This is a genomic window from Roseateles sp. P5_E1, assembly GCF_054049335.1.
The window spans coordinates 1-52,118 of sequence record NZ_JBFUMN010000037.1 but is presented as its reverse complement, the minus strand read 5'-3'; the positions used below and the strand labels follow the sequence as shown (position 1 = coordinate 52,118).

The window sequence follows — 52,118 nt, the reverse complement described above, 5'->3', positions numbered from 1 at the left end:
GCCCCGTGCCCGCGCCGCTGCCCGGTTCGCCGGCGCCCAGCCCGTCCCCGACGCCCAGCCCGACGCCAAGCCCCGCACCCAGCCCATCGCCCACGCCGGCGCCAGCCCCGACACCCGCGCCCAGTCCGTTGCCCAATCCGCCGCCCTTGATTCCAGGCACGGCCTGCACCGTGACCCTGCCTTGCAGCACGGGCAGCGGCGAGCAGGCCATGAGCCCGCTGGTCACCGCCATCGTGCCCGCTGCCGCCTATGTGCAGGCCACCGGCACCTACACGCTGTCCGGCGCCGGCGCCATCAACACCGGCAGCCCCTACACCTTCAACTTCAAGTACACGGCGCTGACGGGGGACTTCACCTTCACGGCCCGTGTCGTGACGCAGGGCGGCAACGCCGACTCGGCGCGTGCCGGCGTCGTCGCGGCGGACGGCATCACGGGCAGCCCCGTCTATGCCTGGACGGCGCGCTACTCGACGACCGGCGAGATCCGTGCCGCCATCAACGGCAACAACAAGTCCAACCTGGCCGGCTTTGCAGCGTCCACGCCGCCCGTCTGGGTGCGCGTGCAGCGGCGCGGCAATGCGCTGTATTCCGCCGCGTCCACCGACGGCGTGACCTGGGCCGAGAAGACCAACGTCAACGTGACGGCCGCCAGCCTCTACGTCGGCCTGGCCCTCTCATCGGGCAGCAACAGCGCGGTCGTCACGGCCGATTTCGACAACGTCAGCATCGTCGGCGGCGGCCGCTGAAAAAAGGAGACCACAACATGCGATTCCGACTTCAACCCTTGGCCGCGCTGCTGCTCGGCCTCGCCGTGGGCGCGGCCCAGGCCGGTGCGACGAACGAAGTGGCCTATGCCTCGCTCGGCGGTGCCGCCGTCACCTTCTCCGAGCTGACCGATGGCGCTGCCATCGATGGCCTGCTGAGCAGTGGCGGCATGCAGTTCGGCGAGCGTTTCGCGGGCCAGGAGCTGGCCGTGGCCAAGGCGCCGCGGCCGGGCGCAGTGGCGCAGGACTGGTTCGACGACCTCAGCATCGGCGCGCCCAGCGTGGGCCTGACGCTGCTGGCCGGCGCAGCCGGCGCCAACCTCGGCGCCTACAACTATGGTGACGCCGACGGCCTGGCCCTGTTCGGCGTCGGCCCGCAGGCCGGCGCGGCCGACGGCTTCGGCGCGATCTCGGCCCGCTTCGCCTCGCCCGTGTCGGCCCTGGGCTTGCAGCTGCGCGATGCCGACGGCGGCGCGATCACGCTGAGCCTGTACCGCACCGACGGCAGCCTCATCCAGGCCGTTGATCTGAGCGGCCGCAGCGATGGCCGCTATGCCTTCGCACGCACGGGCGGGGCGGCCGACATCGCCGGCTTCTCGCTGACCAACCGCGACAGCTACTACGGCGTGTCGCTCGACAACCTCGTGCTCGCCGCCGCACCCGTTCCCGAGCCGGGCTCGGCCCTGCTGGTCCTGGGCGGCTTGCTGACCCTGGCCGTCGGACGCCGGCGCGCCCGCTGATTCCAACCACGACAACACAACGGAGACCATCCATGAACAAGCCCCTGACCCTGATCGCCCTGGCCGCCGCTTCCATCGGCACCGTCCAGGCTGCGAGCACTTCGCTGACCAACACCCAATTCGCCTTCACCGGCGTGAACGGCAACACGACGGTCGGCGGCTGGTCCTTCGTCAGCTTCGTCGACATCGCCGCGGGCACGACGATCTACTTCACCGACACCAACGTGCTGCAGACGACGCCGGCCGCCGGCGTGTTCTCGACGACGGCAGAGACCTTCTGGTCCTGGACGGCCAGCGCCAAGGTGAATGCAGGTACGTCGGTGGCGCTGCTGGGCACGGGCGTCAACGGCCAGTACGCGGCCAAGTCCGGCGCGGCCGGCGGCACTGCCAACGGCGTGGTCGTCAACCTGAACGGCGGCGCGTCAAACATCTCCAGCGGCGGCGACATCCTCTACGCCTTCCAGGCGGCGTCCTATGCGACGAACTACCAGGCCTCGGCCATCACCTTCCTGGGCGCACTTTCCAACCGCGGCACCTACACCTCGTCCGACAATCCCACTGCCGCGACCGGCCTTTCCGGCATCCAACTGCGCGAGTACAAGGTCGACGCCGCGACGGCGACGCGCTACACGCAGTTCACGGCGCAGGTCACGACCAACGACGCGCCTTTCAGCTCGATGGCGCAATTGAAGTCAGCCCTGGCCGTGAACGCCAACTGGACGACCGTCGCCGGGTCCAACTCGACGCCCATCGTCGCCGACGTGCTGGCCGTCACGGCCGTGCCCGAACCCGAGAGCTACGCGTTGATGCTGGCCGGCCTGGCCGTCATGGGTGGCGTGGCGCGCCGGCGCCTGCGGGGCTGATCAGCGGTAGCGTGCGAGCACCCGCTCCACGCTGCCGTCGCTGACGAGGCGGTCCAGCACTGAGGCCAGCTCGGCGAAGGGCACACCCGAGCGCGGCGAGAAGGCGCAGCGCGCGTCGAACTGATTGATGACCCAGGCGATGCGCACCGGCGCGTTCGGCTGCTCGTGCAGGAAGAACTGCAGCGAGGTTTTCTCCACGAGCGCATACCGCACCTTGCCCGCGGCCAGCCGCCGCAGGTTGGCCGCCATGCTGGGCACGTCGCTGCGCCTGAACCATTTGCCCAGCGCCTGCTCTGCCCGCGGATAGCTGTAGCCCTGCACCGTGCCCAGGGGCTGGCCGGCGACCTGCTCCAGCGTCTTGAGCGCCGGGGCGTCGGCATGGGCTGCGACGAGGCTGGCATCGGGAATGAGGCCGCGCGTCCAGCGGAAGTCGCCCTGCAGCCATTCCGGCAGCACGAAGCAGACGGCGTCGGCCTCGCCGGCCAGCAGCGCGGCGCTGACACGCTTGCCCGCCATCGGCACAAAACTGACCGGGCGGTCCAGGCCGGCTGCAATCAGCTCGCCCAGATCCTTGACCATGCCGCCGACCAGGCGCCCGTTGGCGTCGAACTCTGCGATGGGCAGGGCGTTGTTGGTGGCCGCAACGAATCGCAGCGGGGGTGGTGAAGGCAGCGGCTGCCCCGTCGCCGTGCCCGCGAGCACGGTGGCCAGCAGCAGCGCCGCCAGCCGCCTCACGGTCTGAGCAGCTCCAGCAGCCGCTCCAGGCCGCCTGTGTTGATGGCAATGCGTGCCTGCTCGCGCACCTTGGGCTTGGCGTGATAGGCCACCGACAGGCCCGCCGCGCCCATCATGGGCAGGTCGTTGGCGCCGTCGCCAACGGCTATTGATTGGTCGGGCCGGCAGCCAACTGACTCGCAGCTCTGCAGCAGCATCAGGCGCTTTTGCTCGCCGTCGCAGATGTCGCCCCAGTCCTGCATGACGACGCGGCCGGTGAGGGCGCCATCGACGATTTCCAGCTCGTTGCTGCGCACGAAGTCCATGCCCAGCTCGGCTGCGACGAAGCGGGTGAAGAAGGTGAAGCCGCCGGAGACGAGCACGAGCTTGAGCCCGGCCGCCTTCAACGCCGCGCACAGCTCGCGCGCACCGGGGTTGAACGTCAGCCGCTCGGCCAGCACGCGGTCCAGCACGGTCGCCGGCACGCCCGCGAGCAGGGCCAGGCGGCGGCGCAGGCTGTCCTTGAAGTCGGTGATCTCGCCCCGCATCGCCGCTTCGGTGATGGCGGCGACTTCGGAGCCCTTGCCGGCCAGTGCGGCGATCTCGTCGATGCACTCGATGCTGATCAGCGTCGAATCCATGTCGAAGGCGGCAAGCTTGAAATGGGACAGCGGCGGCAGCGCGGGGCCGTCGCGCAGGACGAGGCCGTCAGAAGCGGGGGAGGTCACGGAGTCAGGATAGGGCAGGCCATCAATGGGCCGCATTATCCCGATGCGCTCATGCGCGGCGCCGGGCAAGCAAAAGCGCGAGACCGCCCAACAGCAGCGCGGCGCTGGCCGGCTCGGGCACGGGCGCCGTCTGCAGGTCGAGCTGGAAGAAGGCCTGGCTCGCCAGTGGCAGGCCGCGCATGTCGATCTGCACGCTGTGAGCGGTGAAGCTCAGCCGTGACGCGTCCAGGCCGGCGATGCCATTGCTCGTCAGCTGTACGCCGGTGATGGCGGTGCCACTGCCGAACAGGGTTTCGAAGCGGAAGTGGTTGACGGCAATGTTGTCGAAGCCGCTGCCCGGGCCGGTGTAGTCATAGCGGACGCTGCTGTCGCCGAAATCCAGGGTCTGGGTCGGCGACGTCAGCACCTGGCAGACCTGGGCGGCGCCCGGGCAGCTCAGCTCGGTGCCGGCGCCGACAAGGACGCTGTCCTGGGTGTGAAAGACGGTTGTGCCGTTGTCGAAGTCATAGCGCAGGTCCACCGTCGTGCCCTCCAGGCCGGCGGCGCTGGCCAGGGTGGGCAGCAGGACTGCAGCAACAAAAGCCAGCTTCTTCATCGCGATGCTCCGGTCGGCAGGGCGGCGCAGTCTAGGCAGGGACGCGGGCGCAGGCAGCCCCTAGCTTGAGACGGTGCAGAGACGCTGGCCGCGCAGAGTCCGCCACGTCCTCAAGCCGTGGAGTTCGCTCATGTCTCGCCTCGCCTCTGTTTCTGTCGCCGGCCTCGCGCTGGCGCTCGCCACGCATGCCGCCGCCTCGGGCCTGAGCCTGCAGGTCGGTGACTTCCATGCCGCCGACTGGAGCCTGGTCCAGATCACCGACGATGGGCCGGCGGACGCCAACATGGTCATCGACGCCAACCTGGGCAACCCGGGCTCGCATTGGGTGATCAGCTATGTCACGCCGAGCAGCCCCGGCCTGTCCAGCTCGACGAACCGGCTGGGCGCCTTCTATACGGCGCTGGCCTACGACCCGGCGCAGTTGGGTGCGCTGCAGAAGCTGGAATTCAGCGCCGACATCCGCGGGCTGTCCAGCAGCTTTGCCTTCGACACGCTTGGCAGCATCCGGCCGGCCCTGATGCAAAACGGCGTGACCTACACCGTCATCGGCAGCGACCTCGTGACTGGCAAGGCAATGATCAAGCCCGACTACCTGTCGCAGCAGTGGTCCTTCGTGGCCGCGGCGGCCGACTGGGTGCCACCGGTGGCCGGGTCCGCGCAGCGCCCCGACTTCAGCGCGGGCGCCCTGCCGATCTACGTGGGCTTCCGCTACACGCTTGGCACCAGTTGCAACAGCATCAACGGCTGCACCGGCGGCAGCGCCTTCCTCAGCCTGGACAACTTCTCCGCCACGCTGACGCCGGTGCCCGAACCCTCGGCATGGCTGATGTTGGCGGCCGGCATCGGCTTGCTGGTATTGCGCCGCCGCCGCGCTTGACCGCGGGAAGCGCCACGGCACACTGCGCGCCATGCTCAAGCTGCTGGGAGCGCCGGCCTGGCAGGCCGATGCCGCTGAAAGTCTGCCTCTGCCCGCCACACTGCCGGGCTGCCTGCTGATCCATCTGGCCTGCCTGGGCCACTGGGTGGAGCGTGGCCAGCTTGCGGCGCTGTTCTGGCCGGATGCCGAGCGCGAACAGGCCCGGCACCATCTGCGCATCAACTTGCACCGGCTGCGCCAGCTGCTGGCCGGGTTCGGCCAGGCCGATGCCTTGGTGGCCGAGCGGCAGCGCGTCTGTCTCCAGCTGCCGCACGACCTGGCCTTGCTGGAGATGGCCTGCGCCGAGGCCGACGGCGCCGAGCTGCTGGCCCGTCCGGCCATGGCCTGGCTGCAGGGTTTCAGGTTTGCCGGCTTCGACGAGTTCTGGCGCTGGGCCGACGACCATGGCGCGCTGCTGCAACGCCGCTGGGACGAAGCCGCTCGGCGCGCTTTGCAACGCGCCGGCACCGCAGCCTGGCAGGCGCCGCTGCGTGTGCTGCTGGAGCGGGGCGGGGCGCCGCCGACCGAAACCGATCAGGCGCTGTGCGGCCGCGCTGAATGGCTGGGCCAGATCCGCCGCGAGGCCGCGCCGGCGCTGGTGCTGCTGGGCGAGGCCGGCGTGGGCAAGACCAGCGTGCTGAAGGCGGCCTTCCCCGGCGCCCCCGTGCTGCAAGGCCGCGAGGGGCTGGCGGAGATGCCTTACCGGCCCGTCGTCGAACTGCTGCTGCCGCGCCTGGACACGTTGCGGGCGCTGCTGCGCCAGCCCGAGCGCGGCCTGGCCGCCTACCGGTTGGACCTGGCGCGGCTGCTGCCCGAGCTGGCCATCGACGAGCCCTTGCCGCCGCTGGACGCCTTGAGTGCCCGTGCCCGGCTGCTGGAGGGCCTGGCGCGCGTGCTGGAGGCGCTGGGGCCGCTGTTGCTGGTCGATGACCTGCAATGGGTGGACGCGGCCAGCCTGGAGCTGCTGGCCCTGCTGAGCCACCGCGGCCGGCTGCGCTGGCGCGGTGCCGCGCGGGGCGAAGAGCTGCCGGCCGAACACCGCGACTGGCTGGCCCGGCAGCAGGACGTTCGTTGCCTGGCGCTGCCGGGGCTGGCGCTGGAGGCTGTGCAGCAGCTGCTGAATCGCGCCGGCCAGCGCGCCGCCGACGCGCCCGCGCTGCTCGCGGCCAGCCACGGCAATGCCTTTGTGCTGGGTGAGCTGCTGCGGGCCCGGGCCGACGGCGCGCCCGTGTCCCCGCGCGTGCATGAGTTGCTGTTGCGGCGCTGGCAGGCCCTGAGCCCTGCGGCGCATGGCCTCGTCGGCGCGGCAGCCGTGCTGGCCCGGCCGCTGCCGCTGGCGGTGCTGGGCAGCGTGGCCGCGGTGCCCGATGCCGAATTGCTGCCCGCGGCCCGGTTGGCGCTGCAGGCCGCGCTGCTGCGCGAAGAGCCCGACGGCGCCCTGCAATGCCGGCATGACCTGGTGCGCGAAGCGGTTCTCGCGGTGCTGCCGGCCTTCGAGGCGCAGGCGCTGCGGCAACGGGCCGCATTGGCGCTGGGCGCGCGCGCGGAAGGCGYCGCCGAGCCCCTGGCCGTGGCCGCGCTATGGCAGGGCGCCGGCGAGGCGCAGACGGCGCTGGCCTGGCTGCACCGCGGCGCGGCTCAGCAGAAGCTGCGCGGCCGCTACGACGAGGCCCAGGCGCTGTGGCAGCGCGTTGCCGCCGAGTCGCGCGAGCCGGCGCTGGCGCTGCAAGCCCGGCTCAGTCTGGCCGAATGTGCGCTACTGCATGACCTGCCTGCCGGTCGCCAAGCGCTGCAGCAGGTGCTGGAGCTGGCCGGCGCCGTGGCCGACCCGGCGCAGCGCGAGCAGATCCAGGGGCAGGCGTTGGCCGGCCTGGTGGACAACGCCGTGTTCTCGGGCGACCTGGCGCATGCCGCCACGCTGGCCGAGCGCCTGCGGCCGCTGTTGCCGCGGCTGCCGCTGGCCGAGCGCTGCAATGCCTGTGAGGTGTTGATCGAGCTGGCCATGCGCGAGCCCGACATCCCGGCCGCCTGGGCGCTGCTGGGCCAGCTGCGCCAACTCGCACCGGCGCGGCCCTCGCTGCTGAGCTACGAAGGCCAGATCCACTGGTTCGGTGGCCAGGTGCGGGCCGCGCGCGATGCCTTCGAGCTGCTGCTGGAGCGCCATCCCGACTACTGTCGGGGCCTGACCATCGAGAGCGACCTGGGCGTGATGCTGCAGGCGCTGGGCGAGCTGGATCGCGCCGAACAGATGGCGCGGCGCAGCTTGCTGAGTTGGCAGGGTGTGGCGCACACCGAGACGCTGTCGCTGCTGATGCTGGGCCTCACGCTGACCAGCGCCGGCCGCTACGGCGAGGCGCGCGGCGTGCTGGACCGCGCGCTGGAGCTGGGCCGCTCGCAAGGTTCGGCCCTGTTCGAGGCCGAGGCGCTGACGCGGCGCGCGCGGTTGTACTGGCAGAGCGGCTGCCTCGATCTTGCTGAAGCCGACTTGGGCTTGGCCGAGCCCTTGCTGGCGAGCAGCCGCGACCCGCTGCGCGTGTCACACCTCGCCTGGCTGCGCGGCCTGCTGCGCGAGGCCCGCGGCCTGCCGCACGACCCCACTCTGGCCGAACGCTTGCGTGCGTTGTTGCCACGCAGCCAGCATCCGCTCGTGCACATCCGCCTGGCACGGCTGGAACTGCTGGCCGGCGATGCGGCTGCAGCCGCGCGCCAGGTGGCCGTCGCACGCGACGCCGGCCTGCTGGAGCCGCTGGTCGAGGGGCTGCTGCTGCAGGCCGAGGGGTTGCCGGCCCGCGATGCACGGCCCTTGTTGCTGGAAGCGGTGGAGCTGGCGCAGCGCCAGGGCTTTGCCGAACTGCTGAACCGCGCCGATGCCACGTTGCGCGCGCTGGCGCCGGTTCAAGGACGCTAGGGCTCAATCGGTCTTGATCGGCTGCCCCAGCAGCCTCAGCACCTCCCGCACGGCCTGGGCGCGGTCCTGCGGGCTGGAGAGCTGTTTCTCGATGCGCAGCTTCTCGTTGCCCACCAGCTTGATGTTGCGGTTCTTCTGCACCAGCTCGATGACGCGCATCGGGTCGATGGGCGGGTTGGGGCGGAAGTTGATGTTGATCAGCGCCGGTGCGGCGTCGATCTTGCTGACGCCATAGGGCTTGGCCAGCACGCGCAGGCGGTGGGTGTCGAAGAGGGTCTGGCCCTGCGTGGGCAGCTTGCCGAAGCGGTCGGTGATCTCTTCGAGCATGGCGTCGATCTGCTCGTTCTTCTCGGCCGTGGCCAGGCGCTTGTACAGCGACAGCCGCACCTGCACGTCGCCGCAGTAGGCATCGGGCAGCAGGGCCGGGGCGTGCAGGTTGATCTCGGTGGTGGCCGCAAAGGGCGACAGCAGGTCGGGCTCGCGGCCGGCCTTCAGCGACCGCACGGCTTCGCTCAGCATGTCGTTGTAGAGCTGGAAGCCCACCTCCATCATGTTGCCGCTCTGGTGCTCGCCCAGCATCTCGCCGGCGCCGCGGATCTCCAGGTCGTGCATCGCCAAATAGAAGCCCGAGCCCAGTTCCTCCATGGCCTGGATGGCATCCAGCCGCTGCAGGGCTTGCTTGGTCAGGCCCTGCATGTCCGGCACCATCAGATAGGCATAGGCCTGGTGGTGACTGCGGCCGACGCGGCCGCGCAGCTGGTGCAGCTGGGCCAGGCCGAACTTGTCGGCACGGGCAATGATGATGGTATTGGCGCTCGGCACGTCGATGCCGGTCTCGATGATGGTCGAGCAGAGCAACAGGTTGTGCTTGCCGGCCACGAACTCGCGCATGACGCGCTCCAGCTCGCGCTCGGGCATCTGGCCGTGGGCGATGACGATGCGCGCCTCGGGCACCAGCTCTTCGAGCTTCTGGCGCCGGTTCTCGATGGTCTCGACCTCGTTGTGCAGGAAATAGACCTGGCCGCCGCGCTTCAACTCGCGCAGCACCGCCTCGCGGATGGTGCCGCTGCTTTCGGCGCGCACAAAGGTCTTGATGGCCAGGCGGCGCTGCGGCGCGGTGGCAATGACGCTGAGGTCGCGCAGGCCTTCCAAGGCCATGCCGAGCGTGCGAGGAATCGGCGTGGCCGTCAGCGTCAGCACGTCGACCTCGGCGCGCATGGCCTTCATCGCCTCCTTGTGGCGCACGCCGAAGCGGTGTTCCTCGTCGATGACGAGCAGGCCGAGGCGGTTGAACTTGACCTCGGCGGACAGCAGCTTGTGCGTGCCCACGACGATGTCCAGCGTCCCGTCGGCAATGCCCTCCATCGCGGCCTTGATCTCCTTGGCCGAGCGGAAGCGGCTCATCTCCGCCACCTTGACCGGCCAGGCGCCAAAGCGGTCGACGATGTTCTGGTAATGCTGCTCGGCCAGCAGCGTGGTKGGCGCSAGGAWGGCRACCTGCTTGCCGCCSRTCACSGCGAYRAAGGCSGCGCGCAGSGCCACCTCGGTCTTGCCRAAGCCSACGTCGCCGCAGACCAGGCGGTCCATGGGCTTGGGGCTGATCATGTCCTGGATGACGGCGTGGATGGCGGCGCGCTGGTCGGGCGTTTCCTCGAAGCCGAAGGACGCGGCGAAGGCTTCGTAGTCGTGGCCCGAGTAGCGGAAGGCGTGGCCCTCGCGAGCAGCGCGGCGGGCGTAGAGGTTGAGCAGCTCGGCGGCGGTGTCGCGCACCTGCTCGGCGGCCTTGCGCTTGGCCTTCTCCCATTGGCCCGAGCCCAGCTTGTGCAGCGGCGCTTCCTCGGCGCTCACGCCGGTGTAGCGGCCGATCAGGTGCAGCTGGGCCACCGGCACATACAGCGTCGCCTTGTCGGCGTACTCCAGGTGCAGGAACTCCGAACTGCCGTCGCCCACGTCGATGTTGACCAGGCCCTGGTAGCGGCCGATGCCGTGGTTGATGTGCACGACCGGGTCGCCCACCTTCAGCTCGGAAAGGTCCTTGATCAGCGCATTGACGTCGCTGACCTGCTCCTGCTTGCGCCGCCGCCGGGTCGTCGGCATCGTCGCGAACAGTTCCGTCTCAGTGAAAAGCTGAACGGGTTGCTGCGCGTCGTTCCAAAAGAATCCCGTCGCCAGCGGCGCGGCGGTTATTGCGTATTTCTCGTCGCCGGCCAGGAACTCGGCCAGGTCCTTGACCGACGGCGGTTCGATCTTGCTGTCGCGCAGCTGCTCCAGCAGGCTCTCGCGGCGGCCTTCGCTCTCGGCCAGCAGCAGCACGCGGTGCGGCGTCGCCTTCAGGTGGGCGGCCAGGCGGGCCAGCGGTTCCTGCACGCCGCGCTCGACGCTGACATCGGGCAGGGGGCGGGCAAAGTCCACCGGCTCGCCGCCGCGCACCGACAGCACCGCGTGCGGCTTGGTCAGGCCGAAGAAGTCCTCGGCCGTCAGGAAGATCTCTTGCGGCGGCAGCAGCGGCCGCTCGGGGTCGTGCTGCAGGAAACGGTGGCGCTCCTTGGTGTCGGTCCAGAAGCGCTGGATGGCTTCATCCACCTCGCCGTGCAGGGCCAGGCCGGCCTCGCCACCGAGGTAGTCGAAGACCGTGGCCGTCTGGTCGAAGAACAGTGGCAGGTAGTACTCGATGCCACCTGAGGCGATCCCCTCGCCGACGTCGCGGTAGATGCGCGCTTTGCTCGGGTCGCCGTCCATCTTCTCGCGCCAGCGTTCGCGGAACTTCTTGCGCGCCACCTCGTCCATCGGGAACTCGCGGCCGGGCAGCAGGCGCACCTCGGGCACGGGGTAGAGGCTGCGCTGGCTGTCGGGGTCGAAGGTGCGGATGGAATCGACCTCATCGCCGAACAGATCGACGCGATAGGGCACGGCAGAGCCCATGGGGAACAAGTCGATGAGGCCGCCGCGCACGGCGTACTCGCCCGGCTGCACGACCTGGCTGACGTGGGTGTAGCCGGCCAGYGTGAGCTGGGACCGCAGCGAGGCCTCGTCCAGGCGCTGCTTCTGCTTGAAGTTGAAGGTGGTGCCGGCCAGGAAGCTGGGCGGCGCGAGGCGCGTCAGCGCAGTCGATGCGGGCATCAGCACCACGTCGATGCTTTTCGTTTTTTTGCTTTGCAGCAGCTCCCACAGCGTGGCCAGGCGCTCGGAGATCAGGTCCTGGTGGGGGCTGAAGCTGTCGTAGGGCAGCGTCTCCCAGTCGGGGAAGACGGCCACCTTGAGCTCGGGCGCGAAGAACTTCAGCTCGTCTTCCAGCCGCTGCGTGTCGCCCGGCTCGGCCGTGAAAATGGCGGCCATGCGCCCGGCGTCGCGCTGCTGCTGCACGAAGCGCGCGAGCAGCAGGGCGTCGGCTGAGCCGACGGGGCGAGGGTGGGTGAACTTCTTGCCCGGCGCAATGGCCGGCAGCGATGGCAGCGTCATGGAGCTCTACAAACGACAACAGCCCCGAAGCGGGGCTTGCCGGGATTCTAGGGAAGCCATGCCCTTTGGCTGTCAGCAGGTCTATGGCTAGCATCGCGCCACCTCGAAACTGGAGACCTCATGCGTCGTCGCCTTGCCCTGAGCCTGCTTGTCGCAAGCCTGCCCACCTGGGCCGCTCCCACCGAGAGCGAACGCTTCCACCAATGGCTGGATGCCCAGTGGGAACTGACCCTGCAGCGCCAGCCCATCCTCGCCACGTCCCTCGGCGACCCGCGCTACAACGACCGCCTCGTCGACACCACGACCGCGGCCTACCGCGTCCAGGCCAAGCGCGAGTTGCAGGAGCAATTGAAGGCCCTGGCCGGTTTCAGCAAGGCCAAACTGGAACCCAAGGACCGCGTCTCCTACAGCATCCTCAAGCTCGACCTGGAGCAGAACCTGGCTGGCGAGCGCTTCCCGGACTGGATGCAGCCCATCAGCCAGATCGGTGGCCTGCCCAGCTTCCTGGCGCAGATGGGCACGGGCCAATCCATCCAGCCCTTCAGGACGACCAAGGACTACGACGACTGGCTCAAGCGCCTGGCTCTGGCGGTGCCCCTGTTCGACGGCAGCATTGCCAATATGCGCGACGGCCTCAAGGCCGGCGTGACCCAGCCGCGCGCGGTCATGGAAAAGGTGCTGCCGCAACTGACGGCCCTGGCCGTGACCGACCCCGAGAAGAGCTTGTTCTGGGGGCCGATCAAGAACTTCCCCGAGGCTGTGCCCGCCGCCGACCGCGAGCGCATTGCGGCCGAGATGCGCAAGTTGCTGTCGACGGGCGTGTTGCCCGCCTATGCCCGCCTGCTGGCCTTTGTGCGCGACGAGTACATGCCCAAGGCGCGCAAGAGCACGGGCTGGTCGGCCCTGCCCGACGGCAAGGCCTGGTATGCCCACCGTGTGCAGCAGTCCACCACGCTGAAGCTGACACCCGACCAGATCCATGCCATTGGCTTGAAGGAGGTCGCGCGCATCCTCGGCGAGATGGAGGGCGTGCGGAAGGAGGTCGGCTTCCAGGGCGACCTGAAAGGTTTCTTCAAGTACCTGCAGGACGACCCCAGGTTCTACTTCAGCAAGCCGGAGGACCTGCTCAATGGCTACCGCGAGCTGCAGAAGAAGATCAACGGCCTGACGCCCAAGCTCTTCGACGTCCAACCCAGGGCCGACTACGAGGTCAAGGAGGTCGAGGCCTTCCGCGCCGAGAGCGCGGCCGGTGCGTCCTACCAGAACGGCACGACCGACGGTTCACGGCCGGGTGTGTTCTACGTCAACACCTTCAACCTGAAGGCCCAGCCCATCTTCGGCATGGAGACCCTGTCCCTGCACGAAGCCTCGCCGGGCCACCATTTCCAGATCTCCATCGCGCAGGAAGATGCGACGCTGCCGGCCTTCCGCCGCTTCGGCAGCAACTACACCGCCTACGTCGAAGGCTGGGCGCTCTACGCGGAGAGCCTGGGCAAGGAACTCGGCCTCTTCACCGACCCCTATCAGTGGTACGGCCGTCTGTCGGACGAGCAACTGCGCGCCATGCGCCTGGTGGTGGACACCGGCCTGCATGCCAAGGGCTGGACGCGGGAGCGGGCCATCAAGTTCATGCTGGACAACTCCTCCATGGCCGAGAGCGATGTCGTCTCCGAGGTCGAGCGCTACATCGTCTGGCCCGGCCAGGCGCTGGGCTACAAGATCGGCCAGCTGGAGATCACCAAGCTGCGTGCCGAGGCGACACAGGCGCTCGGGCCGAAGTTCGACGTCAAGGGCTTCCACCGCGTCGTGCTGACCGCCGGCCAGGTGCCGCTGCCGGTGCTGCGCGAGTTGGTCATGGAGTGGGTCGCCCAACAGCGCTGAACACAGCGGCGGATCTCCGCCGGCGGCGGCCGCATGACGCCTTGCCTGGCGGAAATCCGCCGAGGCATCGATGGGATTGGCCGTGCGCCACCCTGGCGCACGGCCACGCACGGTCTTGGCACGCAAGCTGCTCATCCTGGGGCACACAACCCAGGAGACAAGCCCCATGTCAGCGATCTATCCCCCGGCTTCGGCCGCTGTGGCGGCAGCGCCCGACCGCATCGAGTTCAGCCGCCTGAAGGCCATCCTCGTCGGCTCCCTCGGCAACCTCGTCGAGTGGTACGACTTCTACTGCTACGCGGCCTTCTCGCTCTACTTCTCGTCGTCCTTCTTCCCATCATCCGACCCGGTGGCTCAGTCGATGYCGACGGCGGCCATCTTCGCGTTGGGCTTCTTCATCCGGCCCGTCGGTGGCCTGCTGTTCGGCTACATCGGCGACCGCCACGGCCGGCGCCTGGCGCTGATGGCCTCGGTGCTGCTGATGTGCGGCGGCTCGCTGCTGATCGCCTGCTCGCCCACCTACGCGGCCGTCGGCGTCTGGGCACCAGCCATCCTGCTGTTCGCGCGCCTGCTGCAGGGCCTGAGCCTGGGTGGCGAGTACGGCTCCAGCGCCACCTATCTGTCGGAGATGGCGACGTCCAAGCACCGCGGCTTCTATGCCAGCTTCCAGTACGTGACGCTGATCGGTGGCCAGCTGACGGCGCTCGTCGTGCTGCTGGTGCTGCAGAACTTCGTGCTCGACGCCGCCCAGCTCAAGGCCTGGGGCTGGCGCATTCCCTTCTTCATCGGCGCGCTGCTGGCCATCGTCGCGCTGATCATGCGGTCCGACCTGCCCGAGACCCAGGCCTTCCAGGCTGAGAAGAAGCGCAACAAGGACCGCATGGGTGGCTTCAAGCTGCTGCTGCAGCACCCGCGCGAATGCCTGATCGTCATCGGCCTGACCATGGGCGGCACGTTGGCCTTCTACGTCTACACGACCTATATGCAGAAGTTCCTGAAGCTGTCGGTGGGCCTCACCGACGCGCAGACCACGGCCGTGTCCGCCGCCAGCCTGGTGTTCGCGGCCCTGCTGCAGCCAATCTACGGCGCGCTGTCGGACCGCATCGGCCGCAAGCCGCTGCTGCTGGGCTTTGCGGTGCTGGGCACGATCTTCACGGTGCCGCTGCTGACGGCGCTGCGCCATGCCCAGGGGCCGTGGGAAGCCTTTGGGCTGATTGCCTGCGCCTGGCTCATCGTCAGCGGCTACACCTCCATCAACGCGGTCGTGAAGGCCGAGCTCTTCCCCGCTTCCATCCGCGCCACCGGTGTCGGCGTGCCCTATGCCATCGCCGTGTCGGTCTTCGGCGGCACCGCCGAGTACATCGCGCTGTGGTTCAAGCAGCAGGGCATGGAGAGCGGCTTCTATTGGTACGCTACCGCGGTGATCGCCTGCTCGCTGCTCGTCTATCTGTTGATGCGTGACACGCGCCAACACTCAAGGATCGATGCCGAAGCTGCCCACCACTGACGCAAACAAGCCGGCCCGCTGGCGACGCAGCCTCGGGCTGTTGTTGCTGGTGGTGCTGGGCGGCGCAGCGGTCGCGTACGCGGCCTGGCGGCTGTCGCTGGACCTGGCGCTGGCGCAGACCCGTGACGACGCGCAGCGCCATCTGCGCTTTGTCGCGCACGAGCTGACCGGCGCGCTGGACAAGTACGAGGTCGTGCCGCAGGTGCTGGCGCGCCATCCGGCGCTGGCCGGGTTGCTGGCCGTGCCGTCATCCCAGGCACGCGCGGCGGAAGTCAACGTGTTGCTCGAAGGCGTTGCGCAAGACGCCTCCGCAGCGGCCATCTTCCTGATCGACGCGCAGGGCCTGACGCTGGCCTCCAGCAACTGGCGCGACCCGCAGACTTTCGTCGGCCAGAACTACGCCTACCGGCCTTACTTCCGCGACGCGATGGCGCAGGGCGGCGGCCACTTCTATGCGCGCGGCTCGACGACCGGCACGCCGGGCTACTTCATCGCCCACCGGCTCTCCGGTGCGGTGGCGGGCGTCGTCGTGCTCAAGGTGTCCCTCGACGAGATGGAAGCCAACTGGGCCCGCAGCGCCGGCGAGCTGATGCTGGCCGACGCGCGCGGCGTGGTTTTCCTGGCCAGCCGGCCGGAATGGAAGTACCGCACGCTGCAGCCGCTGTCGGACGCGGCACGCGCCGAGTTGCACGACACGCAGCAATACGGCGACCTGCCGCTGCCTGCGCTGGGGCGCGAGCCCTCACGCGCGGCGACCGAACTGCGCATCGAGCGCATCGCCACGGCGGCTGCCAAGCTGCGCGCCCTCGTCACCGAGCAGCCGGTCCAGGGCCGCGGTTGGACGCTGTTGTCCTTCACCGAGATCCGCGGCGCCGAGCAGATCGCCGCCGGCCGTGCCTGGGCTGCCGCCTTGGGCTGGGTATCGCTGTTGCTGACCTTGGCCTACCTGCAGCTGCGCCGCCGCCGCGCCCGTGAGCGCCTGGCCGCCCAGGGCGCACTGCGTGCCGCCTACGACAGCCTGGAGACGCGCATCGCCGAGCGCACCCGCGAGCTGCAGGCGCGCGTGGACGAGCTGCACCGCACCGAGCAGACGCTGCGCGCCACGCAAGACGACCTCGTGCAGGCCGGCAAGCTCGCCGTGCTGGGCCAGATGGCCGCCAGCATCACGCACGAGATCAATCAGCCGCTGGCGGCGCTGCGGGCGCTGAACGACAACGCCCGCGTGTTTCTCGAACGCGGCATGCAGGCCGATGCTGAGACCAATCTGCAGTCCATTGACAGCTTGACCCAGCGCATCGCCGCCATCGTCGGCCAGCTCAAGGGCTTTGCCCGCCGCGACGAGTTGCGCGTACAGCCGGTGGTGGTGGCGGAAGCCTTTCAGGCCGCGGTGGCCCTGGTCAGCGCTGAAGCGCGCCGCCAGCGCGTCAGGCTCGATTGCCTGCCCGTGCCCGAAGGCCTGGCCGTGCTGGGCCAGCAGGTGCGCATCGAACAGGTGCTCGTCAACCTGCTGCGCAACGGCATCGACGCCAGCGCTGAGAAGGGCGGCGGCACGGTGACGCTGCAGGCCGAGGTCGATGCCGGCCAGGCGCTGCTGCGCGTGAGCGACGACGGCCCCGGGCTGAGCGACGACGTGCAGGCGCGCCTGTTCGAACCCTTCTTCACGACCAAGCGCCGCGGCGATGGCCTGGGCCTGGGCTTGTCCATCTCGGCCTCCATCGCCAACGCGCTGGGCGGCTCGCTGCAAGGCGGCAACCGACCGGAAGGCGGCGCGCAGTTCACCCTCAGGCTGCCCATCACACAATCACCGCATGGCGTCGCCTGAACCCACCGATGTGCTGCTCGTCGAGGACGACGAGCACGTCCGCCTGGCCACCACGCAGAGCCTGCGGCTGGCGGGCTTGCAGGCCCAGGGCGTGGACTCGGCCGAGGCGGCGCGCGCCTGGCTGCAACCCGGCTTTGCCGGCATCGTCGTCTGCGACGTGCAACTGCCCGGCGACAGTGGCCTGGCGCTGCTGCAAGGCCTGCGCGAGCAGGACCCCGAGCTGCCCGTCATCCTCGTGACCGGCCACGGTGACATCGGCATGGCGGTCGAGGCCATGCGCGACGGCGCCTGGGACTTCATCGAAAAGCCCTTCTCGGCCGAGCACCTCGTCGAGGTCGTGCGCCGCGCGCTGGCCCAGCGCCGCCTGGTGCTGGAGAACCGGCGGCTGAAGGCTCAGCTTGCCGGCGGCCCGGCCGATGGCCTGCTGGGTGCCAGCGCGGCGATGGAGCAGCTGCGCACGCTGATCGGCACGCTCGGCCGGGCGCGCGTGGACGTGCTCATCCACGGCGAGACGGGTGCCGGCAAGGAGGTCGTGGCCCGCGCCCTGCACGCGGCCAGTGGCGCAAGCGGCCCGTTTGTCGCCATCAATTGCGGCGCTCTGCCCGAGAGCGTGTTCGAGTCCGAGATCTTCGGCGCCGAGGCGGGGGCCTACACGGGCGCGGCCAAGCGCCGCATCGGCAAGCTGGAGTTCGCCGGCGACGGCACCGTCTTCCTCGACGAGATCGAGTCCATGCCGCTGGCGCTACAGGTCAAGATGCTGCGGGTGCTGCAGGAGCGCAGCGTCGAGCGCCTGGGCGCCAACACGGCCGTGCCGCTGGCCTGCCGCGTCGTCGCCGCGACCAAGGTGGACCTGCTGGAGCTGGCGAGGGAAGGGCGCTTTCGCGAGGACTTGTTCTACCGCCTGGACGTGGCCAGCATCGCGCTGCCGCCGCTGCGCCAGCGCCGCGAGGACATCCCGCTGCTGCTGAGCCACTTCTGCGCCCAGGCTGGCGAACGGCTGCAGCGGCCGGTGCCGGCCTGGAGCGCCGCCCAGCTGGCGGCTTGGGCAGCGCGCGACTGGCCCGGCAATGTGCGCGAGCTGCGCAACTTTGCCGAGCGCTGGGTGCTGGGCCTGGTCAGCGAAGCCACACCGCCCAGGTTGCCGACGCCCAGCGAGCCCGCCGCCCTGCCGCAAGCGCCGCTGGACGAGGCGCTGGCTGCCGTCGAGCGGCAGTGGATCGTGCAGGCCTTGCAGGAGAGCGGCGGCAATATCGCCAAGGCCGGCGAACGCCTGGGCCTGGCGCGCAAGACCCTGCACGACCGCATCCGCCGCCTCGGGCTGGACGCCGACGCCTATCGCTCGAGCTGAGGCGCGCCGGCACCGCCAAGCAGTTCCGCGTCGTGCACATCAGCCCGCATGGCGATGGCGGTGCCCGCTTCGAGATGGCGCGCATCGCTTTGGGCAACTAGGGCCTGTCAGTCCTTGCCGCCATCCAGCAGGGCATCGCGCAGCTGCGTGTCGGCCGGCGACTCGCCGAACCAGATGCGCAGCACCAGCGTGAAGAACTCGTCGTCACCGACCGGCTCGCCCTGGGCCTGGCCCGAGATGTAGAACTGCGTCCCCTTGCCCGGCACGAAGTCCATCGCGAAGGTGTCGCCGGGCAACAGCTTGGGCTTGCCCGAGAAGATCTCGATGAGCCGGTTCGTGGCCAGGGTGTGCCGGGTCAGCTGCTGGCTGGGCGTGTTGTCGCTGATGCCGCGCAGGAAGAGCCGGCCCAGGTCGGTGCCGGGCAGTTCGCGCAGGGCGGTGAACTGCAGCCGCTTGGCGCCCGGCAGCGCAAACAGCTCTGCCGCCGTGCTGACATGCTTGCTCGTGTACAGGCCCATGTCGTAGGCCTTGAACACGAGGCGCACGCGCGTGCCCTTGCCGTTGAGCTGCAGCGTGCTGCCGCCCAACTGGGCCGTGGGTGCGAACTTGCTGACCGTGGGCGCGGCCGTGGCTTGCAGGCACAGGGCCGTGCCGGCGATCAACGCGGCGCCGCGGGCGCGCGCCACCAGCATCTGAAGCTGAGTCATGTCTCTCCTCCAAGTGGAATGTCTTCTCGCACCGGGCTGTCCGGTGTGGCGTCGGCATTCTGCGGGCAGGAGGTGACACCGTTGTCACCGCTGGAGGCCTCAGCCTTCGGATTTCAAGCGTGAATCCTCACCACCCGCGCGGGCCGGCCCACCGCCTCGCGGGCTCGCAACTGGCCGCAGCCGCCTTCCACATCCTGGCCGGCCGAGTCGCGCAGCTTGGTCAGCACGCCCCGGCTGGACAGCTCGGTGGCGATGGCGCGCGCGCGTTCCCAACTCGGCCGCGTGAAGGGCAGGCCTTCGGCGCTGTTGAAGGGGATCATGTTCAACAGGCCATAGCGGCCCTTGAGCAGGCGCACGATGCCGTCCAGCTCCTCGGGCCCGTCGTTGACGCCGTCCAGCAGCGTCCACTGGTACTGGATGGGATAACCGCTGGATCGCGCATAGGCGTCGGCCGCCTCGACGAGTTCCTCGGGCGTGAGCCGTGGTGCGCGCGGCAGCAGCTCGGCGCGCTTGGCGGCGTCGGTCGTGTGCAGGGACAGCGCCAGGGCCGGCTTCACCTCGGCCTCGTTAAGCGCGGCAAAGGCGCGTTCGTCGCCTACCGTCGAGAACACCAGCTGCTTGTGCGCGAAGCCACCCTCGCGGCCCAGCAGCGTGATGGCGTCCAGCACATTGGCCAGGTTGTGCGAGGGTTCGCCCATGCCCATGAAGACGACCTTGCGCAGCTTGAGGTTCTTGCGCCGGGCCAGCACCACCTGGGCCACGATCTCGGCACTGCCGACCTGGCGGATCAGCCCGTCCACGCCCGTCATGCAGAAGCGGCAACCCACGGCGCAGCCCACCTGGCTGGACACGCAGACGCCGTCGCGTGGCAGCAGCACGGTCTCCACCGTCTGGCCGTCGGCCAGGCCCAGCAGCAGCCGAGCCGACTCGCCATCGCTGCCGGCGTGCTCGCTGCGCAGCGTGACGAGGCTGTCCAGCTCCGCCATCAGCCCCAGCAGCACCGCCATGACCGCCTTGGGCAGGAAGCCCTGCAGCGGCCGCTTGCCGCCATCCAGCGGCAGGCCGTGCAGCCAGTGGCGCAGCACGCGGCTTTCGTGGTCGGGGTTGGCGCCGAGCGCACGCAGGCGCTGGCGGAGGTCGGCAATCAGCATGGGAACGGAGGTGACAACAGCCCGCGATTGTCGGCGCTATGCTGGATCGACCCTTTTCACGAGGAGACACCATGGCCAAGCCCAAGAACTGCGCCCCCGAAGAATGGGCCGTCCGCTGCGATCTCGCCGCCCTCTATCGGCTGGCGGCCCTGCATGGCTGGGACGACCTGATCTTCACCCACATCTCGGCCCGCGTGCCCGGCCCCGAGCATCACTTCCTCATCAACCCCTACGGGATGATGTTCGAGGAGATCACGGCCAGCAGCCTCGTCAAGGTGGACCAGACCGGTGAGAAGGTGGCGCCCAGCGACTACAACGTCAACCCGGCCGGCTTCATCATCCACAGTGCCGTGCACGAGGCGCGCGAGGACGCGCAGTTCGTCATGCATCTGCACACGGTGGCGGGCGTGGCGGTCAGCACGCAGCGCGAAGGCCTGCTGCCGATCTCGCAGCACAGCCTGTTTCCGCTGGCGTCCCTCAGCTATCACGACTACGAGGGCGTGGCGCTCAACCCCGATGAGAAGGCCCGCCTCGTGCGCGACCTCGGCAAGGCCTCGCTGATGATGCTGCGCAACCACGGCCTGCTGACCCTCGGCAACAGCGCGGCCGATACCTTTTTGAAGATGTTCATGCTGCAGCGCGCTTGCGAGATCCAGATCGCGGCCCAGGCTGGCGGCGGCGAGCTGATCCGCATCCCGCAGCAGATCCTGGCCGGCATCCGCGCTCAGAGCGACAAGGTCATGCGCGGCTCCGGGGCCGAGCTGGCCTGGCCGGGGCTGCTGCGCCGCCTGGCGCGCCAGAACCCCGGGCACGACGACTGAGCCTTGGTCCCGCAGCCGGGCTGAGAATGGCGGGGATGACTGATCCCCGCTTGTTCGCCCTCGTTCCAGCCGCTGGTATTGGCGAGCGCTCAGGCGCCGCCGGCCCCAAGCAATACGTGCCCATCGCCGGTCGCCCGATGCTGGCGCACACGCTGGCTGCGCTCGCGGCCGTGCCCCGGCTGGCGCAGACGCTGGTTGTCTTGTCACCTGGCGACGATCGCTTCGAAACCGCTGTACCTGGCTACGCTGGCTGGGTTGCTCGCGTGGGTGGCGCAAGCCGCGCCGAGAGCGTGCTCGGTGGCCTGGCCGAACTGAGGCGACGTGGTGCGACCGACAACGACTGGGTGCTGGTGCATGACGCCGCCCGCTGCCTGCTGCGCCCGGACTGGGTCGATGCGCTGATCGATGCCTGCGAGCACGACGCCGTCGGCGGCCTGCTCGCCCAGCCCATCGCCGATACGCTGAAGGCCGGCGACGCCGACGGACGCGTCACGGCCACCGTCGACCGCCGCGACAAATGGGCTGCGCAGACGCCGCAGATGTTCCGCCTTGGACTTGTCGAGCGCGCGCTGACGGCGATGGGTGCGGCTGCGACGGACGAGGCCAGCGCCGTCGAAGCCATGGGCTTGGCGCCGCGCCTGGTGCGCGCGTCGATGGCCAACTTCAAGGTGACCTGGCCCGAGGACTTCGAGTTCGCCGAGCGCTGCCTCAGAGCCTGAGTTCCAGATCCTCGCCGCTGAGGAAGTCCCCATTGGCCGGCACGTCCAGCCCGCGTTCCAGCTTGCCCTTGAGCTTGAGCTTGGTCGCCTGTTCGGGCGCAATGCGCAGCCGCAGTGCGCCGGGCGTGACCTGGTGGAAGAGGTAGTAGCCGTCGGCCGAACTGGTGGTCGTGGCGATGACCTCGTCCTTGCCGTTGACCAGTTCCACTTGGGCGTCGCCGATGCCGCGTTTCTTGCCGCCGGCTTCGACCAGATAGATGGTGCCTTCGACCTCGGAGCTCAGCACGACCGGGAACTCCAGTTGCTCCACACGCCCGGGCCGCGGCAGCACGCGCACGCCGGGTGTCAGCGGCTTCCACTGCGGGTCCTCGAGCGTGGCGGGGTCGAGCGCGATGTCGGCATAACGGCCTGGCGCCAGGCGGTTCAGCAGCGCGACGCCGCCGGTGTCGGTCAGTCGCGGGTGGCGGCCGCCGCCGTTGAGCAGGAAGCCGGCATTGGCCACGAAGTCCTCGCCGGGGTCGCGGATGCCGTTCATGTTGCGGTCGACAAAAGCGCGCGCCGACACGGCGCCGCTGCCGGCAAGCGGCTGGCCATCGAGCTGCCAGCGACCGCTGCGCGGGTCGCGGTCCAGCGCCACAAAGAGCTGCAGGCCCATGGCCAGTTCATGCTGGCTGGAATAACTCGCGCTGACGGCCAAGCCGAAGCTGCCGAGGTTCTTGGCCAGGCCGCCCGACACCAGCGTCAGCCCCGAGTCCATGCTGCGCAGCAGGCCCGCATTGATCTGGTAGCCGTCGGCGAGGTTGCGGTCGGCGCTGATGGCCACGGCCTGCAGGCTGGCGCCGGGTTGCAGCCGGTACATGAATTGCGCGTTCAGGCCGACGTCGGCCACGCGTCGGCTCAACTGCAGTGCGCCGTCGGTGACCGTGAAGTCGCCACTGCGCTGCCAGCGCAGGCTGTTGGACAAGGCCGTGCCCCACAGCATGGCCGAAGTGCGCAGGCCGAGTTGGAGGTTGGCCGGCCCCTGGTCCAGCGCATTGCGCACCGCGTTGAAGTCGATAACCAGGCGCGGCAGGCCGCCCAGGCGCACGCCACCCTGCAGCCGCAGCTCCTGGCGCTGGCGCACGCCGCCGGCCACGTCGGCGAACTGGTCGTTGATGAAGCCGCCCTGGCGCTGGGTGTGCAGCAGGTCCAGCGCGAAGCCGCCCAGGCGCGTCTTCATGCCCAGCTCACCCAGGGCGCCGCCGCCGCGCATGCCGGTGAGCTGCGAGCTGAGGATCATCGAGTCGAGATAGGCCAGCAGGCCGAGCTGGCCATAGTCCAGCGCCTCGGCGACGACGCCGGCCACCAGGCGCGGGCGGCGCACCAGGCCGACCTTGCCGGTCAGCTTCTTGCCGATACCGATGTCGGCCTGGGCGACGCTGCGCACCGAGCCGTCGTCGGCGACCTGCGAGGCCAGCGTGTAGAACACCTCGCCGGGCTTCACGCTGGCCTGGTCGAGCAGGAAGCTCTGCTTCTCCACGCGCAACTGCCCCAGCGGACCGTGGAAGACGAGGCGGAACTCGTTGGCGCCGAAGGACAGCGGCAGGTCATCGAAGGCGTAAAGGCCGTCGGCACGCGAGGACTGGTAGCCCAGCAACTGGTCGTTGTAGTACAGCGTCACGTCCCAGCCCGGCGGCAGGTCGCCGCGCAGGCTGTGTCGGTCGAAGCTGTTGGGCTGGTCCAGCGGCCGGTTGCTGACCGACACACCATTGCCCTTGGCGCTGCCCTGCATGACGTTGCGCACGCTGGGCAAAGCCAGGTTGCCCAGGGCGACGGAGCGCGCCCGCAGCGGCCCGAGCAGGCCGGCATCGGGGTCGTTGCGGGCCAGCGTCAGGCGCAGGTCGGGCGTGGCCTTGTCGTGGGTCTTGAGTACATAGGCGGAGCCTTCCATGCCGAGCAGGTCGCTGGTGATGTAGGCCGTGTAGGCCGCCTTGTACTGGCGCGAGTTCTTGCCGCGGCGCGCGTCGGCGCCGAAGGATTGGTCGATGGAGGGCACGTCGACCAAGCCGGGTGTGGAGCGTGCATAGGGGTAGTTCGGCCGTTCGGCGGGTTGCAGGCCAGCCAGGGCCGCGGCCAGGCGCTCGCGCTCCAGCCTTTCCTGCAGCGGCAGCTTCTCGCGCGGGACGACCTTGAGCTTGAGGGTCGCGAGGTCGACCTGCAGGTCCATCGGCAGCCAGCGCGTCAGCAACTGGCGCGACACATAGATGTCGTCGCCGACGACGCCGGCCAGGCGGGGCTCGAAGTTCTGTTCACGGCCGCCGAGGCTGACCAGGGACTCGGCCAGGTTCAGCGCAAAGCCGCGCTCGCCGGGCAGCCGGCCGTCGGCGCTGCCGCGGTCGGGCTTCACCTGGACGGCCAGCATCAGCAGGCGCGACAGCTCACCCAGCGGCAGCAGGGTCTGCGTGCCGTCCTGGTAGGCGGCCAGGCTGTCGGACACCACCTGGCCATCCAGCACCACCTCCAGCACCAGCAGGTTGGTCTCGTCAATGCGGCGCGGGCCTGTTGGCAGGGATGGCCGGGAGGGTGGTGTTGACGGCATGGCGGCGACGCCGTCGCGCGCGCGCAGGCGCAGCTGCCAGTGCGGCAGGTCCACGGCCAGTTCCAGGCTCAGCCAGCGGGCCAGCAGCTGCGTCGACACATAGATGTCGCCACCGATCGCCTGGGCCAGCCGCGGCTCGAAGGACTGACGCCGTTCGCCGATGCGAATGGTCGAGTCGATCAGGTCCAGGCAGAAGGGCTCGCCCGAGCCCGGTAGTGTGCCGGCGGCGCGGCCCGATGCGGTCTGCACGCGCAGGTCCAGCCCGAGCAGCTTGGAGACGGCCCCAAGCGGCAGCAGCACCTGGTAGTCGGTCTGGTAGGCGTCGAGCGGCTCGGCCAGCGTGCGGCCATCGAGCTGCACCTCGAGCTGGCGCAGCGGCTTCGGCGCGTCGTCGGGCGCGGCATGGGCCAGCAGCAACGGCGCAACCAGCAGGGCTGCGGCGGCGACGCGCTGGAGGATGCGGAGCGGAGCCATGGCGCCGAGCGGCGGGCGCCGGTCCGTCAGGGAAGGGCGAGGCTGGTCTCGGCCAGCAGCTTACCGCCGGCCTCGGGCCGCTCGCGCAGGGCGAGCTTCAGCGTGCCGGCGGGCAGGGCGTTGCCGGAGGGCAGCTGCAGCGGCAACTGCACACGCCGGGCCGCGTTGGGCACGTAGACGGCCACGCCGCCGGCGCGCGCCACCTCGAAGGTGACGCCGGCCGTGGTCGTGAAGGTGGCGAGCAGGTCGCCATAGAGGGAGCGGTTGCCTTCGCGCTTCATCTGGAAGGACAGCGTGCCGGGGCCGGTTGCCGAGCCCGGCTGCAGGGCGAGGTCGGAAAGCTCGGCCCTGGCATGCGTCTCGCCCTGGCGAACGATGACCGGGATGGAGGCGCCGACGAGGGCCTGGATGACGATGCCAACGTCCTTGCCCTCGCGCTTGGCCACGTCCTCGACGCTGCTGTTGCCGCTGGCCTCGGCCACGCGGTCGAACTGCAGATGCGAGCGGTATTCGCCAATGGCCAGGTCATCGGGCTTGCGCAGCAGGATGCGCACGATCTGCGAGCCGCCGGGCGGGATGGTGACCTGGCGTGGCGAGTAGCGCAGCATGGCATCGGCGAATTGCTCGCCGGGGCCGGGCGCGTCGATGGCGATGAACTCGCCATTCGGGCCCATGCGGCGGTTGACGAGGTTGATGCGATAGGTCTCGGGCGTCTTGCCCTGGTTCATCAGCTCGACCTGGGCGGCGCGCTGCTGCTTGTCGAAGACGATGCGCGTCGGGAACAGCATCAGGTCGGCCTGCGCCGCGCGCGCCAGCAGCAGCAGCCCGAGGGCCGCCAGCCGGATGAACTTGGTCTTTGCACGCATACCGGCATCGTCGCCAGGACTTGAGCGGTGCAAAGCTCGCAAAAGCACCGGAGTTGCCGGTCTTTACTGGTAGTTCACGGTGACGTTGAAGGAGCCGGAATAGCTGCCCGTGGCCTGCAGGTTGCTCACGGTCAGCGTGGCGCCGACGTTGATTTGCTGGGTGCCACCGCCGCCCAGCACGCCTGTGCCGGAGGGGCTGCTGACGAAGCTGTTCAGCGCCATGCTGCCGCTGGCGCCATCGGTGAGGAAGACGGTGCCGTCCACCGGCAAGGTGATGCCGAACACCGCGCTCGGCGTGCCGGTGATCGTGAACTGGGCAGCACTGGCCGTGCCGGCCTGGTTGACGAGGATGACGTTGCCGGTCTTCGTGCGCGCGCCACCTGGGTTGACGGCGACCGTGCCACCGCTGCCGGCCGTGAAGGCACCAAAGGACAGCGCTCCGTTGTTGACCAGGGTCTGACCGGGCGCGGCCGCGCTGGCGACCAGCAGCAGCGCGGCCAGGGCGCGATGACGGGTCAGCCCGCGCATGGCCTCAGTTGAAGGCGACGGTGATGACGAGAGGGCCCTCGCCATCGCCGCCTTCTCCTGCGGGCAAAGCGACGGCCACGGACACGGCTGCAGCCGGGCCACGCGCCAGCAGCGCCGCGCTGGCCGCGGGGACGATGTCAACGCCAAAGGCCTGCCTGGACTCCACCGCGCTGCCGATCCACAGGGGCAGGGCGCGCAGGATGGCCGGCGTGGTCGCACTGGCCACGCGAGTGACCAGGTCACCCGTGGCGGGGCCGGCGGGGGCGTCCCGCGCCAGCAGCAGGTCCTGCACGCTCACGGGCACGCCCAGCCAGGCCCTGACTGCGACGGGCACGATGACGGCTGCGCTGGCCTGGGCAGCGGCACTGGCGGCCAGGGCAGATGGCAGCGGCCACAGCGTGCATAACAGTGCACTGGCGGCGCGAAGCCTGCGAACGGGAAAACGGCGGGCGGTCGTCATGGCCGCAAGGAGGCTGTGCCTCAGTTGTAGGCGACGGTCACCTTGACGATGCCCGTGTAGGTACCCGCGGCCTGGGCGGCGCCAACCGTCAGCTTGCCGCCGACAAAGATATAGGCGGCGCCGGCAGCCAGCGTGCCTGTGGTGGCGTCGGTGGTTTCGTCGGTCTTGCCGGTCGCCGTCGCGGTCGCGACCGCCTCGGTGATCCAGTCGATGGCCATCGTGTTCGCGCTCGCGTCGGTCAGCACCGTGTCGCTGCCGGTGTAGTCGATGGAGAAGGTGTTGGTGCCGGCGCCGGTCACGTCAAAGCGCGCGGCCACGGGCGCGACGCCGGTGGGCAGGACGGCCGTGCCGGACTTGGTGCGGGTGCCGTCGGTGGCCAGGGTCACGACGCCGTTGCCGGCGACCAGATTGCCGAACACGAGGTCGGCCGACTTGGTCACCGCGATGGGCTGCAGCACGACGGCGGTGGCGCTGGCGGTCGCGTTGTCGGCGGCCTGTACGCCGCGCATGCCAGCGGCTCCCAGCAGCACCAGGGCGCTCAAGGCCAGCAGGCTTTGCGGACGAACGGATCTTTTCAACGATGTGTTCATGGGGCGCTCCTCGGCTCCTGGATGTGCCGACCCGCGAATGCTGCGGGCCCGCTCAACAGGCTTATCGGCCGATCAGCGCCGAGCTTGACGGTCATTTCTTTACCAGCTCGGCCCCAGCAGCAAATAGGCCGCTGTCTCGCCGCCGCGCGTCGTGCCGAGCGCCAGGTAGAACGGCCCGAATCGCGTGTCCACGCTGAGAAAGCCGCTGGCGGCCTGCTTCCAGCCGCTGCTGGGTATGTTGGACAGCTTGAGGCCGGAGCCGGCGCCGATGGCACCCGTCTCCAGCGAGAAACCGACGCGCACCGCGCCGCCCAGGCCGACCGGCATCTCGCCGATGCGCCGCGCCATGACGACGCGCAGCAGGGCCATGTTTTCACCCACCAGCGACGCATCGGGCGTGCCAGACAGGCGCAAATAGCCCCCCAGAGAGCGCGCCTGACCGCGTTCGGCGTGGGCGAACTCGCCGTAGAGCTGGCCGGCCCACTCGCCCAGCCGCAAGGCCGACAAGCCGATCAGCGAGGCGTTGATGACGCTGGCCTCGCCGCGCGGATGCAGCCATTCGATGCGCGCCGTCGTCCACTGACCGCGGCTGGGGAAGGCGAGGGAGTCCAGCGTGTCGGTGTGCAGTTCCAGGTATTGCTGGCCGTAGCTCTGCGAGCGGCGGCTGCCCTCTGGGACGACGGGCAGCACCACCTCGTCGCTGGCACGCAGGCGGCCGATGCCGAGCCGCAGGTCGCCCAGGCCGGCGATGCGGTGGCCGAGCTCCAGCTGCGCGCTGGTCAGGCTGCTGGACAGGCGCAGCGCGCGCTGGCCCTGGTCGAAGACGTCGTTGCTGCCGGCCGTGTAGGCAAGCTTGGCGCTGGCGAACCAGCGCGAGCCCGGGCCGAGCGGCTGGTAGAACTCGGTGTTGAGACCGCGCGAGGAGCCGATGCGGGCGACCGAGCGCAGCTCCGCGCCCCAGGGGTTGAGCCAGTTGGCGACGTGCATGGCCACCAGCGAGTAGCTGTTGGCATCGGCGAAGTTGCTGTACAGCTCCAGGCCGAAGCGCACACGGCTGGCGGCCCAGTCAGCCTCGGTGAGCTTGAACTCGACGCTGCGCCGTCCGTTGCGGTCGTCGATCTCGGTCTCGATGCGCTCGAAATCGCCGGTGCCGTCCAGCCGCTCGACGGCCCGGGTCAGGTCGGCGCGGCCTACTGTGTCGCCCGGCTGCAGGGCCAGTTCGGCCCGCAGCGCCTCGGCGTTGACCCGCTGAGCGCCGGTAATCTTCAGCTCGGCCAGCGGCAGGGCACTCAACGCTGACTCGGGCGGGCCGAGGCGGCGGGCCTGCAGGGCCGCGTGGGCAGCAGGCGCGGCCAATTCCGCCAGGCGCTCGCCGGCGGCCAGGGCCGCGCGCCGGCCGGTGGCCATGGCCTCGTCGGCGCGGTAGAAGTCCATGAAGCCCATGCCGGGCAGGTCGGGGTCGATGACGATGTCCCGGGCGTTCAGCTCGCGCAGCGAGCGCTGCACGTTCTGCTCGGTCAGGATCTGCAGCATCTGGTTGGCCACCATGACGGCGCTGCTGATCTCGCGGTCTTCGAGCAGCGGCGTGCCGACGTTGACGGCGATGACGATGTCGGCGCCAAGCTGGCGGGCCAGGTCGACCGGGAGATTGCGCACCAGGCCACCGTCCACCAGGGGGCGGCCGTTGACGCGCAGCGGCGCGAACACGCCCGGCACGGCCATGGAGGCGCGCAGAGCTTCAAACAGCGGCGTGTCGGCTTGGTCGAGCATGGCGCCGGAGAGCAGGTCGGTCGCGACGGCACGAAACGGGATGGGCAGCTTGCGCAGCGGGTCGTCGGCGCGCGTAGCGGGGATGAGGGAGGACAGCGTGGCCTCCAACTGGCCATTGGCGGCGGCGCCGCCGGGCAGCATGGCACCGCGTTGCGGCGTGAAGCCGAACTCGATGCGCGAAGGAAGCCGCTCGTCATCCTCGCGGCGGCGAATGGACAGGCGCTCGCGCGCCGGCCGGTCGGCCAGGATGGCGTTCCAGTTCGCGCCCTTCACCAGGATCTCGAGCTCATCCAGGCTGCGGCCCGAGGCATAGGCGCCGCCGACCACCGCACCCATGCTGGTGCCGACGATGAGGTCTACCGGCACCTGCATCTCCTCCAGCACGCGCAGCACGCCGATATGGGCCAGGCCGCGGGCGCCGCCGCCGGACAGCACGAGGCCGATCCTGGGGCGCTGAGCGGGAGGGGGTTCGGCGGCCAGCACGGAGCCGGCGATCAGGCAGCAAAGAAGGAGCAGGCGTTTCATGGCGGCCCGCACCATAGCAGCGTCAGCGCAGGCCGAACTCCGCGAGCTCGCCCTGGCGGCGCAGTTTCTGGATGGCCTGGTGCAGCTTGTCGACCGGCTCCTGCGGCGTGCCAAGGTGGCAGGCCACATAGGCGTCCACGCGGCGCAGCGTCAGGACGTTCTTGACCGGCGCGCCGCCCTCGGCGCGGATCACGGGTTCGGCAGCGAGTTCGTTGGCGAACCAGAAGTCCACGCGCCGCGCCTGCAGCATGCGCAAGGCCGACACCGAGTTGTTGGCCTCCTGGGCGGCGATGCCCTGCTCGCGCAGCGATGCGGCGGGCGCAGACTCGCGCTGCACAACAACGCCGTGGCCGCGCAGGTCCTGCAGACCGTGCAACGTCGGTGCTTCGTCGGCGCGTGCGTAGATGACCAGCGCACCGCTGGCCAGGGGGCCGGCCCAATGGAAGGCGGCCTCGCGCTCGGGTGTGCGGGACAGGCCCACCGCGCAACTGCCGGGCGTGCTGCTGGCGGTCGCCAGTGCGCGCGGGATGGGCATGGCCAGGATGCCCAGCTGCAGGCCGCTGGCCCGGCCTATCTTGGCGAGCAACTCCGCGCCAGGTCCGCTGACCGTGCCGTCAGCAGCTACGTCGAACAGGCCGGGATTGGGAAAGACCAGCAGCTGGAGCTGCTGTGCCTGGGCCGTGCCACAGAGCAGCGCAAGCAACACAAGCAGATGCCGCATGCCGAATCTCATTGCCCTCCTTGAAGTGGCGCGCAGGGTAGCGCGTGGCTGCGCCCCTGTCTCCCCGACAATGCCCTCATGACCATCCCGAACGCTTTGAGCTCCCTGCGCATTGGCGAAGGCTGGGACACGCACCAGCTCGTTACCGGCCGCCCGCTGATCCTGGGCGGCATCACCATCCCGCACACGCACGGCCTGCTCGGGCATTCGGATGCCGACGCGCTGGCGCATGCCATCACCGACGCGCTGCTCGGCGCCGCGGCGCTGGGAGACATCGGCGGGCTCTTCCCCGACACGGCCGTCGAGTTCAAGGGCGCCGACTCGATGGTGCTGCTGGCCGAGGCTTACCGACGTGTTCGCGAGGCGGGCTGGCAGCTCGTCAATTTGGACACGACCCTCATTGCCCAGGCGCCCAAGATGGCGCCCCACATCCCGGCCATGCGCGCTCGGCTGTCCGAGGTGCTGGGTGTGGACATCGGCCAGATCAATGTGAAGGCCAAGACGGCTGAGAAGATGGGGCCGGTGGGCGAGGGGCGGGCGATCGAGGCGCGGGCGGTCTGCCTTCTTGCCGCTTCGGGGGTTCGCTAACATCGCGCCCCAACTTCCCAAGCCCGCGCACATGCACGTCGAACCTCCCGGCCACGCCCCGACCAATTTCAAGGAACTCGGCGTCCACTACGTGATGATCGTGCTGGGCATCCTGACCGCCCTGGGGCTGGAGGCGGGCTTCGAGGCGCTGCACCACCGCAAGCTGGCGCGCCAGACCATCGAACAGGTTGATTCAGAGCTGCAGGCCAATCTGACCGAGGTGCGCTCCACGATCATGCAGAACCGCACCGTGATGGAAGGCGTGAACGCCCTCTACGGCGAGGTGAAGAAGCTGGCCGAGCAGGGGCAGGCCAAGCCCGCGACGCTCAAGACCCTGCTTAGCGAGCGCCTGCACATCAGCGTGTTCACACCGGGCCTGCGCCGCGACGCCTGGGACACGGCGTTGGCCGACCAGGCCCTGGTGCACCTGCCGCACGCCGACCTGCGACGTTTGTCCGAGGCCTACACCGCGCAGCGCGATTCGCAGCAGGTCATCCAGTCCAGCTTCAGCGCGATCGGCTCGTTCACGCGGCTGACGGATGCGCTGGTCGATGCCGAATTCGGCCGCGGCGACCCGGTGGATCTCATCAAGGCGCTGCATGCCTACCGGCTGACGCTGAACGTGGTCATCGGGGTCGAGAAAGGGCTGGAGAAGCAGCTGGCGCAGTCGCTCGGCGAGGCGGCAGTGCCGGCGCCCGCCGCGAGCGCTGCCTCGGCCCACTGAGCGGCTCAGCTCAGGCCCCTTGCAGCTTGAGCACCGTGATGAGGCCGCCGCCCTGCGCATTGCTGATGGACAGCGTGCCGCCCAGGCGCTGCACTGATTTCTCGACGATGGCCAAACCGAGACCGGCACCGCTGGCGGCGGTGCGAGCGGCGTCGCCGCGGTAGAAGGGCACGGTGAGGCGCTGCAGGCGGTCGGGCGGCACGCCGGGGCCATGGTCGCGCACGCGCAGCTCCACCCAGGAGCCCTGGCGCGTGGCGCTCACGTCCACGCGCGCCGGCTCGCCTTCCGCATGGCCGTAGCGGCGCGCGTTCTCGAACAGGTTGAGCAGCACGCGGCCCAGCTCGGTGTCGTCGACGAAGACCTTGAGGGCCTCGCTGACCTGCACTCGAAAGCGGATCTGGTCGGGGTCGCGGAAGCCCTGCACCTCGCGCTCGACGACGTCGGTCAGCCGCGTCTCGCGCAGCTGCGTCTCGTTGGGCCGCGCATAGTCCATGAACTTGCTGATGATGGCGTCGAGCTGGTCGATGTCCTGGGCCATGAAGTGACGCGCCTGTTCGTCGCTGACGCTCATTTCGGTTTCGAGTCGCAGTCGGGCGAGTGGCGTGCGCAGGTCATGCGAGATGCCGGCCAGCATGACGGCACGGTCTTCCTCCAGCTTGGCCAGTTCGCGCGCCATGCGGTTGAAGCCCATGTTGACCTCGCGGATCTCGCTGGTCATGGTGTTCTCGTCCAGGCGCGAGTCGTACTCACCATCACGGATGCGGCCGGCGGCTTCCGCCAGCTCGCGCAATGGCTGGTTGATGAGGCGGGCGATCAGCGCCGAGCCGACGACGGTGGCCAGCAGCGCAATGACCACCCACCACCAGTTGCTGGCCAGCGAGATGGACAGCGGCGTCGCGCTGGTGCGCAACCAGAAGGCGTCCTCGCCGACGACATAGCGCACCCACAGGCCCGATACGTCGTTGACGTTGCGCGCGACGACGGTATCGGGCCCGAGCGTGTTGCGCAGCTCCGAAGCGAGCTGCTTGGCGAAAGGACTGGTGTCGTAGGGCAACCAGCGGTCGCTGGTCTCGGCCACGCGCACCTGCACCGTGTCCCCGCGCGACATCGAGCTGATGACGGCGACGCGGTTGATGGGGTCGGTGTGCTCCAGCGCGATGCGGCTGAGCTTGACGAGGCCTGCCAACTGCTCGGCCGACTCCAGCGCGCGCGGCTGGGCCTCGAGCAGCTTGAAGGTGTATTGCCAGGCCAGCACCGCGCCGGCCAGCAGCAGGGCCAGCCAGGCGAAGGTGCGCCAGAAGAGGTTCAGTGCGAGATGCGGACGGGCCATCACGTAGTCGAGTTGTGTTTGGGCCGAGCGCCGGGCCGCCCCAAGCCGGCCCGTCTGGCGATGTGCGAGCGGCTCAATGCCGCAAGCATCGCCGTCCCCTCGGGGGCTGAGGCCGGACACGACAAGTCCTGTGGACCTGTCGTGCCTGCCGAAGGGCGGCCGCTCAGTCGGCCGCGCGGTCTGCAAGACCGACCAAGCTTGACTGCGTTGAGCGAGTCAAGGATGGGCGAGGGGCTCACGTTCTACGCGTTTTCGTCGGGCACGAACACATAGCCCACGCCCCAGACGGTCTGGATATAGCGCGGCTGGGCCGGGTCGGCCTCCAGCATCTTGCGCAGCCGCGAGATCTGCACATCCAGGCTGCGGTCAAAGGGCTCGAACTCGCGGCCGCGGGCGAGCTGGGCCAGCTTGTCGCGCGACAGCGGCTGGCGCGGGTGGCGCACCAGGGTCTTGAGCATCGAGAACTCGCCGGTTGTCAGCGGCAGTTGCTCGCCATTCTTGGTCAGGCGGCGCAGGGCCAGGTCGAACTCGAAAGGCCCGAAGGTCACCGTCATCGGCTCCTTGCTCGGCGCACCCGGGGCCTCCGGCGGGGGGCGACGACGCAGCACCGCGTTGATGCGGGCCAGCAGTTCGCGCGGGTTGAAGGGCTTGGCCAGGTAGTCGTCGGCGCCCACTTCCAGGCCGACGATGCGGTCCACGTCCTCGACCTTGGCCGTCAGCATGATGATGGGCGTCTGGTCGTTGGCGGCACGCAGGCGGCGGCAGATGGTCAGGCCGTCTTCGCCGGGCAGCATCAGGTCCAGCACGATGAGGTCCACCGTCTCGCGGGTGAGCTGTTTGTTCAGCGCCCGGCTGTCTTCGGCGAGCAGTACTTCGAAGCCTTCTTGTGTCAGATAGCGCCGGAGCAGATCGCGGATGCGGGCGTCGTCATCGACGACAAGGATACGGTTGGGACGGGGTGTCGCGCTGCTGTTCATCGCGTTTCCTGAATTTGTAACAGCGGCATTGTGAGCAGGTTTTGAAACCCTGCTTTGTAGGACATCACGCACAGGTTACAGCTCGTTGCCAACTACCCCGGCTAAGCTGGGCTTTCCCTCCTTGCAAAGAGATTTCCCCATGCGCGCAGTCCTCGTCCTCACAAGCCTTGCATTGACCCTGTCTGCCCATGCAGCCACGGAAGGGCCGCCGCGCGAGCGGCTGAGCCTGTCGGCCAGCGCCAGCGCCGAGGTGACGCGTGATGTGCTGGGCATTGCCTTCTCGACGACGCGCGAAGGTGCCGACGCCGCGGGCGTGCAAGCGGCGTTGAAGCAGGCCCTGGACGCCGCCCTGGCCGAAGCGCGCAAGGTGGCCAAGCCAGGTCAGGTCGATGTGCAGACGGGCAGTTTTTCGCTCTATCCGCGCCACGACCCCAAGACCGGCAAGCTCAGCGGCTGGCAGGGCAGCGCCGAGCTGCTGGTCGAGGGGCGGGATGCGTCGGCCATCGCTCAGCTGACGGGGCGCATCAACACGCTGAGCATCGCCCGCGTCGGCTACAGCCTGTCGCGCGAGGCTCGCGAGAAGGCGGAGGCCGACATCACGGCCCAGGCGATTGCGCGCTACCGGGCCAGGGCGGCGGACTACGCCAGGCAGTTCGGCTACGGTAGCTACGTCGTCGGTGAGGTCAGCATCAACAGTGACGAAGCCGGACCGCGCCCGATGATGGGCGTGATGCGCATGAAGGCCGAAGCCGCCGACATGGCGCTGCCGACCGAAGCCGGCAAGGCGACCGTGACGGTGAATGTCAGCGGTTCAGTGCAACTGACGAAATGATCAAACTGCGGTCCAGCCGCCGTCCATCGCCCAGGCCTGGCCGCGCACATTGATGGCGGCGTCCGAGCACAGGAAGACGGTCAGGGCGCCGAGTTCGTCTGGCGTCGTGAACTGCAGCGACGGCTGCTTCTCGGCCAGCAGGCGGCGCTTGGCCTCGTCGTTGCTCACGCCGTCCTTTGCGGCCAGCGCGTCGACCTGCTTCTGCACCAGCGGCGTCAGCACCCAGCCGGGGCAGATGGCGTTGACGGTTACCGGCGATGTCGCCGTCTCCAGCGCGATGCTCTTGGTGAAGCCGACCAGGCCATGCTTGGCGGCCACATAGGCCGACTTCTGCGCCGACGCCACCAGGCCGTGGGCCGAGGCCACATTGATGATGCGGCCCCAGTTCTTCTTCAGCATGCCGGGCAGCGCCAGGCGGGTCGTGTGGAAGGCGGAGGTGAGGTTGATGGCGATGATGGCGTCCCACTTCTCTACGGGGAAGTCCTGCACCGGCGCGACATGCTGGATGCCGGCGTTGTTGACGAGGATGTCGATGCCGCCGAACTCTGCGTCGGCATAGGCCACCATGGCCGCGATGTCGGCCGGCTTGCTCATGTCGGCGCCGTGATAGCCCACCTTGACGCCCAGCGCAGCCACCTCGGCCCTGGGGCCTTCCACGTCGCCGAAGCCGTTCAGGATCAGGTGGGCGCCCTGGCGCGCGAGCGCGAGGGCCACGCCCAGGCCGATGCCGCTGGTGGAGCCCGTGACGAGGGCGGTCTTGCCTTTCAACATGGAGGTTCCTTCTTGGTTGCTAGGATGACTCAAAGGATTGCATCATGACCCAGCCCCAACTGCGCTTCGTCAATTGCCTGGACAGCACCGGCCTGCACCGGATGGCTTATTGGGAGTGGGCCGGCCCGAGCGCCGACGCACCGGTACTGGTCTGCGTGCATGGCCTGTCACGGCAGGGGCGGGACTTCGACGCCCTGGCTCGCGCCGTGAGCGACCGCTATCGCGTCATCTGCCCCGATGTCGTCGGCCGCGGCCGCTCCGACTGGTTGCGCCAGCCCGCTGGCTATCAGATTCCGGGTTATGTCTCCGACATGGTGGCGCTGCTGGCGCGGCTGGATGTCGAGCAGGTCGACTGGGTCGGTACCTCCATGGGTGGCTTGATCGGCCTGGGCCTGGCTTCGCTACCGCGGCCCGACGGGTTGGCGAGCCCGATCCGCCGCCTGGTGCTCAATGACGTCGGCCCGGCCATCCGCATCGAGGCCCTGCAGCGCATCGGCAGCTATCTCGGCAAGGCGATGCGTTTCAAATCGCTGGAAGAGGGCGCGGCCTATCTGCGCAGCATCTCCGAGGGCTTCGGCCCGCACACCGACGAGGAATGGCTGGCCCTGTCCGAGCCACTGTTCCGCCAGGAGGGTGGCGAGTGGAAATCGCATTACGACCCGGCCATCGCGCTGTCCTTCACGGCCGTGACGCCCGAGCTGGTGGCCGCGGGCGAGGCTGCACTCTGGGCGGCCTATGACCAGCTGAGCTGCCCGACGCTCTTGATCCGCGGCGCGGAGTCCGACCTGCTCAGTGCCGAGACGGCGCGCGCCATGACGCAACGCGGCCCGAGCGCTCGCCTGGTCGAGTTGCCCGGCATCGGCCATGCGCCCACGTTGATTCATGCCAACCAGATTGCCGTCGTGAGGGATTTCCTCAGTTCATGAAGACCGGCTTGATGCCCGAGGGCGCCGCGACGGCGCCCATCGTCGCGCTGCTGGATGCGGGCGCCGAACATTCCAATGCCGAGGTCGTTCGCGCCCGCGCTGTTGCCGAGCCGCTGCTGGCCGGCGAGTTGCTGGACACCGGCGAGAACGCGCTGTCGCACGCCGACGGCGTGGCGGCCATCCTGCGCGCCGTGGGCAGCGCACAGGAGCTGCAGGCCGCGGCCTATCTGGTCTATGCGGCTGACTTCCTCAGCAAGCCGGAGGAGGTCGTCGCCAAGGCCTTCGGCGACAGCTATGCCAGCCTCGTCATGCACACGCGCCGCCTCGTGCAGCTGCAGCGCACCACGCGCGACGCCAGGTTGCCGGCCGACAGGAAGCACGACCTGCGCGCCGAGCAGACCGAGCGCGTGCGCAAGATGCTGCTGGCCTTCTCGCGCGACCTGCGCGTCGTGCTGTTGCGCCTGGCCTCACGGCTGCAGACGCTGCGTTGGTACGCCGCCAGCAAGCAGCCTTGCCCGCAGGACCTGGCGGCCGAGTCCCAGGCGGTGTTCGCGCCGCTGGCCAATCGCCTGGGCATCTGGCAGMTSAAGTGGGAGCTGGAGGACCTSGCMTTCCGCTTCCTGCAGCCTCAGGCCTACAAAGCCCTGGCCGGCGCCCTGCATGAGACCCGCGTCGAACGCGAGCAGCGTGTTGAGGCCGCGCGCGCGGCTCTGCAGGCCGACCTCTATGGTCAGGGCATTGCCGCCGAGGTGCAGGGCCGCCCCAAGCACCTCTACAGCATCCACAAGAAGATGCAGGGCAAGGACCTGTCGCTGGACCGCGTCTTCGACCTGCGTGCGCTGCGCGTCGTCGTCGCCAGCGTGGCCGATTGCTATGCCGCGCTGGCCCGGCTGCACGAGGTCTATACGCCGGTGCCCGGCGAGTTCGATGACTACATCGCCAAACCCAAGCCCAACGGCTACCAGTCCCTGCACACCGTCGTGCTCGGGCCCGACGGCCGGGCGATGGAGGTGCAGATCCGCACGCGCGAGATGCATGAGCACGCCGAACACGGCGTTGCCGCCCACTGGGCCTACAAGGAGGCCGGTGCGCGCGGCTATGCCGGTGTCAGCGCGGCTGGCGAGTTCGAGGAGCAGGTGGCTCGAGCCCGCAAGGCCGTGCTCAACCAGCTGCTGGCCTGGGAGCGCGACACCGTGCAGGGCGCCGAGGGCGGCCCGGTGTTCGACGACCGCATCTATGTCTTCACGCCGCAGGCCACCATCGTCGAGCTGGCGGCCGGCGCGACGCCGGTGGACTTCGCCTATGCGGTGCACACCGACCTCGGCCACCGCTGCCGCGGCGCGCGCATCGACGGCCAGATGCTGCCGTTGAACACGCCGCTGCAAAGCGGCCAGACTGTCGAGATCATCGCGACCAAGGAAGGCGGCCCGTCGCTGGACTGGCTCAACCCAGAGCTCGGCTATCTGCAGAGCCCACGCTCGCGCGCCAAGGTGCGTGCGTGGTTCAACGCGCTGCAGCAGGCGCAGACGATTGCCAAGGGCCGCGACCTGGTCGAGAAGCTGCTGCAGCGCGAGGGCAAGACGGCGCTCAAGCTCGACGAGCTGGCTGCGCGCCTGGGCTTCAAGGGTGCGGATGCGCTGTTCGAGGTCGTTGGCAAGGACGAATACTCGCTGCGCAACATCGAGCTGCTGCTGCGACCGCCCGAGCCGGCGGTGGATGAGAACGAACTGCTCGCACAGCGGCACACGCGCAGCGCCAGCAGCAACCGTGGCGGCGTGCTCGTGGTGGGCATCGACTCGCTGCTGACGACGCTGTCGCGCTGCTGCCGGCCCGCGCCGCCCGACGCCATTTCCGGCTTCGTCACGCGCGGCAAGGGCGTGGCCATCCACCGCAGCGATTGCAGCAACCTCGCCGAGATGAAGCGTCGCTCGCCCGAGCGCGTCATCGCGGTGGAGTGGGGCGGTGGTGAAACGGTGGGCAAGGGTGCGCCCGTCTATCCCGTGGACGTGCTCGTCGAGGCCGGTGACCGCCAGGGCCTGCTGCGCGACGTGCTGGAGATCTTCGCCAAGGAGAAGATGAATGTCGTCGCGGTGAACACGCAGTCGATGAAGCCCGGCGCCGTCAAACCCCGCGCGGGCGGCGGCGACACGGCCTGGATGAGCTTCACGCTGGAACTGTCTGATGCATCCAGGTTGGCCAAGGTGCTGCGCGACCTCTGCGCCATCTCTGGTGTGCGCTCGGCACGCCGCAAGTGAGCCTGGACGAGGGCCTAAAAAACCTGCTATAGTGCGCAGCTCTTCAGGCGCGTAGCTCAGTTGGTTAGAGCACCACCTTGACATGGTGGGGGTCGTTGGTTCGAATCCAATCGCGCCTACCAAATATGAAGACTGACCCAGTGGGGTCAGTCCGACGGTAGGTTAAAAATGCCTCAGATCTTCACGGATCTGAGGCATTTTTGCTTTTGAAGTCAACGATTTACCAGTGTCGTGGTGCTTGAGGCAAGCTGTGACGCAGCAGTGCTGAGCCGCGACCACGTCAAATTCCTTCCGGGCCACGCCCTTCAGCATGGCGTCGAGCTGAGGCCGATCCTTGCGACCCTTGGCGCCGCTGTACCTGTCGATACAGGCACGCCGCGGTCGACGTCTGCAGTTTTCCGGCAGTTCGTGATGGATTCTTGTGCGCGCCAGCCCGTGGCGGGAGGATGGCTGACACGCGTTGGCATGCCGGTCCGAAAATTGGTCATGCAGCGGTTGCCGCTGTAGTGGGGTCGGCGTGGCAGTTCTTTGGAATGGGTACTCCGGAACAGGCGGGCCTCGGCGGCGCGCGGGTCCGGCGCGGCTGCGAGTGCGAGCGCTGTGGATGGCGGCGTTTGCTTGGCAAGGACTGGCTTTCGCGCTCACCCCGAGCGTGAGTGCCTTCGACCAGCAAGTACAGGACGTCCAGACATTCGCACCGCGCACCGAGTTCCTTGCCTTCCTGGAGCGCAGCCGTTCGCAGGCCAACGCCAGCGGCGATCCTCTGCTGGAGGTGGCGGCCCTGCTGGAGCAGGGTAGGCAGTTGCGGCATTCGGATGGGGGGCGCGCCAGCGAACTGCTCGATCGAGCGGCCGGCCTTCTGCGGCAACACCGCGACCCGGTGCTCGAGTTCCGCCATCACCTGCTGCGCATCGGCCAGCTCAAGGCCCGGCAGGAGCTGGACAAGGCCGTGCTGGAAGGCATGCGCCTGCTCGCCGAGGCGCGGGCCCGCGGCGACTGGCATGACGAGCTCCGGGTGCTGCTGGTGCTGCAGGAGGACTGGAAGCAGTTCCACGCTCTCGGCCGCTACACGCAGGAGGCCAGGCAGCTGGCCATCCGGCATCCAGCCGACAAGGTCACTTGGTGGGCCCGTGACGAATGGGCGGACCGGCTCCGCTCGGCCGGCAAGCTGGACGAAGCGGAGCGGGAGCTGCTGGCCGTGCTGCAGGAGCAGGAGGCAGTGGACGACGGCGTGGAGCAGCTCAGGACGCTGGTGCTGCTGAACGATATGTACCGGGCAACCGGCGAGTGGCATAAGCTCCGCCCGCTGGGACCACGGGCGCAGGAGATCGCCCGCAAGTTGGGGCGCACGCCCTACATGCTGGTGAACTTCCTGTGCAACCAGTCGGACGCCTTGCTGAAGGCCGGGCTGCCGGCGGCGGCGCTGGAGATGGCCGACGCCGCGATCGTCGCGGCCCGGGGCGACGCTGACACGACGCGCGTCGCCAGGTTCAACCGGGGCAAGGCACTCAACCGTCTGAGCAGGCACGCTGAGGGCCTGRCCATCTTGGAGGCCGAAGCCCAGGGCAGCGACCGTTGGGAAATGCTGGACGAGGTGGCCGAGGAGTACGCCTTCGCGCGCCGCCACGACGAGGCCTATGGTGCGCTTGTGGAGCACCTGCAGGGCCTGCGCAAGAGGCTGGACGAATCGCACAGGGCCGGGCTGACGCTGGACCAGGCCCTGGTGGAAGCCGAGCGTGAGCGCACCCAGCGCCAGGCCAGCGAGCGCCAGACGCAGCGGACCGTCGTTGCGGCCGTGATCCTGGCCGCGCTCGCCTGCAGCGCTGCGGCACTGTTGGTGGTGAGGGCGACACGCCGGCATGCGAGAACCCTGGCAGCCGTGAACCGCCAGCTCCAGGACATGGCGGTCACCGATCCGCTGACGGGCCTGCGCAACCGCCGGCACTTCATGGCCCAGGTGGATTCGCACGTGGCTGCCGCGGATCGCTCCCATGCGGGCCGCGGGACGGTCGCGGCCGAGCCGGTGGACCTGCTCTTCTACCTGATTGACCTCGACCACTTCAAGCGTGTCAACGACAGCTTCGGCCACCCTGCCGGGGACGCCGTGCTGCGGCAGGCGGCGGAGCGCCTAAAGGGTGTGTTGCGAGGGGAGGACGAGCTCATCCGCTGGGGCGGCGAAGAGTTCCTGCTCATGACGCGGGGAACGCCCCGCGGGCATGCGGCGCAGCTGGCCGAAAGGCTGCGCAAAGCCATTGACGGGAGCCCGGTCGGGCTGCCGGACGGGCAACCTCTGAAGATCTCATGCAGTATCGGCTTCGCCCCATATCCTCTCGTCCCCGGCGCGCAGCACGGCGGCTCCTGGGAGCGATCGGTGGAGCTCGCCGACGAGGCGCTCTACCAAGCCAAGGCTCGTGGACGCAACGGCTAGTTCGGCGTCGGGGCGCCGACCGCGGCTGGCGCAGGCGCCCAGCCCACTGAAGGCAGCCTGCAGGAAGCGATTGCCTGCGGCTCAGTGGTGCCGCTGCACAGTTGACGCTCGCTGGGCGCCAGCGCTGGATAGGTGATTCGCATGGCCATCCTGCTTCCCCAGCCCAGAAACGTGCGAAAAATGGGGTGTGGTTTAGGAAGCGGGTCGGGACGTATAAGGGAAATTTCTCCTGTGAAATCAATGTCCTAGCATGTCCCGTAGCCCCATTTCCTCACCTTGCCACGGTGGGTTGGTTCGAATCCCAATCGCGCCTATCAAATTTTGAAGATTGGAAGCCCCCGAATCGAAAGGTTCGGGGGGCTTTTCTTTGCCCACGCGCTGGCACGCCTGCGCCCAATTGCGGCGTTTGGTGAGTTTCCTTGGCGGACAGCTCGGTTCACCAGCCCCAGGTAAACCCGTTCGGAACGGCGGTCAGGCTCTGCCTAGAATTTGCTGCACTGCACAGGAGACCCACGCATGGCGACTGCCCGCAAGAAAGCGGCATCCGAGCAAGCCCAGTCCGGCGACACCAAGCCCGGGCTGCGCATCCTCAAGAAATACCCCAACCGGCGCCTCTACGACACGCAGACCAGCAGCTACATCACGCTGGCCGACGTCAAGCGCATGGTGCTGGAAGGTGTCGAGTTCGAGGTGCATGACGCCAAGACCCAGGAAGACCTGACGCGTTCCATCCTGCTGCAGATCATCCTGGAGGAGGAGACTGGCGGCGTGCCGATGTTCTCGACCAGCTCGCTGGCCCAGATCATTCGCTTCTACGGCCATGCCATGCAGGGCGTCATGGGCGGCCTGCTGGAGCGGCAGATGCAGGCCTTCACCGACCTGCAGTCGCGCTTTACGGAGCAGACGCCCGGCGGCATGCCCTTCACCCCCGAGGCCTGGACCGGCCTGATGGGCGGCTATGCCGAGCAGTCCAAGACGCTGATGAACCAGTGGCAGGAGCAGCTCAAGCAGGCGGGAGTGATGTTCCCGTTCACGCCCAAGAAATAGGCTGTCGGCCGCAGTGGCGGCTCGCTCGGCCACGTAACGCGCGTGAGGGCAGGTAAGCGTGCCTTGACCAGGCGGGTGCCGCCCGCAACTGTGCTGTTCCTATGTCGAGGAGCGAGCATGACTGACAAAGAGCACCAGCGGCGCATCTACGTTCCGCAGGGTCACCAGCTGAGGGCGACGGGTGCCGAATCGGTCCAGCGTGATGGCGTGGAGACCCGCATCTCCTATTTCGAAGTGGTCGATCCTGAGGGGGTGCGGGTCGGCAGCTATGTCGTTCGCGAGGCGCAGTCCATCAATCCCCCATTTGCAGCCTCCGTCACGGTGGAAACTGTCGAATAGCGGCCTGCCTTTCCAGTGAAGTTCGGTCGTTTCGGACAGCTGCATGGCCGCTGGAAAGCCGCCGGTTCGTCACATCGCCGAAAATAGGGCGATGAATGAACAGATCACCCCCGCCGCCATTCCGAAGATTGGCTTCGTCAGCCTCGGCTGCCCGAAGGCTTTGACCGATTCCGAGCTCATCCTCACCCAGCTGCGCGCCGAGGGCTACGAAACCTCCAAGACCTTTGCCGGCGCCGACCTTGTGATCGTCAACACCTGCGGCTTCATCGACGACGCCGTCAAGGAAAGCCTGGACACCATCGGCGAGGCCCTGGCCAAGAACGGCAAGGTCATCGTCACCGGCTGCCTGGGCGCCAAGGCCGGCGCGGCCAGCACGGATGCCGGCAGCCTGGTGCGCGAGATCCACCCCAGCGTGCTGGCCGTCACCGGCCCGCATGCGACCCAGGAGGTCATGGACGCGGTGCACACCCATGTGCCCAAGCCCCACGACCCCTTCGTCGACCTGGTGCCCAGCTACGGCGTCAAGCTGACGCCCAAGCACTACGCCTACTTGAAGATCAGCGAAGGCTGCAACCACCGCTGTTCCTTCTGCATCATCCCCAGCATGCGCGGCGACCTGGTGTCGCGCCCCATCGGCGACGTGCTGAACGAGGCCCGCGCGCTGTTCGAGAGCGGCGTCAAGGAACTGCTCGTCATCAGCCAGGACACGTCGGCCTATGGCGTGGACGTGAAGTACCGCATGGGCTTCTGGGACGGCAAGCCGGTCAAGACCCGCATGCTGGATCTCGTCGCCCAGCTCGGCGAGATCGCCAAGCCCTATGGCGCCTGGGTGCGCCTGCATTACGTCTACCCGTATCCGCACGTGGATGAGGTGCTGCCGATGATGGCCGAAGGCCTGGTGCTGCCTTATCTTGACGTGCCCTTCCAGCATTCCCACCCCGACGTGCTCAAGCGCATGAAGCGCCCGGCCAACGGCGAGAAGAACATGGAGCGCATCCTGCGCTGGCGCGAGGCCTGCCCCGAGCTGGTCATCCGCTCGACCTTCATCGCCGGCTTCCCCGGCGAGACCGAGGCCGAGTTCCAGCATCTGCTGGACTTCATGCAGGAAGCCAGGATCGACCGCGCGGGCTGCTTTGCCTATTCGCCGGTCGAGGGCGCCAGCGCCAACGAGATCCCCGGTGCGCTGCCCAAAGAGGTGCGTGAGGAGCGCCGTGCGCGCTTCATGGCCGTGGCCGAACAGGTCTCGGCCGCCAAGCTGCAAAGCCGTGTCGGCCAGACGCTGCAGGTGCTCGTCGACTCCGCGCCGGCCCTGGGCCGCAAGGGCGGGGTGGGGCGCTCCTACGCCGACGCGCCCGAGATCGACGGCACCGTGAAGATCCTGCCGCCCGAGAAGGCCAGCAAGACGATGAAGGTGGGCGACTTCGTGCGCGCCCGCGTCGTCGCGGCGGATGGGCACGACCTCGTGGCAAGCCTGGTCTGATGAGCAAGAGAGCAGCAAGCACCGAGCTGATCCACCACCCTTACCGCGCCCCCGAAGGCTGGGATGCGGTGCCCGTGCCCGTGGCCAAGGCCTCGACCGTGCTCTTCAAGAACACGGCCGACCTGCACAAGCCGCGGCCGCGCGATGGCCTGACCTATCGCTACGGCCTGCATGGCACGCCGACGAGCTACACGCTGGCCGCGCGCATTGCCACGCTCGAGCATGCCGAGCATTGCCTGCTCGTGCCCAGCGGGCTGGCGGCCGTGACGCTGCCGTCCCTGGCCGTGCTGCGCCCGGGCGACGAGGTGCTGGTGCCGGACAACGTCTATGGCCAGAACCGCTACCTGACCGAGTCCTGGCTGCCGCAGTGGGGTGTCAGGCATCGCTTCTACGACCCGCTGACGGTGCCGGTGCTGCACGACAACACGAGGCTGGTCTGGCTGGAGGCCGCGGGCTCCATCACGCTGGAGTTCCCCGACCTGCTGGGCACGCTGGCCGCCTGCCGTGCGCGGGGCATCACCACGGCGCTGGACAACACCTGGGGCGCCGGCCTGGCCTTCAACGGCTTCGAGCCGGCACCCCAGACCCACCCGGGCCTTGGTGCCGACATCGTCATGCAGGCGCTGACCAAATATGCCAGTGGCGGTGCCGACGTGCTGATGGGGTCGGTCTGCACGCGCGACCGCAAGCTGCACGACCGGCTCAACCACGCCCACGAGCATCTGGGCTATGGCCTGGGGCAGAACGACGTGGAGCTTGTGCTGCGTGGCCTGCCGACGATGCCGCTGCGCTATGCGGCCCAGGACCGTATGGCACGCGAGCTCGCGAGCTGGATGGCCGGTCGGCCCGAAGTGGCGCAGGTTTTCCACCCCGCACTGCCTGGCTCGCCGGGCCATGAGAACTGGCTTGCGGTTGGTGGGGCGGGCGCGGCCTGCCTGTTCTCGGTCGTCTTCAAGCCGGACTACTCAGCGGCGCAGGTGGATGCCTTCGTCGACGCGCTGCAGCTGTTCGGCATTGGCTATTCCTGGGCCGGTCCGATGAGCCTGGCCGTGCCCTACGACATGAGCCGCAGCCGCGACTTGCCGCTGCCCTTTAGCGGCGGTACGTTGGTTCGCTTTGCGATTGGCTTGGAAGATGGGGCCGACCTGAAGGCCGACATCGAACAGGCGCTGTCAGCTCTTGTTTGAGACCTTGTGCCTCATCAATTGGCCCTTTTGGCGAAAGAGCCAACGAGCCGCTGGGGCGCCTCGTCAGTCCTTGCGGCCTGTTGATGCGTGCCGCATCAACTGTCCCTTTTGGCGAAAGGTCCAATGAGCCGCTGCGCGTCTCAGGCCTTGCGGCCTGTTGATGCGTGCCGCATCAACTGTCCCTTTTGGCGAAAGGTCCAATGAGCCGCTACGCGACTCATCAGTCCTTACGGCCTGTTGATGCGTGTCGCATCAATTGGCCCTTTTCTCTCTCCCAGTCCCGCTTCTTCTCCGTCTCGCGCTTGTCATGCTGGGCCTTGCCCTTGGCCAGCGCAATGTCGGCCTTCACGCGGCCGCCCTTGTAATGCAGGTTCAGCGGCACGAGGGTGAAGCCGCGCTGCTCGATCTTGCCGACCAGCCGCTTGATCTCGGCCTTGTGCATCAACAGCTTCTTGGTGCGGTCGGCCTCGGGCGTGACGTGGGTTGACGCGCTGCGCAGCGCATTGATGCGGCAGCCGATCAGGAACAGCTCACCGTTCTTGATCATCACGTAGCCATCGGTCAGCTGGACCTGGCCGGCGCGGATGGCCTTGATCTCCCAGCCGGAGAGAACGACGCCCGCCTCGAACTGTTCTTCGATGTGGTAGTCGTAACGGGCGCGGCGGTTCTCGGCAATGGACATGGGGTCGCAAATGGGGGCGAAGCCCCTCAATACAATTTGTGGATTCTATGAAGCAGGTCAAAAAGTCCGTTCTGCTCTGGTACACACCCCGCGAGATGTACGAGCTGGTCACCGCGGTGGAGCGCTATCCCGAGTTCCTGCCCTGGTGCAACAAGGTCGAGGTGCTGGGCCGTGAGGCCGACACCGTCACGGCCCGCCTGCACCTGGCGTACGCTGGCGTGCGCCACGCCTTCACCACGCGCAACCACAACGAGGACGGCCGCAGGGTGCGCATGGAGCTGGTCGACGGCCCCTTCTCGCATCTGGACGGGCTGTGGCAGTTCCAGCCCTTGAACAAGCCCGGCACGGATGCCGAAGCCACGGCCTGCAAGATCGCCTTCGAGCTCAGCTATGCCTTCAGCAGCGGCGCGCTGGAGGCTGTCGTCAGCCCGGTGTTCGACCGCATCGCCAACACCTTCGTCGACAGCTTCGTGCAGCGTGCCGAGAGTCAATATGGTCCGCGTTGAGCTGGTGTGGAGCCCGCGGGCGGGTGATGTTCAGCACCGCTGGCTGGAGGTGGAGGAGGGCGCCACCGTCGACACCGCCTTGCGCGCTTGCGTCGATTTCATGGCCGCCCAGAGCCAGCCTCTGGATCAATTGCACGTCGGCATCTGGGGCCGTGCGCGGCCGCTGACGACGCCGCTGCGCGAGCGTGATCGCATCGAGGTCTACCGCCCACTGACCGTCGACCCCAAGGAGGCTCGGCGTTTGCGCTATGCCAAGCGTGGCGAGCGCATCGTGTCGCGACATCGGCCCAAACACGCGGGCTGAGGCAACGGCTGGACGCGTTGGCTCAGCGGGTCACTTGCACTCGCTGGTGATGGTGTCGCGCGCGCGGCTGACCTCGGCGGAGATCTGGGCCTCGTCCATGAAGACGCGCTCGCCCTTCTCGTTGGTGCGGGTCAGGCGCGTGCCGCTCTGCAAATCGCGCAGATTGGCCTGGGCGCGGGCGCAGTTCTCGCGGCGCTGCGCGGCGACGCGGCGTTCCTCTTCCTTCTGCTTGGCGGTCTCGCCATCCTGGTCCTTCTTCTGGCGTGCAGCGGCCTCCTGCTCGGCCTTGGTCGGCGCGCTGGCGGGCGGCCTGGGCGCGGAAGCGGCGCTGGCCTGAGTGCTGGGCGGCGCGACGACGATGGTCGGCTTCGCCACATAGGGGCGAAGCAGGATGTCCTTGTCCGGTGTGCCGGGCGGCGGCGGCATGTCGCTGTACTGCACATTGCCCTTGGCATCGCGCCACTTCCACTGGGCCTGAGCGGCGCCGGCTGCAGCGAGGCAGAGCAGGACGAGAAGAGCTTGGCGAAAGGCTTTGCGAGGCATGCGGCCAGTTTAGGGCCTGTTGACGCAGAGGCAACGGCCCCTGCGTGACCCTCCGTATAATGCCGCTTTGCGTCTGGAGCTTTCCTCATGCGCCTTCTCGGCAAAGCGCTCACCTTCGACGATGTTCTGTTGGTGCCAGCGTTCTCCCAGGTGTTGCCCCGTGACACCAGCCTTGCGACCCGCCTGTCGCGCAACATTCCCCTGAACCTGCCGCTGGTGTCCGCCGCCATGGACACCGTGACCGAAGCTCGCCTGGCGATCGCGATCGCGCAGGAGGGGGGCATCGGCATCGTGCACAAGAATCTCAGCGCCGAATCCCAGGCGCGCGAAGTCGCCCGGGTCAAGCGCTATGAGAGCGGCGTCGTTCGCGAGCCTCTCACCATCGGCCCGAACGCCACGGTCCGCGAGGCGATGGAGCTGACTCGCCAGCACGGCTTCTCGGGTTTCCCGGTCGTTGAGGGCAAGCGCGTCATCGGCATCGTCACCGGCCGCGACCTGCGCTTCGAGACCCGCATGGACGCCCGCGTCAGCGAGATCATGACGCCGGCCGAGAAGCTCATCACCGTCAAGGACGGCGCGTCCACCGACGAGGCCAAGGCGCTGATGCACAAGCACAAGCTGGAGCGCGTCGTTGTCGTCAACGACGCCTTCGAGCTGCGCGGCCTGATGACCACCAAGGACATCACCAAGCAGACCAGCTTTCCCAACGCCGCGCGCGATGCCCAGGGCAAGCTGCGCGTCGGCGCGGCAGTCGGCTTCGGCGACGACACCGAGCAACGCGTCGAACTGCTGGTGCGTGCCGGCGTCGATGCCCTCATCGTCGACACGGCCCACGGCCACAGTGCCGGCGTGCTGGAGCGGGTGCGCTGGGTCAAGAGCAACTATCCGAACGTCGACGTCATCGGCGGCAACATCGCAACCGGCGCCGCAGCGCTGGCGCTGGTGGAAGCCGGCGCCGACGGCGTCAAGGTCGGTATCGGCCCCGGCTCCATCTGCACGACCCGCATCGTTGCGGGTGTCGGCGTGCCGCAGATCACCGCSATCGACAACGTCGTCACGGCGCTCAAGGGCACCGGCGTGCCCGTCATCGCCGACGGCGGCGTGCGCTACTCCGGCGACCTGGCCAAGGCCATCGCTGCGGGCGCCGACTGCGTGATGATGGGCGGTGCCTTCGCCGGCACCGAGGAGGCGCCCGGCGAGGTCATCCTCTACCAGGGCCGCACCTTCAAGAGCTACCGCGGCATGGGCTCGMTGGSCGCGATGGCCAAGGGCAGTGCGGATCGCTACTTTCAGGACACCTCGGCCAACAACCCGAACACGTCCAAGCTCGTGCCGGAAGGCATCGAAGGCCAGGTACCCTACAAGGGCTCGGTCGTGCAGGTCATCTTCCAGATGGCCGGTGGCCTGAAGGCGTCGATGCACTACTGCGGCTGCGGCTCCATCGCTGACATGCAGGACAAGGCCGAGTTCGTCGAGATCACGACGGCGGGCATGCGCGAGAGCCAYGTCCACGACGTGCAGATCACGAAGGAAGCACCGAACTACCGCAGCGAGTGACTGTGGCCCCCGGTTTGACCGTTGACGGTCAAACCGCCCCCCGCGGGGGCGCAAATCGTTCTAGGGGCGGCCCGTCGAACGCTTTGCTGCTGCCGACCGAGACAACGGGGCGAACGAGAGTCGCCCCGTTGCGCTTTTCAGGAAGACGATGAGTTCCTCCACGCAACGCACCCCGGCCATGGGTTTCATCATGGCCGCGGTGCTGATCGACATGATCTCCATCGGGCTGATGGTGCCGGTGCTGCCGCATATCGTCGGCACCTTCACCCACAGCAACGACGAGCAGACCTCGGCCTTCCTGATGGTGACCATGGCCTTCGGCGTGGCCAACTTCATCGGCTCACCCGTGCTTGGCTCGCTGTCGGACCGCTTCGGCCGCCGGCCGGTGCTGCTGATCGGCTTCGCGGGCCTGGCGCTGAGCTTTTTCGTGACCGCCGTGGCCACCGCGCTGTGGATGCTCGTTGCCGTGCGCCTGTTCTCAGGCGCCATGCAGGCCAATATCGCCATCGCCAACGCCTATGTGGCCGACATCACGCCGGCCGAAGACCGAGCGCGCCGCTTCGGCCAGCTGGGCGCGATGTTCGGCGTCGGCTTCATCCTCGGCCCCGTCATCGGTGGCTGGCTGGGCCATTACGACGTGCACTGGCCCTTCCTCGCCGCCGGCTGCATGGCCGTGGTGAACTGGTGCTACGGCTTCTTCGTGCTGCCCGAGTCCCTACCCGTTGACAGGCGCACGGGCTTCAACTGGAAGAAGGCCAACCCGGTGTCGTCCCTGCGCGGCCTGGCGGCGCTGAAGGGCGTCGGGTCGCTGGTCGTCGTCATCGCGCTGGCGTCGCTGGCGCAGTTCATGTTGCACATGACTTGGGTGCTCTACACCAAGTTCAAGTTCGGCTGGGGGCCGCTCGAGGTGAGCTGGTCCCTGTTCGCGGTAGGCATCGTGTCGGTGCTGAGCCAGGGCGTGCTGCTCAAGCCGCTGCTGGCGCGCTTCAGCCCGCGGCGGTTGGCACTCATCGGCATGGGCTCTGCATCGCTGGCCTATCTCGGCTTCGGCCTCGCGACCGAGGGCTGGATGATGTACGCCGTCATCGCCTTCAACCTGCTCGGCGGCGTCGCGACCGCGGCGGTGCAGAGCATCATTTCCAATGCGGCTGGGCCGACCCGGCAAGGCCAGGCCATGGGTGCCGTGTCGTCGCTGAACAGCCTGATGGCCGTCATCGCGCCCGTCGTCGGCCTGACCTTGCTGGGCTGGGTGTCACACCGCCCGGCCACCGACCCGCTGATGGGCCTGCCCTTCTACACCTGCGCCGCCCTGCAACTGATCGGCCTGATCGTCGCCTACCGCTTCTTCCACGGCCAGCGCACCGCTTTGCAAACCGCCTGAGTTCACCATGCAACACGACAAAGTCCTCATCCTCGACTTCGGCTCCCAGGTCACCCAGCTCATCGCCCGCCGCGTGCGCGAAGCGGCGGTGTATTGCGAGATCCACCCGAACGACGTGTCCGACGACTTCATCAAGTCGTTCGCACCCAAGGCCATCATCCTCAGCGGCAGCCACGCCTCCACCTACGAAGACCACGAGCTGCGCGCGCCGCAGGCCGTGTGGGACGCCGGCGTGCCGGTGCTCGGCATCTGCTACGGCATGTTCACGATGACGGTCCAGCTCGGCGGTGAAGTCGAAGCCGCCGATCACCGCGAGTTCGGCTATGCCGAGGTGCGGGCGCACGGCCACACCAAGCTGCTGGAAGGCATCCAGGACTTCGAGACACCCGAGAAGCACGGCATGCTCAAGGTCTGGATGAGCCACGGCGACAAGGTCACCGTGATGCCGCCGGGTTTCAAGCTGATGGCGTCCACGCCCAGCTGCCCGATCGCCGGCATGGCCAATGAGGAGAAGCGCTACTACGCCGTCCAATTCCACCCCGAGGTCACGCACACCGTGCAGGGCGACGCGCTGCTGCGCCGCTTCGTGCGCGACATCGCCGGCTGCAAGGGAGACTGGCAGATGGGCAGCTACATCGACGAGGCCGTTGCGAAGATCCGCGAGCAGGTCGGTGACGAGAAGGTCATCCTCGGCTTGTCCGGCGGTGTCGATTCGAGCGTGGCCGCCGCGCTGATCCACCGCGCCATTGGCGACCAGCTGACCTGCGTCTTCGTCGACCACGGCCTGCTGCGCCTGAACGAGGGCGACATGGTCATGGACATGTTCGTCGGCAAGCTGCACGCCAAGGTCATCCGCGTCGATGCCAGCGAAGCCTTCCTCGGCAAGCTGGCCGGCGTGACCGACCCCGAGCGCAAGCGCAAGATCATCGGCGCCGAGTTCGTCGAGGTCTTCCAGGCCGAAGCCGGCAAGCTGAAGAACGCCAAGTGGCTGGCCCAGGGCACCATCTACCCCGACGTTGTCGAGAGTGGTGGCACCAAGACCAAGAAGGCCACGACGATCAAGAGCCACCACAACGTCGGCGGCCTGCCCGAGACGCTGGGGCTGAAGCTGCTGGAGCCGCTGCGCGAGCTGTTCAAGGATGAAGTGCGGGCGTTGGGCGTGGCCCTGGGCCTGCCGGCCGACATGGTCTATCGCCACCCCTTCCCGGGCCCGGGCCTGGGCGTGCGCATCCTGGGCGAGATCAGGAAGGATTTCGCCGACCTGCTGCGCCGCGCCGATGCCATCTTCATCGAGGAGCTGCGCAACACCATCGACCCGGCCACGGGCAAGAGCTGGTACGCGCTGACCAGCCAGGCCTTTGCCGTGTTCCTGCCGGTCAAGAGCGTGGGCGTGATGGGTGACGGTCGCACCTACGACTACGTCGTGGCCCTGCGCGCCGTGCAGACCAGCGACTTCATGACCGCCGACTGGGCCGAGCTGCCTTATGCGCTGCTCAAGCGCACCAGCGGCCGCATCATCAACGAGGTGCGCGGCATCAACCGCGTGACCTACGACGTCAGCTCCAAGCCGCCCGCGACGATCGAGTGGGAGTGAGGTTGTTTTGCAAGTCGTTGATTTAAAACAAATAATTAACGACTGACGACATCTCTATCCGCATCATCAATGGCGTTGTTGCTGGTATTTTTCCTGGCATGCTGCTCGTGAGCCGTTCGTGCCACGGGAGGGTAGATGTTTCTATTCATGGTATCGGCGCGGCGCATGGCTGGTGCTGGCGACGTCGACTACGCATACGCTGGGGGAGTGCTTGCGTCGCCCGTGGCGGTGGGTCAAGCTCTTGCGGGGTGGAAGCGTCATTGGGGCAGCTTGAGGCTGGCTGCGGCCGCTCGTATTCCAGCGGCTGCGCGGCAGCAATGTGCCCATAGCGGTCGACCGGTTAGCGGAGTAATCGGCCCGCCTCGCCCGCAAATCGTCCGGAAGAAACACCTGGCGTAGTGCGCTGCATCGTGGCACGGTGGAACGTGGCGCCGGGGAAGACCGAAGCAGCAATGGTGCACATTGCCCGCGGGTTAGCGTGGTCATGGGCTGCGTCATCGACATTGGTGAAT

General features: G+C 68.5%; 45 protein-coding genes and 1 tRNA gene. 27 read left to right on the top strand and 19 right to left on the bottom strand.

Going from position 1 to position 52,118, the window contains the following annotated elements; all coding sequences use genetic code 11:
* Window positions 1-226 (bottom strand): hypothetical protein (locus ACXJKJ_RS22080; protein ID WP_457392448.1); only part of this gene is annotated, 226 nt, incomplete at its 3' end.
* On the opposite strand from ACXJKJ_RS22080, the gene ACXJKJ_RS22075 reads away from it, so the two are divergent.
* Genes ACXJKJ_RS22075 through ACXJKJ_RS22065 form a run of 3 tightly spaced genes read left to right on the top strand, consistent with a single transcriptional unit; the run spans window position 210 to window position 2,367 of the window.
* Complete coding sequence (locus ACXJKJ_RS22075) at window positions 210-746, top strand: hypothetical protein (protein WP_457392446.1); 537 nt, start codon at window positions 210-212, stop codon at window positions 744-746. The genes ACXJKJ_RS22080 and ACXJKJ_RS22075 overlap by 17 nt on opposite strands.
* A 17-nt stretch (window positions 747-763) precedes the next feature.
* Window positions 764-1,504 carry a PEP-CTERM sorting domain-containing protein gene (locus ACXJKJ_RS22070; RefSeq protein WP_457392443.1) on the top strand — a complete coding sequence of 247 codons (741 nt, stop codon included), beginning with the start codon at window positions 764-766 and terminating at the stop codon, window positions 1,502-1,504.
* 32 nt (window positions 1,505-1,536) lie between these two features.
* Window positions 1,537-2,367, top strand: coding sequence for a PEP-CTERM sorting domain-containing protein (locus ACXJKJ_RS22065; RefSeq protein ID WP_457392440.1), 831 nt, complete (start codon window positions 1,537-1,539; stop codon window positions 2,365-2,367).
* On the opposite strand, the gene ACXJKJ_RS22060 is transcribed toward ACXJKJ_RS22065, so the two are convergent.
* From ACXJKJ_RS22060 to ACXJKJ_RS22050, 3 genes are read right to left on the bottom strand one after another with little or no spacing between them, the layout of a single operon-like run.
* On the bottom strand, window positions 2,368-3,102 hold the full coding sequence (locus tag ACXJKJ_RS22060) for a substrate-binding periplasmic protein (protein WP_457323678.1): 735 nt from the start codon (window positions 3,100-3,102) through the stop codon (window positions 2,368-2,370). It abuts the gene before it with no gap.
* Window positions 3,099-3,845: a phosphoserine phosphatase SerB gene (gene serB / locus ACXJKJ_RS22055; RefSeq protein WP_056197976.1), complete on the bottom strand. Its 747-nt coding sequence runs from the start codon at window positions 3,843-3,845 to the stop codon at window positions 3,099-3,101. The genes ACXJKJ_RS22060 and serB overlap by 4 nt, the downstream gene beginning before the upstream one ends.
* Window positions 3,846-3,858: 13 nt before the next feature.
* Window positions 3,859-4,404, bottom strand: coding sequence for a PEP-CTERM sorting domain-containing protein (locus tag ACXJKJ_RS22050; protein WP_457392436.1), 546 nt, complete (start codon window positions 4,402-4,404; stop codon window positions 3,859-3,861).
* A 130-nt stretch (window positions 4,405-4,534) separates the two neighbouring features.
* On the opposite strand from ACXJKJ_RS22050, the gene ACXJKJ_RS22045 reads away from it, so the two are divergent.
* Both ACXJKJ_RS22045 and ACXJKJ_RS22040 read left to right on the top strand, forming a co-directional pair.
* Complete coding sequence (locus ACXJKJ_RS22045) at window positions 4,535-5,281, top strand: PEP-CTERM sorting domain-containing protein (RefSeq protein WP_457392434.1); 747 nt, start codon at window positions 4,535-4,537, stop codon at window positions 5,279-5,281.
* Between the two features lie 31 nt (window positions 5,282-5,312).
* Window positions 5,313-8,228, top strand: coding sequence for an AAA family ATPase (locus ACXJKJ_RS22040; protein WP_457392431.1), 2,916 nt, complete (start codon window positions 5,313-5,315; stop codon window positions 8,226-8,228).
* 3 nt (window positions 8,229-8,231) lie between these two features.
* Here ACXJKJ_RS22040 and mfd read toward each other — a convergent pair whose 3' ends face one another.
* Window positions 8,232-11,687, bottom strand: a complete 3,456-nt coding sequence (mfd, locus tag ACXJKJ_RS22035) for a transcription-repair coupling factor (protein ID WP_457392428.1) — start codon at window positions 11,685-11,687, stop codon at window positions 8,232-8,234.
* Between the two features lie 120 nt (window positions 11,688-11,807).
* On the opposite strand from mfd, the gene ACXJKJ_RS22030 reads away from it, so the two are divergent.
* The 4 genes from ACXJKJ_RS22030 to ACXJKJ_RS22015 all read left to right on the top strand — a co-directional run bounded on the left by ACXJKJ_RS22030 (window position 11,808) and on the right by ACXJKJ_RS22015 (window position 18,245).
* Window positions 11,808-13,568, top strand: a complete 1,761-nt coding sequence (locus ACXJKJ_RS22030; protein ID WP_457392425.1) for a DUF885 domain-containing protein — start codon at window positions 11,808-11,810, stop codon at window positions 13,566-13,568.
* Window positions 13,569-13,734: 166 nt separating this feature from the next.
* Window positions 13,735-15,075, top strand: a complete 1,341-nt coding sequence (locus ACXJKJ_RS22025; protein ID WP_457392423.1) for an MFS transporter — start codon at window positions 13,735-13,737, stop codon at window positions 15,073-15,075.
* Window positions 15,053-16,897 carry an ATP-binding protein gene (locus ACXJKJ_RS22020; protein WP_457392420.1) on the top strand — a complete coding sequence of 615 codons (1,845 nt, stop codon included), beginning with the start codon at window positions 15,053-15,055 and terminating at the stop codon, window positions 16,895-16,897. The genes ACXJKJ_RS22025 and ACXJKJ_RS22020 overlap by 23 nt, the downstream gene beginning before the upstream one ends.
* The gene (locus ACXJKJ_RS22015) at window positions 16,884-18,245 is read left to right on the top strand and encodes a sigma-54-dependent transcriptional regulator (protein WP_457392417.1); all 1,362 of its coding nucleotides are present in this window, start codon (window positions 16,884-16,886) and stop codon (window positions 18,243-18,245) included. The genes ACXJKJ_RS22020 and ACXJKJ_RS22015 overlap by 14 nt, the downstream gene beginning before the upstream one ends.
* Before the next feature lie 107 nt (window positions 18,246-18,352).
* Here the strand turns inward: ACXJKJ_RS22015 and ACXJKJ_RS22010 are convergent, their stop codons facing one another.
* A complete protein-coding gene (locus tag ACXJKJ_RS22010; protein WP_457392414.1) occupies window positions 18,353-18,952 on the bottom strand; it encodes a chalcone isomerase family protein in 600 nt (199 codons plus the stop codon).
* A 113-nt stretch (window positions 18,953-19,065) separates the two neighbouring features.
* On the bottom strand, window positions 19,066-20,103 hold the full coding sequence (locus ACXJKJ_RS22005; protein ID WP_457392411.1) for an RNA methyltransferase: 1,038 nt from the start codon (window positions 20,101-20,103) through the stop codon (window positions 19,066-19,068).
* Between the two features lie 71 nt (window positions 20,104-20,174).
* Here ACXJKJ_RS22005 and ACXJKJ_RS22000 point away from each other — a divergent pair, with 71 nt between their 5' ends.
* Together ACXJKJ_RS22000 and ispD are read left to right on the top strand one after the other, a co-directional pair.
* Window positions 20,175-20,924 carry a class II aldolase/adducin family protein gene (locus ACXJKJ_RS22000; protein ID WP_457392408.1) on the top strand — a complete coding sequence of 250 codons (750 nt, stop codon included), beginning with the start codon at window positions 20,175-20,177 and terminating at the stop codon, window positions 20,922-20,924.
* 35 nt (window positions 20,925-20,959) lie between these two features.
* Window positions 20,960-21,643, top strand: coding sequence for a 2-C-methyl-D-erythritol 4-phosphate cytidylyltransferase (ispD, locus tag ACXJKJ_RS21995; protein ID WP_457392405.1), 684 nt, complete (start codon window positions 20,960-20,962; stop codon window positions 21,641-21,643).
* Here ispD and ACXJKJ_RS21990 read toward each other — a convergent pair.
* The 7 genes from ACXJKJ_RS21990 to ACXJKJ_RS21960 all read right to left on the bottom strand — a co-directional run bounded on the left by ACXJKJ_RS21990 (window position 21,633) and on the right by ACXJKJ_RS21960 (window position 30,155).
* Entirely contained in the window at window positions 21,633-24,695 is a 3,063-nt protein-coding gene (locus ACXJKJ_RS21990; RefSeq protein ID WP_457392402.1) for an MSCRAMM family protein, read from the bottom strand. The two genes, ispD and ACXJKJ_RS21990, sit on opposite strands and share 11 nt — an antisense overlap.
* A gap of 26 nt (window positions 24,696-24,721) precedes the next feature.
* Window positions 24,722-25,561 (bottom strand): molecular chaperone, encoded by an 840-nt coding sequence (locus ACXJKJ_RS21985; RefSeq protein WP_457392399.1) that lies wholly within the window; start codon window positions 25,559-25,561, stop codon window positions 24,722-24,724.
* Between the two features lie 63 nt (window positions 25,562-25,624).
* On the bottom strand, window positions 25,625-26,089 hold the full coding sequence (locus tag ACXJKJ_RS21980) for a DUF4402 domain-containing protein (RefSeq protein WP_457392397.1): 465 nt from the start codon (window positions 26,087-26,089) through the stop codon (window positions 25,625-25,627).
* 4 nt (window positions 26,090-26,093) lie between these two features.
* Entirely contained in the window at window positions 26,094-26,549 is a 456-nt protein-coding gene (locus tag ACXJKJ_RS21975) for a hypothetical protein (protein WP_457392394.1), read from the bottom strand.
* 20 nt (window positions 26,550-26,569) lie between these two features.
* Window positions 26,570-27,139 carry a DUF4402 domain-containing protein gene (locus tag ACXJKJ_RS21970; protein WP_082532691.1) on the bottom strand — a complete coding sequence of 190 codons (570 nt, stop codon included), beginning with the start codon at window positions 27,137-27,139 and terminating at the stop codon, window positions 26,570-26,572.
* Window positions 27,140-27,238: 99 nt separating this feature from the next.
* Window positions 27,239-29,434, bottom strand: coding sequence for a patatin-like phospholipase family protein (locus tag ACXJKJ_RS21965; protein ID WP_457392391.1), 2,196 nt, complete (start codon window positions 29,432-29,434; stop codon window positions 27,239-27,241).
* 22 nt (window positions 29,435-29,456) lie between these two features.
* Window positions 29,457-30,155, bottom strand: coding sequence for a substrate-binding periplasmic protein (locus tag ACXJKJ_RS21960; protein ID WP_162247796.1), 699 nt, complete (start codon window positions 30,153-30,155; stop codon window positions 29,457-29,459).
* Window positions 30,156-30,233: 78 nt separating this feature from the next.
* Between ACXJKJ_RS21960 and ispF the strand changes: the two genes are divergently transcribed.
* Window positions 30,234-30,743, top strand: a complete 510-nt coding sequence (gene ispF / locus ACXJKJ_RS21955) for a 2-C-methyl-D-erythritol 2,4-cyclodiphosphate synthase (protein ID WP_457392389.1) — start codon at window positions 30,234-30,236, stop codon at window positions 30,741-30,743.
* Between the two features lie 31 nt (window positions 30,744-30,774).
* Window positions 30,775-31,467 (top strand): hypothetical protein, encoded by a 693-nt coding sequence (locus ACXJKJ_RS21950; RefSeq protein ID WP_056197939.1) that lies wholly within the window; start codon window positions 30,775-30,777, stop codon window positions 31,465-31,467.
* Between the two features lie 10 nt (window positions 31,468-31,477).
* On the opposite strand, the gene ACXJKJ_RS21945 is transcribed toward ACXJKJ_RS21950, so the two are convergent.
* The gene (locus tag ACXJKJ_RS21945; protein WP_056197936.1) at window positions 31,478-32,797 is read right to left on the bottom strand and encodes an ATP-binding protein; all 1,320 of its coding nucleotides are present in this window, start codon (window positions 32,795-32,797) and stop codon (window positions 31,478-31,480) included.
* Between the two features lie 242 nt (window positions 32,798-33,039).
* Window positions 33,040-33,774 (bottom strand): osmolarity response regulator transcription factor OmpR, encoded by a 735-nt coding sequence (gene ompR / locus ACXJKJ_RS21940; RefSeq protein ID WP_056197934.1) that lies wholly within the window; start codon window positions 33,772-33,774, stop codon window positions 33,040-33,042.
* A gap of 139 nt (window positions 33,775-33,913) precedes the next feature.
* Between ompR and ACXJKJ_RS21935 the strand changes: the two genes are divergently transcribed.
* Window positions 33,914-34,606: an SIMPL domain-containing protein gene (locus ACXJKJ_RS21935; RefSeq protein WP_457392386.1), complete on the top strand. Its 693-nt coding sequence runs from the start codon at window positions 33,914-33,916 to the stop codon at window positions 34,604-34,606.
* On the opposite strand, the gene ACXJKJ_RS21930 is transcribed toward ACXJKJ_RS21935, so the two are convergent.
* The gene (locus ACXJKJ_RS21930) at window positions 34,607-35,377 is read right to left on the bottom strand and encodes a 3-hydroxybutyrate dehydrogenase (RefSeq protein WP_457392384.1); all 771 of its coding nucleotides are present in this window, start codon (window positions 35,375-35,377) and stop codon (window positions 34,607-34,609) included.
* Between the two features lie 44 nt (window positions 35,378-35,421).
* Between ACXJKJ_RS21930 and ACXJKJ_RS21925 the strand changes: the two genes are divergently transcribed.
* The 8 genes from ACXJKJ_RS21925 to ACXJKJ_RS21890 all read left to right on the top strand — a co-directional run bounded on the left by ACXJKJ_RS21925 (window position 35,422) and on the right by ACXJKJ_RS21890 (window position 45,039).
* Complete coding sequence (locus ACXJKJ_RS21925) at window positions 35,422-36,303, top strand: alpha/beta fold hydrolase (RefSeq protein WP_056197928.1); 882 nt, start codon at window positions 35,422-35,424, stop codon at window positions 36,301-36,303.
* Complete coding sequence (locus ACXJKJ_RS21920; protein WP_457392381.1) at window positions 36,300-38,558, top strand: RelA/SpoT family protein; 2,259 nt, start codon at window positions 36,300-36,302, stop codon at window positions 38,556-38,558. Before ACXJKJ_RS21925 ends, ACXJKJ_RS21920 begins: the two co-directional genes overlap by 4 nt.
* A gap of 45 nt (window positions 38,559-38,603) precedes the next feature.
* A tRNA-Val gene (locus ACXJKJ_RS21915) sits at window positions 38,604-38,680 on the top strand.
* 530 nt (window positions 38,681-39,210) lie between these two features.
* Entirely contained in the window at window positions 39,211-40,986 is a 1,776-nt protein-coding gene (locus ACXJKJ_RS21910; RefSeq protein WP_457392378.1) for a diguanylate cyclase, read from the top strand.
* Between the two features lie 516 nt (window positions 40,987-41,502).
* A complete protein-coding gene (gene phaR / locus ACXJKJ_RS21905) occupies window positions 41,503-42,033 on the top strand; it encodes a polyhydroxyalkanoate synthesis repressor PhaR (RefSeq protein ID WP_082532689.1) in 531 nt (176 codons plus the stop codon).
* Window positions 42,034-42,150: 117 nt separating this feature from the next.
* Window positions 42,151-42,372, top strand: coding sequence for a hypothetical protein (locus ACXJKJ_RS21900; protein WP_457392375.1), 222 nt, complete (start codon window positions 42,151-42,153; stop codon window positions 42,370-42,372).
* A 91-nt stretch (window positions 42,373-42,463) separates the two neighbouring features.
* Window positions 42,464-43,852 carry a 30S ribosomal protein S12 methylthiotransferase RimO gene (gene rimO / locus ACXJKJ_RS21895; protein ID WP_457392372.1) on the top strand — a complete coding sequence of 463 codons (1,389 nt, stop codon included), beginning with the start codon at window positions 42,464-42,466 and terminating at the stop codon, window positions 43,850-43,852.
* Entirely contained in the window at window positions 43,852-45,039 is a 1,188-nt protein-coding gene (locus ACXJKJ_RS21890; protein WP_457392369.1) for a PLP-dependent transferase, read from the top strand. The genes rimO and ACXJKJ_RS21890 overlap by 1 nt, the downstream gene beginning before the upstream one ends.
* Before the next feature lie 220 nt (window positions 45,040-45,259).
* On the opposite strand, the gene smpB is transcribed toward ACXJKJ_RS21890, so the two are convergent.
* On the bottom strand, window positions 45,260-45,721 hold the full coding sequence (gene smpB / locus ACXJKJ_RS21885; RefSeq protein ID WP_457326381.1) for an SsrA-binding protein SmpB: 462 nt from the start codon (window positions 45,719-45,721) through the stop codon (window positions 45,260-45,262).
* Between the two features lie 47 nt (window positions 45,722-45,768).
* Here smpB and ACXJKJ_RS21880 point away from each other — a divergent pair, with 47 nt between their 5' ends.
* Both ACXJKJ_RS21880 and ACXJKJ_RS21875 read left to right on the top strand, forming a co-directional pair.
* Entirely contained in the window at window positions 45,769-46,227 is a 459-nt protein-coding gene (locus tag ACXJKJ_RS21880; RefSeq protein WP_056197916.1) for a type II toxin-antitoxin system RatA family toxin, read from the top strand.
* Window positions 46,214-46,531 carry an RnfH family protein gene (locus ACXJKJ_RS21875; protein ID WP_457392366.1) on the top strand — a complete coding sequence of 106 codons (318 nt, stop codon included), beginning with the start codon at window positions 46,214-46,216 and terminating at the stop codon, window positions 46,529-46,531. The genes ACXJKJ_RS21880 and ACXJKJ_RS21875 overlap by 14 nt, the downstream gene beginning before the upstream one ends.
* Before the next feature lie 30 nt (window positions 46,532-46,561).
* On the opposite strand, the gene ACXJKJ_RS21870 is transcribed toward ACXJKJ_RS21875, so the two are convergent.
* Window positions 46,562-47,074, bottom strand: coding sequence for a DUF4124 domain-containing protein (locus ACXJKJ_RS21870; protein ID WP_056197912.1), 513 nt, complete (start codon window positions 47,072-47,074; stop codon window positions 46,562-46,564).
* A gap of 87 nt (window positions 47,075-47,161) precedes the next feature.
* Between ACXJKJ_RS21870 and guaB the strand changes: the two genes are divergently transcribed.
* The 3 genes from guaB to guaA all read left to right on the top strand — a co-directional run bounded on the left by guaB (window position 47,162) and on the right by guaA (window position 51,606).
* Window positions 47,162-48,631 (top strand): IMP dehydrogenase, encoded by a 1,470-nt coding sequence (guaB, locus tag ACXJKJ_RS21865; protein WP_457392364.1) that lies wholly within the window; start codon window positions 47,162-47,164, stop codon window positions 48,629-48,631.
* A 148-nt stretch (window positions 48,632-48,779) separates the two neighbouring features.
* Window positions 48,780-50,012: a TCR/Tet family MFS transporter gene (locus ACXJKJ_RS21860; protein WP_056197908.1), complete on the top strand. Its 1,233-nt coding sequence runs from the start codon at window positions 48,780-48,782 to the stop codon at window positions 50,010-50,012.
* Between the two features lie 7 nt (window positions 50,013-50,019).
* Window positions 50,020-51,606, top strand: coding sequence for a glutamine-hydrolyzing GMP synthase (gene guaA, locus ACXJKJ_RS21855; RefSeq protein WP_457392361.1), 1,587 nt, complete (start codon window positions 50,020-50,022; stop codon window positions 51,604-51,606).
* The last annotated feature ends 512 nt before the right edge of the window (window positions 51,607-52,118 follow it).

Coding starts and splice junctions, on each gene's coding strand:
- ACXJKJ_RS22075 (WP_457392446.1), top strand. CDS start 210: ATGAGCCCGCTGGTCACCGCCATCGTGCCCGCTGCCGCCTATGTGCAG.
- ACXJKJ_RS22070 (WP_457392443.1), top strand. CDS start 764: ATGCGATTCCGACTTCAACCCTTGGCCGCGCTGCTGCTCGGCCTCGCC.
- ACXJKJ_RS22065 (WP_457392440.1), top strand. CDS start 1,537: ATGAACAAGCCCCTGACCCTGATCGCCCTGGCCGCCGCTTCCATCGGC.
- serB (WP_056197976.1), bottom strand. CDS start 3,845: ATGCGGCCCATTGATGGCCTGCCCTATCCTGACTCCGTGACCTCCCCC.
- ACXJKJ_RS22050 (WP_457392436.1), bottom strand. CDS start 4,404: ATGAAGAAGCTGGCTTTTGTTGCTGCAGTCCTGCTGCCCACCCTGGCC.
- ACXJKJ_RS22045 (WP_457392434.1), top strand. CDS start 4,535: ATGTCTCGCCTCGCCTCTGTTTCTGTCGCCGGCCTCGCGCTGGCGCTC.
- ACXJKJ_RS22030 (WP_457392425.1), top strand. CDS start 11,808: ATGCGTCGTCGCCTTGCCCTGAGCCTGCTTGTCGCAAGCCTGCCCACC.
- ACXJKJ_RS22020 (WP_457392420.1), top strand. CDS start 15,053: ATGCCGAAGCTGCCCACCACTGACGCAAACAAGCCGGCCCGCTGGCGA.
- ACXJKJ_RS22015 (WP_457392417.1), top strand. CDS start 16,884: ATGGCGTCGCCTGAACCCACCGATGTGCTGCTCGTCGAGGACGACGAG.
- ACXJKJ_RS22010 (WP_457392414.1), bottom strand. CDS start 18,952: ATGACTCAGCTTCAGATGCTGGTGGCGCGCGCCCGCGGCGCCGCGTTG.
- ACXJKJ_RS22005 (WP_457392411.1), bottom strand. CDS start 20,103: ATGCTGATTGCCGACCTCCGCCAGCGCCTGCGTGCGCTCGGCGCCAAC.
- ACXJKJ_RS22000 (WP_457392408.1), top strand. CDS start 20,175: ATGGCCAAGCCCAAGAACTGCGCCCCCGAAGAATGGGCCGTCCGCTGC.
- ispD (WP_457392405.1), top strand. CDS start 20,960: ATGACTGATCCCCGCTTGTTCGCCCTCGTTCCAGCCGCTGGTATTGGC.
- ACXJKJ_RS21990 (WP_457392402.1), bottom strand. CDS start 24,695: ATGGCTCCGCTCCGCATCCTCCAGCGCGTCGCCGCCGCAGCCCTGCTG.
- ACXJKJ_RS21985 (WP_457392399.1), bottom strand. CDS start 25,561: ATGCGTGCAAAGACCAAGTTCATCCGGCTGGCGGCCCTCGGGCTGCTG.
- ACXJKJ_RS21980 (WP_457392397.1), bottom strand. CDS start 26,089: ATGCGCGGGCTGACCCGTCATCGCGCCCTGGCCGCGCTGCTGCTGGTC.
- ACXJKJ_RS21975 (WP_457392394.1), bottom strand. CDS start 26,549: ATGACGACCGCCCGCCGTTTTCCCGTTCGCAGGCTTCGCGCCGCCAGT.
- ACXJKJ_RS21970 (WP_082532691.1), bottom strand. CDS start 27,139: ATGAACACATCGTTGAAAAGATCCGTTCGTCCGCAAAGCCTGCTGGCC.
- ACXJKJ_RS21965 (WP_457392391.1), bottom strand. CDS start 29,434: ATGAAACGCCTGCTCCTTCTTTGCTGCCTGATCGCCGGCTCCGTGCTG.
- ACXJKJ_RS21960 (WP_162247796.1), bottom strand. CDS start 30,155: ATGCGGCATCTGCTTGTGTTGCTTGCGCTGCTCTGTGGCACGGCCCAG.
- ispF (WP_457392389.1), top strand. CDS start 30,234: ATGACCATCCCGAACGCTTTGAGCTCCCTGCGCATTGGCGAAGGCTGG.
- ACXJKJ_RS21950 (WP_056197939.1), top strand. CDS start 30,775: ATGCACGTCGAACCTCCCGGCCACGCCCCGACCAATTTCAAGGAACTC.
- ACXJKJ_RS21945 (WP_056197936.1), bottom strand. CDS start 32,797: ATGGCCCGTCCGCATCTCGCACTGAACCTCTTCTGGCGCACCTTCGCC.
- ompR (WP_056197934.1), bottom strand. CDS start 33,774: ATGAACAGCAGCGCGACACCCCGTCCCAACCGTATCCTTGTCGTCGAT.
- ACXJKJ_RS21935 (WP_457392386.1), top strand. CDS start 33,914: ATGCGCGCAGTCCTCGTCCTCACAAGCCTTGCATTGACCCTGTCTGCC.
- ACXJKJ_RS21930 (WP_457392384.1), bottom strand. CDS start 35,377: ATGTTGAAAGGCAAGACCGCCCTCGTCACGGGCTCCACCAGCGGCATC.
- ACXJKJ_RS21925 (WP_056197928.1), top strand. CDS start 35,422: ATGACCCAGCCCCAACTGCGCTTCGTCAATTGCCTGGACAGCACCGGC.
- phaR (WP_082532689.1), top strand. CDS start 41,503: ATGGCGACTGCCCGCAAGAAAGCGGCATCCGAGCAAGCCCAGTCCGGC.
- ACXJKJ_RS21900 (WP_457392375.1), top strand. CDS start 42,151: ATGACTGACAAAGAGCACCAGCGGCGCATCTACGTTCCGCAGGGTCAC.
- rimO (WP_457392372.1), top strand. CDS start 42,464: ATGAATGAACAGATCACCCCCGCCGCCATTCCGAAGATTGGCTTCGTC.
- ACXJKJ_RS21890 (WP_457392369.1), top strand. CDS start 43,852: ATGAGCAAGAGAGCAGCAAGCACCGAGCTGATCCACCACCCTTACCGC.
- smpB (WP_457326381.1), bottom strand. CDS start 45,721: ATGTCCATTGCCGAGAACCGCCGCGCCCGTTACGACTACCACATCGAA.
- ACXJKJ_RS21880 (WP_056197916.1), top strand. CDS start 45,769: ATGAAGCAGGTCAAAAAGTCCGTTCTGCTCTGGTACACACCCCGCGAG.
- ACXJKJ_RS21875 (WP_457392366.1), top strand. CDS start 46,214: ATGGTCCGCGTTGAGCTGGTGTGGAGCCCGCGGGCGGGTGATGTTCAG.
- ACXJKJ_RS21870 (WP_056197912.1), bottom strand. CDS start 47,074: ATGCCTCGCAAAGCCTTTCGCCAAGCTCTTCTCGTCCTGCTCTGCCTC.
- ACXJKJ_RS21860 (WP_056197908.1), top strand. CDS start 48,780: ATGAGTTCCTCCACGCAACGCACCCCGGCCATGGGTTTCATCATGGCC.
- guaA (WP_457392361.1), top strand. CDS start 50,020: ATGCAACACGACAAAGTCCTCATCCTCGACTTCGGCTCCCAGGTCACC.